Source organism: Marinovum sp., assembly GCF_048263515.1.
Lineage (GTDB): Bacteria > Pseudomonadota > Alphaproteobacteria > Rhodobacterales > Rhodobacteraceae > Marinovum.
This window is the reverse complement of record NZ_JBLXEC010000019.1, coordinates 1-57,671: the sequence shown is the minus strand read 5'-3', so window position 1 is coordinate 57,671 and position 57,671 is coordinate 1. Positions and strand designations below refer to the sequence as shown.

Annotated in this window: 45 protein-coding genes and 2 pseudogenes (1 of these 47 running past the window's edge); 35 read left to right on the top strand and 12 right to left on the bottom strand. The window is 64.0% G+C overall.

What is annotated here, in order from left to right; translation table 11 throughout:
- From tviB to ACN0SE_RS16070, 11 genes are all read left to right on the top strand, one after another.
- Window positions 1–1,269, top strand: partial view of a Vi polysaccharide biosynthesis UDP-N-acetylglucosamine C-6 dehydrogenase TviB gene (gene tviB, locus ACN0SE_RS16120; RefSeq protein ID WP_417525560.1) — the 3' portion only. The gene continues 9 nt to the left of window position 1, outside the view; only the last 1,269 of its 1,278 coding nucleotides appear in the window; its start codon lies off the left edge, out of view; the stop codon is at window positions 1,267–1,269.
- A gap of 226 nt (window positions 1,270–1,495) precedes the next feature.
- Entirely contained in the window at window positions 1,496–1,852 is a 357-nt protein-coding gene (locus ACN0SE_RS16115) for a MarR family EPS-associated transcriptional regulator (protein WP_417525559.1), read from the top strand.
- Window positions 1,853–1,927: 75 nt separating this feature from the next.
- Window positions 1,928–2,299, top strand: a complete 372-nt coding sequence (locus ACN0SE_RS16110) for a hypothetical protein (RefSeq protein ID WP_417525558.1) — start codon at window positions 1,928–1,930, stop codon at window positions 2,297–2,299.
- Window positions 2,296–3,426 carry a glycosyltransferase family 4 protein gene (locus ACN0SE_RS16105; RefSeq protein ID WP_417525557.1) on the top strand — a complete coding sequence of 377 codons (1,131 nt, stop codon included), beginning with the start codon at window positions 2,296–2,298 and terminating at the stop codon, window positions 3,424–3,426. Before ACN0SE_RS16110 ends, ACN0SE_RS16105 begins: the two co-directional genes overlap by 4 nt.
- A 64-nt stretch (window positions 3,427–3,490) precedes the next feature.
- On the top strand, window positions 3,491–4,267 hold the full coding sequence (locus tag ACN0SE_RS16100; protein WP_417525556.1) for a YdcF family protein: 777 nt from the start codon (window positions 3,491–3,493) through the stop codon (window positions 4,265–4,267).
- A gap of 401 nt (window positions 4,268–4,668) precedes the next feature.
- Window positions 4,669–6,489 carry an ABC transporter ATP-binding protein gene (locus tag ACN0SE_RS16095; RefSeq protein WP_417525555.1) on the top strand — a complete coding sequence of 607 codons (1,821 nt, stop codon included), beginning with the start codon at window positions 4,669–4,671 and terminating at the stop codon, window positions 6,487–6,489.
- Window positions 6,490–6,530: 41 nt separating this feature from the next.
- On the top strand, window positions 6,531–7,529 hold the full coding sequence (gene pseB, locus ACN0SE_RS16090) for a UDP-N-acetylglucosamine 4,6-dehydratase (inverting) (protein ID WP_417525554.1): 999 nt from the start codon (window positions 6,531–6,533) through the stop codon (window positions 7,527–7,529).
- A gap of 191 nt (window positions 7,530–7,720) precedes the next feature.
- Entirely contained in the window at window positions 7,721–8,869 is a 1,149-nt protein-coding gene (gene pseC / locus ACN0SE_RS16085; protein WP_417525553.1) for a UDP-4-amino-4,6-dideoxy-N-acetyl-beta-L-altrosamine transaminase, read from the top strand.
- A complete protein-coding gene (locus ACN0SE_RS16080) occupies window positions 8,866–9,144 on the top strand; it encodes a cytidylyltransferase domain-containing protein (protein WP_417525552.1) in 279 nt (92 codons plus the stop codon). Before pseC ends, ACN0SE_RS16080 begins: the two co-directional genes overlap by 4 nt.
- On the top strand, window positions 9,141–10,238 hold the full coding sequence (pseG, locus tag ACN0SE_RS16075; RefSeq protein WP_417525551.1) for a UDP-2,4-diacetamido-2,4,6-trideoxy-beta-L-altropyranose hydrolase: 1,098 nt from the start codon (window positions 9,141–9,143) through the stop codon (window positions 10,236–10,238). The genes ACN0SE_RS16080 and pseG overlap by 4 nt, the downstream gene beginning before the upstream one ends.
- Window positions 10,235–11,746 carry a hypothetical protein gene (locus ACN0SE_RS16070; protein ID WP_417525550.1) on the top strand — a complete coding sequence of 504 codons (1,512 nt, stop codon included), beginning with the start codon at window positions 10,235–10,237 and terminating at the stop codon, window positions 11,744–11,746. The genes pseG and ACN0SE_RS16070 overlap by 4 nt, the downstream gene beginning before the upstream one ends.
- Window positions 11,747–11,832: 86 nt before the next feature.
- Here ACN0SE_RS16070 and ACN0SE_RS16065 read toward each other — a convergent pair whose 3' ends face one another.
- Window positions 11,833–11,994 (bottom strand): hypothetical protein, encoded by a 162-nt coding sequence (locus tag ACN0SE_RS16065; protein ID WP_417525549.1) that lies wholly within the window; start codon window positions 11,992–11,994, stop codon window positions 11,833–11,835.
- Window positions 11,995–12,114: 120 nt separating this feature from the next.
- On the opposite strand from ACN0SE_RS16065, the gene ACN0SE_RS16060 reads away from it, so the two are divergent.
- From ACN0SE_RS16060 to xrtD, 15 genes are all read left to right on the top strand, one after another.
- Entirely contained in the window at window positions 12,115–13,152 is a 1,038-nt protein-coding gene (locus ACN0SE_RS16060; protein WP_417525548.1) for a hypothetical protein, read from the top strand.
- Window positions 13,153–13,208: 56 nt separating this feature from the next.
- Window positions 13,209–13,976, top strand: coding sequence for a sulfotransferase (locus ACN0SE_RS16055; RefSeq protein WP_417525547.1), 768 nt, complete (start codon window positions 13,209–13,211; stop codon window positions 13,974–13,976).
- A 56-nt stretch (window positions 13,977–14,032) separates the two neighbouring features.
- The gene (locus tag ACN0SE_RS16050) at window positions 14,033–14,761 is read left to right on the top strand and encodes a putative nucleotide-diphospho-sugar transferase (RefSeq protein ID WP_417525546.1); all 729 of its coding nucleotides are present in this window, start codon (window positions 14,033–14,035) and stop codon (window positions 14,759–14,761) included.
- Window positions 14,758–15,918 (top strand): glycosyltransferase family 4 protein, encoded by a 1,161-nt coding sequence (locus ACN0SE_RS16045; protein ID WP_417525545.1) that lies wholly within the window; start codon window positions 14,758–14,760, stop codon window positions 15,916–15,918. The genes ACN0SE_RS16050 and ACN0SE_RS16045 overlap by 4 nt, the downstream gene beginning before the upstream one ends.
- Window positions 15,915–16,871, top strand: a complete 957-nt coding sequence (locus ACN0SE_RS16040) for a polysaccharide deacetylase family protein (protein ID WP_417525544.1) — start codon at window positions 15,915–15,917, stop codon at window positions 16,869–16,871. Before ACN0SE_RS16045 ends, ACN0SE_RS16040 begins: the two co-directional genes overlap by 4 nt.
- Window positions 16,868–17,635, top strand: a complete 768-nt coding sequence (locus ACN0SE_RS16035) for a formyl transferase (protein WP_417525543.1) — start codon at window positions 16,868–16,870, stop codon at window positions 17,633–17,635. Before ACN0SE_RS16040 ends, ACN0SE_RS16035 begins: the two co-directional genes overlap by 4 nt.
- The gene (locus tag ACN0SE_RS16030; protein WP_417525542.1) at window positions 17,635–18,222 is read left to right on the top strand and encodes a serine acetyltransferase; all 588 of its coding nucleotides are present in this window, start codon (window positions 17,635–17,637) and stop codon (window positions 18,220–18,222) included. The genes ACN0SE_RS16035 and ACN0SE_RS16030 overlap by 1 nt, the downstream gene beginning before the upstream one ends.
- Window positions 18,222–19,913 (top strand): ATP-grasp domain-containing protein, encoded by a 1,692-nt coding sequence (locus tag ACN0SE_RS16025; RefSeq protein WP_417525541.1) that lies wholly within the window; start codon window positions 18,222–18,224, stop codon window positions 19,911–19,913. The genes ACN0SE_RS16030 and ACN0SE_RS16025 overlap by 1 nt, the downstream gene beginning before the upstream one ends.
- A gap of 13 nt (window positions 19,914–19,926) precedes the next feature.
- Window positions 19,927–20,652, top strand: a complete 726-nt coding sequence (locus tag ACN0SE_RS16020) for a DUF2334 domain-containing protein (RefSeq protein ID WP_417525540.1) — start codon at window positions 19,927–19,929, stop codon at window positions 20,650–20,652.
- 163 nt (window positions 20,653–20,815) lie between these two features.
- Complete coding sequence (locus tag ACN0SE_RS16015) at window positions 20,816–21,928, top strand: glycosyltransferase (protein WP_417525539.1); 1,113 nt, start codon at window positions 20,816–20,818, stop codon at window positions 21,926–21,928.
- A complete protein-coding gene (locus ACN0SE_RS16010) occupies window positions 21,928–23,031 on the top strand; it encodes a glycosyltransferase family 4 protein (protein ID WP_417525538.1) in 1,104 nt (367 codons plus the stop codon). The genes ACN0SE_RS16015 and ACN0SE_RS16010 overlap by 1 nt, the downstream gene beginning before the upstream one ends.
- Window positions 23,019–25,016 carry an asparagine synthase (glutamine-hydrolyzing) gene (gene asnB / locus ACN0SE_RS16005; protein WP_417525537.1) on the top strand — a complete coding sequence of 666 codons (1,998 nt, stop codon included), beginning with the start codon at window positions 23,019–23,021 and terminating at the stop codon, window positions 25,014–25,016. The genes ACN0SE_RS16010 and asnB overlap by 13 nt, the downstream gene beginning before the upstream one ends.
- A gap of 249 nt (window positions 25,017–25,265) precedes the next feature.
- A complete protein-coding gene (locus ACN0SE_RS16000) occupies window positions 25,266–26,897 on the top strand; it encodes an aldo/keto reductase (protein ID WP_417525536.1) in 1,632 nt (543 codons plus the stop codon).
- A gap of 318 nt (window positions 26,898–27,215) precedes the next feature.
- Complete coding sequence (locus ACN0SE_RS15995) at window positions 27,216–27,992, top strand: SDR family NAD(P)-dependent oxidoreductase (RefSeq protein ID WP_417525573.1); 777 nt, start codon at window positions 27,216–27,218, stop codon at window positions 27,990–27,992.
- Between the two features lie 349 nt (window positions 27,993–28,341).
- Window positions 28,342–29,949, top strand: a complete 1,608-nt coding sequence (xrtD, locus tag ACN0SE_RS15990) for a VPLPA-CTERM-specific exosortase XrtD (protein ID WP_417525535.1) — start codon at window positions 28,342–28,344, stop codon at window positions 29,947–29,949.
- 402 nt (window positions 29,950–30,351) lie between these two features.
- Here the strand turns inward: xrtD and ACN0SE_RS15985 are convergent, their stop codons facing one another.
- The 5 genes from ACN0SE_RS15985 to ACN0SE_RS15965 form a co-directional block, all read right to left on the bottom strand.
- Entirely contained in the window at window positions 30,352–31,509 is a 1,158-nt protein-coding gene (locus ACN0SE_RS15985) for a polysaccharide biosynthesis/export family protein (protein ID WP_417525534.1), read from the bottom strand.
- Between the two features lie 305 nt (window positions 31,510–31,814).
- Window positions 31,815–32,609, bottom strand: a complete 795-nt coding sequence (locus ACN0SE_RS15980; RefSeq protein ID WP_417525533.1) for an amidohydrolase family protein — start codon at window positions 32,607–32,609, stop codon at window positions 31,815–31,817.
- A 32-nt stretch (window positions 32,610–32,641) separates the two neighbouring features.
- Window positions 32,642–33,907, bottom strand: coding sequence for an ATP-grasp domain-containing protein (locus tag ACN0SE_RS15975; RefSeq protein WP_417525532.1), 1,266 nt, complete (start codon window positions 33,905–33,907; stop codon window positions 32,642–32,644).
- 75 nt (window positions 33,908–33,982) lie between these two features.
- On the bottom strand, window positions 33,983–35,047 hold the full coding sequence (gene pseI, locus ACN0SE_RS15970; protein WP_417525531.1) for a pseudaminic acid synthase: 1,065 nt from the start codon (window positions 35,045–35,047) through the stop codon (window positions 33,983–33,985).
- Window positions 35,048–35,328: 281 nt separating this feature from the next.
- A complete protein-coding gene (locus ACN0SE_RS15965) occupies window positions 35,329–37,743 on the bottom strand; it encodes a tetratricopeptide repeat protein (protein ID WP_417525530.1) in 2,415 nt (804 codons plus the stop codon).
- A gap of 1,095 nt (window positions 37,744–38,838) precedes the next feature.
- On the opposite strand from ACN0SE_RS15965, the gene ACN0SE_RS15960 reads away from it, so the two are divergent.
- The 3 genes from ACN0SE_RS15960 (at window position 38,839) to xrtE (ending at window position 43,816) form a co-directional block, all read left to right on the top strand.
- Complete coding sequence (locus ACN0SE_RS15960) at window positions 38,839–41,787, top strand: SdrD B-like domain-containing protein (protein ID WP_417525529.1); 2,949 nt, start codon at window positions 38,839–38,841, stop codon at window positions 41,785–41,787.
- A gap of 130 nt (window positions 41,788–41,917) precedes the next feature.
- Window positions 41,918–42,094, top strand: a complete 177-nt coding sequence (locus ACN0SE_RS15955) for a VPEID-CTERM sorting domain-containing protein (protein WP_417525528.1) — start codon at window positions 41,918–41,920, stop codon at window positions 42,092–42,094.
- Between the two features lie 180 nt (window positions 42,095–42,274).
- Window positions 42,275–43,816, top strand: coding sequence for an exosortase E/protease, VPEID-CTERM system (gene xrtE, locus ACN0SE_RS15950; protein ID WP_417525572.1), 1,542 nt, complete (start codon window positions 42,275–42,277; stop codon window positions 43,814–43,816).
- Window positions 43,817–43,868: 52 nt separating this feature from the next.
- Here xrtE and ACN0SE_RS15945 read toward each other — a convergent pair whose 3' ends face one another.
- The gene (locus tag ACN0SE_RS15945; RefSeq protein WP_417525527.1) at window positions 43,869–44,975 is read right to left on the bottom strand and encodes an EpsG family protein; all 1,107 of its coding nucleotides are present in this window, start codon (window positions 44,973–44,975) and stop codon (window positions 43,869–43,871) included.
- Between the two features lie 574 nt (window positions 44,976–45,549).
- On the opposite strand from ACN0SE_RS15945, the gene ACN0SE_RS15940 reads away from it, so the two are divergent.
- From ACN0SE_RS15940 to ACN0SE_RS15930, 3 genes are read left to right on the top strand one after another with little or no spacing between them, the layout of a single operon-like run.
- Window positions 45,550–46,431 (top strand): ExeA family protein, encoded by an 882-nt coding sequence (locus tag ACN0SE_RS15940; protein WP_417525526.1) that lies wholly within the window; start codon window positions 45,550–45,552, stop codon window positions 46,429–46,431.
- A complete protein-coding gene (locus tag ACN0SE_RS15935; RefSeq protein ID WP_417525525.1) occupies window positions 46,428–47,978 on the top strand; it encodes a GumC family protein in 1,551 nt (516 codons plus the stop codon). The genes ACN0SE_RS15940 and ACN0SE_RS15935 overlap by 4 nt, the downstream gene beginning before the upstream one ends.
- Before the next feature lie 26 nt (window positions 47,979–48,004).
- The gene (locus ACN0SE_RS15930; RefSeq protein ID WP_417525524.1) at window positions 48,005–48,832 is read left to right on the top strand and encodes a tyrosine-protein kinase family protein; all 828 of its coding nucleotides are present in this window, start codon (window positions 48,005–48,007) and stop codon (window positions 48,830–48,832) included.
- 291 nt (window positions 48,833–49,123) lie between these two features.
- Here the strand turns inward: ACN0SE_RS15930 and ACN0SE_RS15925 are convergent, their stop codons facing one another.
- Both ACN0SE_RS15925 and ACN0SE_RS15920 read right to left on the bottom strand, forming a co-directional pair.
- Window positions 49,124–51,769, bottom strand: coding sequence for an aminotransferase class III-fold pyridoxal phosphate-dependent enzyme (locus ACN0SE_RS15925; protein ID WP_417525523.1), 2,646 nt, complete (start codon window positions 51,767–51,769; stop codon window positions 49,124–49,126).
- Window positions 51,770–52,374: 605 nt separating this feature from the next.
- A complete protein-coding gene (locus ACN0SE_RS15920) occupies window positions 52,375–53,154 on the bottom strand; it encodes a hypothetical protein (RefSeq protein WP_417525522.1) in 780 nt (259 codons plus the stop codon).
- Between the two features lie 277 nt (window positions 53,155–53,431).
- On the opposite strand from ACN0SE_RS15920, the gene ACN0SE_RS15915 reads away from it, so the two are divergent.
- Both ACN0SE_RS15915 and ACN0SE_RS15910 read left to right on the top strand, forming a co-directional pair.
- Complete coding sequence (locus ACN0SE_RS15915) at window positions 53,432–54,055, top strand: rhomboid family intramembrane serine protease (RefSeq protein ID WP_417525521.1); 624 nt, start codon at window positions 53,432–53,434, stop codon at window positions 54,053–54,055.
- A 237-nt stretch (window positions 54,056–54,292) separates the two neighbouring features.
- Window positions 54,293–54,865, top strand: coding sequence for an ElyC/SanA/YdcF family protein (locus ACN0SE_RS15910; RefSeq protein WP_417525520.1), 573 nt, complete (start codon window positions 54,293–54,295; stop codon window positions 54,863–54,865).
- Between the two features lie 28 nt (window positions 54,866–54,893).
- Here the strand turns inward: ACN0SE_RS15910 and ACN0SE_RS15905 are convergent, their stop codons facing one another.
- The 3 genes and pseudogenes from ACN0SE_RS15905 to ACN0SE_RS15895 form a co-directional block, all read right to left on the bottom strand.
- Window positions 54,894–56,459: a hypothetical protein gene (locus tag ACN0SE_RS15905; protein WP_417525519.1), complete on the bottom strand. Its 1,566-nt coding sequence runs from the start codon at window positions 56,457–56,459 to the stop codon at window positions 54,894–54,896.
- Between the two features lie 35 nt (window positions 56,460–56,494).
- Window positions 56,495–56,854 carry a hypothetical protein gene (locus ACN0SE_RS15900; RefSeq protein ID WP_417525518.1) on the bottom strand — a complete coding sequence of 120 codons (360 nt, stop codon included), beginning with the start codon at window positions 56,852–56,854 and terminating at the stop codon, window positions 56,495–56,497.
- A gap of 268 nt (window positions 56,855–57,122) precedes the next feature.
- A pseudogene (locus ACN0SE_RS15895) lies at window positions 57,123–57,356 on the bottom strand (integrase core domain-containing protein); the annotation flags it as partial.
- A gap of 62 nt (window positions 57,357–57,418) precedes the next feature.
- Here ACN0SE_RS15895 and ACN0SE_RS15890 point away from each other — a divergent pair.
- Window positions 57,419–57,671 (top strand): annotated as a pseudogene (locus ACN0SE_RS15890) (hypothetical protein); the annotation flags it as partial.

Genomic DNA, 57,671 nt, shown 5'->3' with positions numbered 1-57,671 from the left:
GCCGATGACGTGAAGATTGCGGTGATCGGGCTCGGCTATGTCGGGCTGCCCCTTGCGGTGGAGTTCGGCAAGAAATTCACCACCGTGGGGTTCGACATCAGCCCGTCCCGGGTGGCGGAGATCTGCAAGGGGCAGGACAGCACGCGGGAGGTTTCGGAGCGTGAATTGCGCGAGGCGGTTCATCTGACCGCCTCTGCGGAGGTCGCGGATCTCCGGGCGTGCACGGTCTTCATCGTGACCGTGCCGACGCCCATCGACAGCTCGAAACGGCCCGACCTCACGCCGTTGCGGCGGGCCTCCGAGACGGTTGGCGGGGTTCTGAAGCCCGGTGACACGGTGATCTATGAATCGACGGTCTACCCCGGGGCCACAGAGGAGGTCTGTGTCCCGATCCTCGAAAGCACCTCCGGTCTGAGCTTCAACCGGGATTTCACCGTGGGGTATTCTCCGGAACGCATAAACCCTGGCGATACCCAGCGCCGGTTGCCCAATATCGTGAAGGTGACCTCCGGCTCGACCGCCGAGGCCGCAGAGCGGATCGATGCGCTCTATAGCGCCATCATCCCGGCCGGCACGCACAAGGCGGGCAGCATCCGCGTCGCCGAAGCTGCCAAGGTCATCGAAAACACCCAGCGGGATCTCAATATCGGGCTGATGAACGAACTTGCCATCATCTTCAACAAGCTGGGCATCGATACCGAAGCCGTGCTGCAGGCGGCGGGGACCAAGTGGAATTTCCTGCCCTTCCGTCCGGGTCTTGTCGGCGGCCACTGCATCGGGGTCGATCCCTATTACCTGACCCACAAGGCAGAGGAAATCGGCCATCACCCGCAGATCATCCTTGCCGGGCGGCGCCTGAATGACGGCATGGGCGCCTATGTCGCCGGACAGCTGGTCAAGGCGCTGATCCAGCGCCAGACCCAGGTCAAGGGCGCGCGGGTGCTGGTTCTGGGTCTGACCTTCAAGGAAAACTGCCCCGATCTGCGCAACACGCGGGTGATCGACGCCATCCGCGAGCTCGAGGAATTCGGCGTCAGGGTGGATGTGCATGACCCCTGGGTCGCCTCGGAAGAGGCCAGGGAGGCCTTCGGCATCGAAATAGTCGTCCAACCCGAGGAGGGGGCCTATGACGCCGTCCTGCTGGCCGTCGCCCATGTTCAATTCCGCGAGGCCGGCGCCGGGGCGCTGCGCAAATACGGCGGGGAGGGACATATCCTCTACGACCTTAAATACGTGCTGCCGGCATCCGACAGCGATCTTCGGCTGTGACCACGAGGCAAGAGTACGCTGCGAAACGCACTGTTCCCGAAATCTCGCCGCGTTCTGGGATAATTAATTGGCATTGCGGCAGGAATCATGTGTACCGTTCACTTGTGAACTCAGGCGGAGGTGGTCTGAGCGGGATGCCTTCCCCATTTCGAGCTGGCGGCGCAGCCGGTCTCGCTGCGGTAGCCGTGATCTGACGCCCGGGGTCATGTCGTCCCAGAGAGAGAAATTGCAACAGGATGTCCGGTTTCGAATTCTTCGGCTCCTCGACGGCAATCCGCAGATGAGCCAGCGTGCCCTGTCGCGCGAACTCGGGATCAGCTTGGGCGCGGTCAACTACTGCCTCAGCGCACTTGTCGCGAAAGGCCAGCTCAAGATCAGCAACTTCCGCGCCTCCAACAAGAAGCTGCGCTACGCCTATGTACTGACGCCCAAGGGGGTGGCCGAAAAGACGGCACTGACAAGCCGGTTCCTGCAGCGCAAACTGAATGAATATGACGCGCTGAAGGCCGAGATCGAAAGCCTGCAGGAGGATCTCGAACTCGGCGCTGATATGGCACCTGCCCCACAGAGGCCGCGAAAATGACGCCGGCCGCCTCCGGTCCTGTAACGTTCAGCCATGCGGAGGCTGTGGACAGGCAAGCAAGAGAATTCGCTGATCATGGAACTGAACTGGGAAACGGTCTGGTACGAAAGCAAGGCTTGGATCGAAGGCGAGCTTGGGATGTCAAGCGACCTGCTGCATGTGCAGATCGGTCTGGCCGTGTTTCTCGCCTGCGTCCTGCTTCTGAGAACCCGGCGCAACGGAGTACTCATCGCCTGGTGCCTCGTGGCAGGGCTGCAAACGGTCAACGAAGCCTTCGACGCCCGGGATTGGATCATCTGGACCGGGTCCGTGAACTGGCCGGAAACCGCCAAGGACTGTAGTTTGACGCTTTTCTGGCCCACCATCTTTCTTGTGACCTGGCGATGGACCGGGCGCGTGCAAATGCCTGATGCAGCCCAGGGCCGCCCGCGGAGGCGCTCTGCGTGAGGATCCTTCTCACCGTCAATGCGAGTTGGAACATCTGGAATTTTCGCCAGCCTCTGGTGGAAGCGCTGCTCGCCGACCGGCATGAGGTCCGCCTTCTCGCGCCCCGCGACGAGACGGTGCCCAGGCTCGAGGCGCTGGGCTGCGAGGTCCATCACCTTGAGATGAACGCCAAGGGGCTCAACCCGCTGCAGGAGCCGCTGACGCTGTTGCGCCTGCGCCGGCACTTCCGCAGCCTGCGACCGGATGTGATCCTGAGCTTCACGATCAAGAACAACATTTTCGGGGCGCTCGCCGCGAAATCCGCGGGCATTCCCTTCATCCCAAATGTCACCGGCCTGGGCACCGCCTTTCTCTCGGGCGGCATGCTGGAGCGGGTGGCGGTGCTGCTCTACAAGACCGCGTTTCGCGGATTGCCGGCGGTCTTCTTCCAGAACGAGGACGACCGGGCTCTGTTCGTGACGCGCGGCCTGGTGACAGAGGCGCAGGCCCGCTGCCTGCCGGGATCGGGCATCGACCTCGAACGTTTCGCCGCCGCGCCCTATCCGGCACGACGCGATGCGCCGCACTTCCTGATGGTGGCCCGGCTGCTGCGGGACAAGGGGGTGCTGGAATATGTCGAGGCGGCCCGCCGGGTGAGGGCGCAACACGCCGGGGCTCGGTTCCAGCTGCTTGGCGCCACCGACGCCGAGAACCGGTCCGCGATCGATCGAGCCACCGTCGCGGGCTGGGAGTGCGAGGGTGTCATCGAATACCTCGGGACGGTGGAGGATGTGCGGCCGATGATCGAAGCGGCGGATTGCGTGGTCCTGCCCTCCTATCGCGAGGGCGCGCCGCGGACGCTGATCGAGGCGGCGGCGATGGCCCGGCCGCTCATCGCCACCGATGTCCCCGGTTGCCGGGCGGTGGTGGAGCACAGACAGACCGGCTTTCTCTGCGCGGCCCGCAGCGGCGAGAGCCTGGCGGCGGCCTGCACGGAGTTTATCTCCCTCGCACCAGAGGCGCGGGCGGCGCTGGGCCGCGCCGGACGCGCCAAGATGGAATGCGAATTCGGCCAGAGCATCGTTGTGGACGCCTACCGCAGTCTTCTCGCAGAGCTGGCGCCCCGGACGGGCCGGGCGGCGGCATGAGGCGCAAAGGGCATGACCGGCCGCCCGCGTTTGCGAGTGTCTGAGACGGTCCGGCACAGTGGACATGGCATTCTTCATCCTCTCCAAGCTGCTCGGGGTCGCCCTGAAGCTCGAGACCTGGCTGCTTGTGCTGGCCCTGTTCACCTTCTGGGCCAGCCTGCGTGCCTGGCACAGGGCCGCGAAAACCGCCTCTGCGGTGCTGGTGCTGGCACTTCTGGGGATCGGGCTGCTGCCTCTTGGGGATGCCCTTTTGCGCCCGCTGGAAACCGGGTTTCCGCTGGTGACGGACTTGGTCTCGGTCGATGGCATCATCGTGCTGGGGGGCGGAGAGGACGTGCCCGCAAGCCGTCGCTCCGGACAGCCGCAGCTTGGCGCCGGCGGCGACCGCTACATCGCGGCCTTGGCGCTGGCCCGCGCGCATCCGGAGGCACGGCTGGTATTTGCCGGGGGCCGCGGCCGCCTGCGGGACATGACCGGCAGCGCGCTCTCCGAGGCGGCGGTTGCCGAAGGGATCTTTCGCGCCCAAGGGCTTGCACCGGAGCGGCTGCTCTTCGAGGGCCGATCGCGCAACACCGCCGAAAACGCCCGTCTGAGCCACGCCTTGGCCAAGCCGGCGGCGGGGGAGCAGTGGGTGTTGATCACCAGCGCCTTTCACATGTCGCGGGCGCTGCGCAGTTTCACCGCCGCGGGCTGGCAGGAGATCACCCCCGTTCCGGTGGATTTTCGGACCTGGGACCTGGCCGACGGGCTGGGCTGGTCGTTCCAGCGCAATCTGGGACTGACCAACCTTGCCTTGCGGGAATGGGCCGGACGGGTTGTCTATGCGCTGACCGGACGATGACCGGGGGCGGGGCGATGGCGGGAAGGAGCTCGCAATGACACGGGCGACGACGAGGCGACCTTGGCATCGAAGGCTACCGGGGTCGGGCCTTGCCGCCTTGGCACGTATTTTCGGAGAGAAGCAATGCACCACCCTGCTGAAGTGAAGGTCACAACCCCGGCTGCAGCTGTCCGCATGAGCCTGTGGCCCCTCAAGGGGCAGGCGCGCCGGTGCCGCCGCATCTGGCTGCCAGGTCTCGCTGCCCGGGCCGCCACAGCCGTCCGGGAAGCGGGGCGCCGCTGGCCCCTTCGGCTGAAATCTCCGGTCAGCGCGCCGGGAGGGGGGGGCTTCGGCGGCGCGCCAGTCGTGTCGCCGAGAGTGGGAACAAGGGTCCCGGTGCGCGTTACAGAGAGGCCGGCAACGTGAGCAAGTTCAAGACCTTGAACATGGCCTGGGCGCTTCTGGACTCGCGTGAGCGACGCAACTTCGGAATCCTGCTTGGCATCGTAATCGTCAGCGCGCTCTCCTCGGCCGTGATGGTCGGCTCGATCCTGCCGTTCCTGTCGGTCTTGTCCGATCCCGGGCGCATCCATTCCGTTCCGGCGCTGAGCTGGGCCTATGAGATCCTTGGTTTCGACAGCGATTACACCTTTCTCGTGGGGCTTGGTTTGGCGTCGCTTGCCGTGATCGTCTTTGCCAACGGCATATCGATCGTGAAAACCTGGGCCATCGCACGGTTCACCAGCCTGCGTGTGCATTCGATCAGTCATCGGCTGCTGACCGCCTATCTGCGCCAGCCCTATGCGTTTTTCCTGAACCGGCATTCGGCCGAGATGGGCACCCGGATTCTGTCGGAAACCCAGCAGGTCGTGCGCACCTCCATAACCCCTGCCGTGGAACTGATCGCGGCGCTCTTCACCGTCATTGCGATCGTGACCCTGCTGCTTCTGGTCGAACCGGTGGTCGCGGTGATTGCCTTTGCCGTTCTGGGGGGGATTTACGGTGGCATCTTCGCGCTGAGCCGGCGCGCGCTGAAGCAGCTCGGGCGTCAAAGGGCGGAAACCAACGGCGCACGCTTCCAGATCACCAACGAGGCTCTGGGCGGGATCAAGGACATCAAGCTGCTGGGCTGCGAAGACGCCTATCTGGCGCGCTATGCCAGATATTCGCTGCGCATGGCGCGCACCCTGGCCAGGATTGCGCTGATCACGCAGCTGCCGCAATACGGGCTGCAGGTCATCGCCTTCGGCGGGATCATCCTGCTGTGCCTCGTCCTGGTCGATGCGGACGGGCTTGCCTCCGGCACGGCCCTGAACGGCATTCTCCCGGTCCTTGGCCTCTTCGCCTTTGCCGGGCAAAGGCTCATGCCGGAACTCTCGAAGCTCTATCAATCGCTGACCAAGCTGCAGGCCGGGGCCGCGGCGGTGGAGATCGTCCATGACGATCTGGCCGCCTGGACCGACAGGGAGGAGAAGCCGGCGGATCAGGCGCGGCTCAGCCTGCAGGACAGGCTGGTTCTGGAGAATGTCTCCTACAGCTACCCGGATGCCGCCCATGCCGGGGTGCGCAATGTGAGCCTGACCATCAACGCCGGCGAAAAGATCGGCATCGTCGGAGGCACCGGGGCGGGCAAGACCACCCTTGCCGATCTGGTGCTCGGATTGCTGACGCCGACCATGGGCCGGCTTGTCGTGGACGGCACGGCCGTGACCAAGGAGACCCTGCGCGCCTGGCAGAAAAACGTGGGCTATGTGCCGCAGAACATCTTCCTGACCGATGCCAGCATCGCCGAAAACATTGCCCTCGGTGTGCCGCGGAAGAAGATCGACGAGGCGCGCGTGGTCGAGGCCGCGCGGATTGCGCAATTGGACGGGTTCATTCGCTCAGAGCTTCCGGAAGGATATGCCACCTCGGTCGGCGAACGCGGGGTCCGTCTTTCGGGCGGTCAACGCCAGAGGATCGGCATTGCGCGGGCGCTCTATCATGATGCGGATTTCATCGTGTTCGACGAGGCGACCAGCGCGCTCGACAACCTGACCGAGCGCGAGGTCATGGCCGCCATCGACGCGCTTCCCGAGGAGAAGACCGTGCTCATGATCGCGCATCGCCTCAGCACGGTGCAAGGCTGCGACCGCATCGTGGTCATGGATCAGGGCAAGGTGGTCGGCTACGACAGCTGGTCGGCACTGATGGTCGGCAATCCCCTGTTTCAGCGCATCGCGCGGTCCCATGAGACGGCGTGATCGCAGACCTGCGTCAACTTGATAGAGGAATAGATATCATCATGCTTTCCAATTCCACGATTTTGGTTACCGGCGGGACAGGGTCCTTCGGACATGCTTTTCTTCCCATGGTGCTGGAGCAGTATGACCCCAAGAAGGTGATCATTCTGTCCCGGGACGAGATGAAGCAGTGGGAGATGGCAAAGCGCTTCAACGACGATCCACGGGTGCGGTTCTTCATCGGTGACGTGCGCGACCGTGAGCGCCTCTATCGCGCCTTCGACGGGGTGGATTACGTCGTTCATGCCGCGGCGACCAAGATCGTGCCAACCGCCGAGTACAACCCCTTCGAATGCATCAAGACGAATGTGAACGGGGCGATGAACATCATCGATGCGGCGATCGACAAGAAGGTGAAGCGTGTGGTTGCGCTCTCCACCGACAAAGCCTCGAGCCCGATCAACCTGTATGGCGCCTCCAAACTGGCCTCCGACAAGCTCTTCGTCGCCGGCAACGCCTATGCCGGCGAGCACGACACCCGCTTTTCCGTGGTGCGCTACGGCAATGTCATGGGGTCGCGGGGATCGGTGATCCCGTTCTTCATGTCGATTGCGGACAGCGGCGTGCTGCCGATCACCGATCCCCGGATGACCCGTTTCATGATCAGTCTCGAAGAGGGCGTCAAACTGGTGTGGCACGCGTTCGAGGACATGATCGGCGGCGAGATCTACGTGAAGAAAATCCCCTCGATGAAGGTGACGGACATCGCCCGGGTCGTGGCACCGCAGGCGAAACAGGAGATCGTGGGCATTCGCCCCGGCGAGAAGGTGCACGAGCAGATGGTCGGGCTGGAGGACGCGCCGCATACGTTCGAATATGACGAGCATTTCAAGATTCTGCCTGCGATCAACAACTGGGCGATGGATCCGAGGCGGATCAAGGACGGCAAGAAGGTGGCCGAGGATTTCGTCTACTCCAGCGGCACGAATGTCGAATGGATGAGTGACGAAGCGCTGGCGGAGTGGATCGAAGCGAACCGCGAGAAGATCGGGGCGATCTGAGTGGTCTCGCCGTCGCCGCCCGGGCCGCCGGCGGGACACCGTTTGACGGCCCCCGGTTGAAGGTCCCTGGCCCGATCTTGACTGCGGAGGGCCTTGGTGGCGCAGGCTGCGGCGGCCTCTGCCCAGCCCTTGCAGATGAACGACACTCTCCCGGGGTCTATCAGGACACCTCGAGGCATAAAGGAAGCAACATGATCCCCTATGGACGGCAGGACATCCGGCAAGAGGATGTCGACGCGGTGACCGAAGTTCTGCGGTCGGATTTCCTGACCCAGGGCCCGGCTGTTCCGGCCTTCGAGGCTGCTGTGGCAGAGGCCACGGGTGCCGCCCATGCGGTGGCGGTGAACAGCGCGACCTCGGCCCTGCATATCGCCTGTGTCGCGCTCGACCTGGGGCCGGGGGACAGGCTCTGGACCTCGCCCAACACCTTTGTGGCCTCGGCCAATTGCGCGCGCTACTGCGGGGCGACTGTGGATTTCGTCGATATCGATCCGGTCACGGCCAATCTCTGTCCTGACCGGCTCGAGGACAAGCTGCGCGCGGCCGATGGCGCGGGACAGCTGCCCAAGGTGATCGTTCCGGTACATCTGACCGGACTGTCCTGCGACATGGAGGCGATCGGCGCGCTGGCCCGCAAATACGGGATACGGGTGATCGAGGACGCCTCGCACGCCATCGGGGGGCGCGCCGGAGACCGGCCCGTCGGGGCCTGTGCCCACAGCGACATCACGGTCTTCAGCTTCCACCCGGTCAAGATCGTGACTTCGGGCGAAGGCGGCATGGCGGTCACGCAGGAGGCCGGGCTTGCCAACCGGATGGCCCGGTTGCGCAGTCACGGCATCACCCGCGACCCTAAGGAGATGACCCATGCGTCCGACGGCCCCTGGTATTACCAGATGGTCGAACTCGGCTGGAACTATCGGATGACGGATGTCTCCGCGGCGCTCGGCCGGGCCCAGATGGCGCGGCTTGGCGACTACGTGGCGCGGCGGGGGGCGCTTGCCGATCGCTATGACCGCCTGCTCGCCGATCTGCCCGTCACCCTGCCGGGCCGGTCCGAGGGTGTGGTCTCGGCCTGGCATCTCTATGTGGTGCGGGTCGAGGCTGCGCGGCACCGCGCGATCTTCGAGGGGTTGCGAAACCGGGGGATCGGGGTGAACCTGCATTACATTCCCGTCCACCTGCAGCCCTATTACCGCGCGCGGGGCTTTGCCCCGGGGAATTTCCCCGAGGCCGAGCGCTACTACGCCGAGGCGATCAGCATCCCGCTGTTTCCGACGATGACCGAGGCCATGCAGGACGAGGTGGTCGCGGCGCTTGCCGCAGAGTTGGCGGCATGAGGCTTGCGGTCATCCCGGCCCGCGGGGGCAGCAGGCGCATCCCCCGCAAGAACATCCGCGCGTTCTGCGGCCGTCCGATGATCGCCTGGCCCATCGCAGCCGCCCTGCAAAGCGGCGCTAATGTCTTTCCGCTCTCCCGCTTCGCCTTTTTGATCCAGCGCGCCCTGCGGCGGGATGCGGAGGACCTCTTCGCAACATGCGCCCAGGACATCGATACCGCGGAAGACTGGCGCATGGCCGAGCGGCTGTTCGGGGCGCCGGAGCCGGGGCGATGAGCGCGCCGGTCGTCGCCTTTCGCGCCGATGCCTCGATCGACATCGGCACCGGCCATGTCATGCGTTGCCTCACGCTGGCCGCTGCCCTGCAGACGCGGGGGGCGGAGTGCCATTTCCTGTGTCGCGATCTGCCCGGCCATCTGGCTGACAGCATCCGCGCGCAGGGGCTGACGTGCCATCTGCTGCCCGCGGCTGACCCGCAGGATGACGGGCGCACGGTGCACTCCCGCTGGCTTGGCGTCAGCGGCGCCTGCGATGCGGCGCAGAGCCGGGCGGTGCTGGATCGGATCTCGCCGGACTGGCTGGTGCTGGATCACTACGCGCTCGACGCCGCCTGGGAACGCGCGGCGCGGCCCGCGGGCGGCCGGCTCATGGTGCTCGACGATCTCGCGGATCGCCCCCACAGCTGCGACCTGCTGCTCGACCAGACCCTGGGGCGAATGGCGCAGGATTACCGCGGACGCGTCCCGTCTGGCACAGCGCTGCTGATCGGTCCGCGCTACGCCCTGCTGCGGGCCGAATTCGCAGCCCAGCGCGCCGAGAGCCTGGCCCGGCGCGCGCCGCAGCGGCTGGCGCATATCCTGGTTTCGCTGGGCGGGGTCGATCGCGACGATGTCACGACCCGGGTGCTTGACAGGCTGGCGGACTGCCCGCTTCCGGCCGGGAGCCGGATCACCGTCGTGCTCGGCTGCTCTGCGCCGGCCCGCGAGGCGGTCGCGCGCCGCGCCGCCCTCATGCCGGTGCCGACAAGGGTCTGCGTCGGCGCGAACAACATGGCGGCGCTGATGGCCGAGGCCGACCTGGCGATCGGGGCGGGCGGCACCACCTCATGGGAGCGGTGCTGTCTGGGCGTGCCGACGTTGCTTGCCGTGCTAGCGCCCAATCAGGCGCCCTCGGCCGCGGCGCTCTGCGCCTCCGGTGCGGCGCTCCGGTTCGGCGACCCGGCGGATCCGACGGCCGGGCTGGTCACGGCCCTGGACGAGGTGACGCCCGCCGCGCGGCTCGGCGCGATGAGCGACGCCGCGGCGGCCCTGGTGGACGGCCTCGGGGCCGCGCGGGTGGTGACCGAGATGGAGGCCAGCGTGGTGCAATGACTGCTGACAGCCTGCAAACGAGCCCCCTGCGCCGGGCGAAAGCCGCCCTTCTGTCGACATTGAGGCCCAATCAGAGGCGCAACTGGGACAAGGACCAGATTCATCACTACAAGCTGTTCCTCGCCGATTTCGAGAGGATAAAGCACGCCTGCGGCGCCTCGGTGCATGGCTTCAAGCTCCACGATCTTCTGGAAAAGGAGATCCGGAACGCCTATTGGATCTACCGGTCTTCGGCCTCTGAGCAGGCTGTCCTGATTGCCAAGATCATTGCGAGGAGCGCGATCGAGAGGCTCAGGCCGGCCCGGGGGGCTGCGGTCGAGGACAGCGGCCCGCGGATCGCGAACCCGAAAGCCCTGTTCGTGGTCTCTCCGGCGACCGGCGTGGATGCCCTGGCGAATGTCGCCGCCAGTTCCTTTGAAAAGGAGGAGGTGGTCTTTGTCTACTCGGGCGGGAATTCCCGGGTCGAGGAGGATATCCGGCGCCGGGGGTATGCCCTGCTGATGGCGGATGCGGCCGCAAGCGCGAAATGGCAGCCCGGGGCGGCGGCGGCGCAGTTCCTGCGGGAACTCCGGCTGGGGCTGCGGGCGACGCGGCTCAACCCTTTCCAGAAGCTGTTTGTCTACCTCTACACGCGGAGCGCGCTCCGGAAACTTGAGACCTATCGGGACTTCTTCTCGCGGCAGCTGAGGGGGGATGACAGGCTGGTCTTTACCGGGCGGCCGAGGACGGCCTTCGTCACCGCGGCGCTGCTTGCCAGTCACGACCAGAACGCCAGGGCGGTCTTCGTGTCGCATACGATCTGGTACAAGTTGCCCTGCCCGATCGGCAGGCTCTATGACTTGTCCTGTTTTTCCGGCGCCATCCTGATGACGGAGCATTGCAGGCGGGAAGTGGCGCGCGTGAACCCGCAACTGGACGTCGCGGTGGTCGGCATGGAAACGCCGGAGAGACAGCCCGTGAACGGCCGGGCGCATGCGGCCGCCGGGCACAGTAGGCTGCGGGTCGGGATGTTTCTCGGCGTGAATGATTTCATCACCGAGGTCATACCGGACATCGCCGGGCTCGACGTGGAGATCTATCTCAAGACACGGCCGCCGGGCGGCAATGCAAAGGCCTTCTCGCATCTGAGCGATCACTATTCCAACCTCCGGATATGTGACCACGCCGATGTGCCGATGGACCGGTTCTGCGACCGGGTCGATGTGATTGTCGGCGGGTATTCGACTGCGGTCTTCCATGCCGCCAGTTTCGGCGTGCCCGTCATCGGATACCTGACGACGGTCGAGCGGCAGGCCAATGATTTCCTCCGCCCCGCGCTCATCCCCTACGACCTGGCGGTGATCAAGGCCGCCGACATCGGGACGGTCGTCGCCGAGTTGACCAGGCTCGCCGCTGCGCGCGAGGCGCTGCCGGGCCTGTCGAAGGACCAGCTCGAGAAGGTGAAGGCGAATATCCCGAAGGTGGATTTCGCGTCGGTCGGCAAACTCACGACCCGGTCGGAGGTGTAGATGGGCCGCCGCGTCTTTGTCATTTTTATTTGGATATCTGAGAGGTTGAGATGGCACAAAGCGAAATAGCCCCATCGAGCTTGAGCTCAGGTAATCTGCGCAGGGTGCAATTTGAAGAACAGTTCAATAACAGCCCTGTCGTCTCCCGGCATGGCGACTCTACGACTGTCCAGGTCTTCAGGTGCATTCTGGAACATCATGACACTGAAAGTGGCAGGCGGCGGCAAGCCAATCAATTGCTTCAGCATGCGCAGAGTTGCAATAAGAGGTTTATCTACAAGTCTGTGGTTGAGGTGCTCCGCAAAACGCCTTTGACAGCCAGGCGCCCCAGTATCGAGCTCTGTTCCCTTCAACACTCTCATCGTGACGTGCGTGAAGCTGTTCGCAAATTAGGTGAAGAAAGGTTGTGGAGGGTCTCTGAGCCACATTTGAATGCTGGCCATAGCGCGTCTGTTCGCGGAAAACTTGAAAAACTTGATGTTTCCTCCAGCAGTCTACCACTGGCGGGAGGGAAGTGGAAAAAGTTCTTTATTCGCTCGGCGCGTGAAGGCTTGCGCAATATCCTGAGTGACGACACCCTGTTCCGGGACATCGAAAATGCTCTCGAAAGAGAGATAGAGTATATCCGAAAAATTCTGAGGTTGTCGAAACGGAAACTTGTGGTGCTTGGCGAGCACCGGGCGGCTCACAATGTGATCTTGATCGAAGCCTGTAAGCGGGAGGGGATTCCGACGATTGTCTTCTTCCATGGCTATCTCAGGCTGAACAAGGGGGCAGCCGCAGCCGTGCTTCCGGTGAACGCAGATTACCTCGTGGTTTTCACCGAGACAGAAAGACAAAAGATCGTCGAGATGTCTCCACGAGATTGCCAGAAGGTTCTCTCCTTCGGGTTCACCGGCGTCGAGGGGGATCCACGCGATGCTTGGCGGCAAAGTGACGCCGAGAAAGTAATTACCTATTTCGCCGGGCCGATCAAACTCGAGGAAAACCTATTGCGGATTGGTGGCTGGGAGGTCTTGGACTTCTTCGAGGTGTTGAGCAAGGCGTGCCGGGATGCAGGATATAGGTTCTCGATACGGTTGCATCCGAAATCCAAGGAAATCGATGATCCGCGGATCATGAAAGAAATTCGGTCTCGATATGAGGTATCGTCCAATTCCCTTGTTGTGGATGCCTTGGCAAGCCGATGTGTCATCGGCTGCGCGAGCACATCGCTTCTACGGGCGGCTTCCATAGGTTGCCCTGTGTTCAACTTGACGGATCAAGGAGACGTCATGGCCGCTCTTCCCGACATGACGGCTGACGCATTTTGCCGGATGCTGTCTGAAAATGAAAAATCCCTCGGCGCGACCCGTGTCGACTTCCAGTCGGACTCCTTTCTGGAGCTGTTGAAGAGGCTTGTCTAGGGGCCGGGATTTCGGGGCGTGTTCAAGATATACCCAATGTGATCAGGGCTGAACCATTGCAGCAAGATTCAACGGAACTGGCTTTTTTCCATCCGGTCGTCGTTCTGGGCATGCATAAGTCCGGCACGACCCTAGTCGCTGATACCTTGCACCGCAGCGGTATCGACATGGTCGGTGCGGAGGCCAATGGCAGCTACGATGACGGCAACAAGATGGAACGTGCCGAAACCCGGTCGCTCAATATGCACCTTCTCGGTGATGATGGCGTGGAAAGCCTACGGTTGATCAGGTCCTTGCCTGAGGGCAGACCTGACCCGGCGCTGGTCGATCAAGCGCAGAGCTTGATCCGGAAGCAGGGCGAGGCCCCCTGGGGCTTCAAGGATCCGCGCACTCTCCTGACCTTCGATTTCTGGCAGGAGGTGCTGGATGCGCCCGTTCTGATCGGCGTTTTCCGGGACCCTGTCGAGGTTTTCGGACACTATGTCCGCCGTGCCGGTCGACGATGGATCAGCCGAGACCCGACCTTCCTGCCGGACGCCTTGCGCGCCTGGTGTGTCTATAATCAACGTTTGCTGGATCTGAGACGCAGGCATCCACGGCTGTTGCTGCTCGACTACGCGGAGTTCATGACATCGGATGCCGGCATGAACCTCCTATCGGAGCGACTCGGACGCGAGCTGGTCGACTGCCGCAAGCCGGCGATGCGCCGTTCAAGGGCAATACCGACCGCCGATTATCGCCTGGCGCGGCTGATCGTGCGCCTGCGCGATGGCATGGACCCGGCGCGGATCCACGCCCAATTGCTGGAAAACTCCTCGAAATGACCCGTGAAGCTCCGCTCCCCCCTGACGGCCTCCGGCGGCCCTTGCCCTCCCGCGGGGTGGTCTTCGTCGCCACCGGCGCAGGCTATATCGCCTGCGCCGAGGCGGCCGCCCGGTCGGTGCGCGCGCATATGCCGGATCTGCCCATCGCGCTGTTCACCGATGCCGGCAAGCTCGGTCATCCGGTGAGCGCAGTGTTCGACCCGGTGATCGAGCTTGCCTCCGCCCATCACCGCTCGAAGGTCGATTGCCTGATGAAATCGCCCTTCGAACACACGCTGTTTCTCGATGCCGATATCCGGGTGCTCGAGGATGTGAGCGAGCTCTTCGAGCTGCTCGAACGCTTCGACATGGCCATGGCCCATGCCCATGCCCGCAACCGCCACGCCACCCGCGCGGTCTGGACCCGGGCGCTGCCCGACGCCTTTCCGCAGTTCAACACCGGCGTCATCGTGGTGCGGCGCAACGCCCGGACCCGGGCGCTGCTGCAGGACTGGTCGGACAGCTACAAGGCGGCGGGCTTTCGCAAGGATCAGGTCACGCTGCGCGAGCTGCTCTGGCGGTCGGAGTTGCGGCTGGCCACGCTGCCGCCGGAATACAACATCCGCTATCCGAAGACCCTGTGGCTGTGGCGCAAGCGCGAGGCCCGGCCGCGGATCTGCCACTTTCACCGCTATTCCTTCGCCAAGCGGCGGGACTGGCTGATGTATCTGGCAAAACGGATGGTCGGATGGCCCCGGCGCATCGCCGTGCGCCTGCTTCGGCCGCAGAAGGGCGACGCGTCATGAGCACGGCGCGGCCCTGCGTCTGCCTGTTCATCGGGACGCTCAAGGCGGGCGGGGCCGAGCGTGTCACGGTGTGGCTGGCTAGCGAACTGCAGCGCCTGGGGCATGATGTGGTCGTGCTGACGCATTCCTCTCCCGAGAGCGACTTCTTCACCCTGCCCGAGGGGATCGCGCGCGAGACCGTGGGCTTCGACCAGGGACGCAACAGCCTGCCAGGCAAGCTGCTCATCAACCTGCGCCGCTGCCGGCAAGTGCGCCGGGTGTTGCGACGGCACCGGGTCACGGCGATGCTGGCGATGATGCCGCATGAATCGGTCATGGCGGTGGTCTCGGGCTTCGGCACAGGGACGCGGGTGGTTGTGTCGGAACGCAATGCTCCCTGGCATCGCAAGCAGGACCGGATATGGAGCACCCTGCGCCGCCTGGTCTATCGGTTCTCCGATGCGCAGGTTGTCCAGACGCAGCCGATCGCCGACTGGTTGCGCCGCGAAACCGGCAGCCGGAACGTCACCATCATCCCCAACGCGGTGCAGCCCCGCCTGCCCTCGGGGCCGCCGGTGGTCTCTCCGCAGGCCTGTCTGGGCCAGGGGCGCAGGCTCTTGCTGGCGGTGGGGACCAAACCCTATCAGAAGGGGTTTGACCTGCTTCTGGCAGCCTTTGCCCGCATTGCCGGCAGACATCCGGACTGGGATCTGGCCATTCCCGGCCTCCTGCCCGGCCGTGTCGAGGAAGGGATATCCGGTCAGGATATCCTCGATGCCGCCGCGCAGGCGGGGCTGTCCGACCGGGTGCATCTGCCAGGCCACCTGGGCAACATGCCGGATTGGTATGCCGCGGCCGATGTCTTCGTGCTCAGTTCGCGGTTCGAGGGCTTTCCGAACGTGCTGGTCGAGGCAATGGGGGCCGGCCGGGCCTGCGTGGCCTTTACCTGTGACACCGGGCCGGAGGAAATCATCCAGGACGGGGTCGACGGGGTTCTGGTTCGCGACATGACGGTCGAGGCCCTGGCCGACGCCCTCGACAGGGTGATGGGCGATGCCCCGCTCCGGACACGGCTGGCGGCGGCCGCCCCGGAGGTCATGCAGCGCTATGCGCCCGATGCGGTGGTCGGGGCCTGGTGTGACGTGCTGGGTCTGACAGCGGGGTCCGCCCGGCCATGAGCGGCGGCGAGCTGGTTCTTTCGCTGGATTTCGAATTGCTCTGGGGGGTGCGCGATCACGCCACGCGGGAAAGCTATGGCCGGCATATCCTTGGCGGGCGGGAGGCGATCCCGCAGATGCTGGCGCGTTTCGAGCGGCACGGGATCGCCGCCACCTGGGCGACGGTCGGCGCGCTGTTCTGCGGCTCGCGCGAGGAGCTGCTCGAGGCCCTGCCGCCCGAGGAGCTGCGGCCGCGCTATGCCAATGCGGCGCTGTCGAATTACCGCTACCTCGACGAGATCGGCCGCGACGAGGCCCTCGACCCCTGCTATTTCGCGGCCTCTCTGGTGGCCCGGATCGCCGCCTGTCCGGGCCAGGAGATCGCCACCCACACGATGTCGCATTTCTACGGCCTCGAGGCCGGCGCCAGTCTCGAAAGCTTCGTCGCCGATCTCGATGCGGCCTGCAAGGTGGCGGCCCGGCGCGGGATCACGCTGCGGTCGATCGTCTTTCCGCGCAACCAATATGCCGCGGCGCATCTTGACGCCCTCCGGCCCCGGGGCATCCGCCGCTATCGCGGCACGCCCCAGGCCTGGGCCTATCGTCCGGCGGCGGGCCCGGGGCAGACCCTGCCGCGCCGCGCCCTGCGCCTGCTCGATGCCCATACCGGGGTGCTCGGGCCGCATCTCTACCGCCCCGGGGGCGACAACGTGCCGGCCAGCCATTTTCTGCGGCCCCGCGCCGGGCGTCTGGCGGCGCTCCACCCGCGCCACCTGTCGGTGATCGAACGCGCGATGACCCGGGCGGCGCGCAGCGGGGCCGGGTTTCACCTGTGGTGGCATCCGCATAATTTCGGTGCCGAGACCGAGGCCAACCTGGCCGGCCTCGACCGGCTCATCGCGCATTTCAAGCGCCTGCAGGGCGACTACGGGATGGTGTCACGCTGCATGGCCGAGAGCGGAGGCCGCGAATGAGGCTGGTGGTTCTGGCCTCCGGTGGCCCGCCCACCGACATCCTGGTCAATTACCTAGAGGATGCCGGGCTTTCGCCCCTGGCCGTCCTGATCGAACCGGCGCAGTCCCGGCGGGCCCTGCTGCGCGGGCGGGCCCGCCGGCTGGGCTGGCGTGCGGTGGTCGGCCAGTTGCTGTTCATGGCGCTGGTCCTGCCGCCCTTGCGACGCCGCGCCGGCGCGCGGCTGGCCGCGATCCGCAGCGCCCACGGGCTGCGCGCCGACCCCCTGCCGGCGGACCGGATGATCGAGATTGCCTCCGTCAATGCGCCCGAGACCCGCACTCTCCTGCAGCGGCTTGCGCCGCAGGCGGTGGTGCTCAGCGGCACCCGCATCGTCAAGCCCGAGGTGCTGCAGGCCGCCGGCGTGCCGGTGCTGAACATCCACGCCGGGATCACCCCGGAGTTCCGCGGCGTGCATGGCGGCTACTGGGCGCTGTGGTCAGGGCGCCCGCAGGACTTCGGCGCGACGCTGCATCTGGTCGATCCCGGTGTCGATACCGGTGCGGTGCTGGCGCATCTCCGCCCGGCGCCCGCCCCGGAAGACAGTTTCGTGACCTATCCGCTGCTTCAGCTGGCCGCCGCGCTGCCGGCGCTGGTCGCGGTCCTGCAAGGGCTCGGCACGGGGCAGGGGCTGCCCGAGCCGGTGACGACCGCCGGTGCGGGACGGCAATGGTATCATCCGACGCTGGGGCAGTATCTGGCCGGGCGGCAACGCGGGGTGCGGTGATGCAGCAGGCCCCTCTCATCCGTTCGAAAGAGGCATACCGCGCCTGGGTCAAAGCCGATCTCGAGGCCGCCAGGCTGGCCGGCTGGCGGTTCGGCATGGGGCTGCGCCATCCGACGGTTCACTTCCTGCGCGTGCTGCGCCGGGTCGAATATCGGAAAAACTGCCCCCCGGGGCCCCTCGGGCGCCTCGAACGGGCCCTCCTGCTCGTCTATTTCCGCCTGCTGTCGATATACCTCGGCTTCACCATTCCGCCCAATACCTGCGGTCCGGGATTGCGGCTCAACCACTGGGGCACGATCGTGATCAGCGCCGAGGCGCGTCTCGGGGCGGGCGCGCATATCAATGTCTGCGTCAACATCGGGCTGAAGAACGGCAAGGCCCCGCATCTCGGCGACGATGTCTATATCGGCCCGGGGGCCAAGCTGTTCGGCGGCATCCGCCTGGGCGATGGCGTGCGGATCGGGGCCAATGCGGTGGTCACCTGCAGCTTTCCCGACAATGCCATTCTGGCCGGCGTGCCGGCGCGGGTGATCGGCGACCGGACCCGCAAGACCAGGAAGCAACCGCCGCAGGATGAGCCTGGCTGATGACTGAGCTCTCCCTGTCCGGCCGGCGCATCCTGCTGCTTGGCAGCAACGAACGGGCCGCCCTGTCGGTCTGCCGGTCGCTGGGCCGGCGCGGCGCCATCGTCGAGATCCTGGCCTTCGACCGGCTCCGCCAGCCGGCGGAACTCTCGCGCTACTGCCGCAGGCGGTTCCATTTCGGATCGCCGGTGACCGAGACCGCCGCGGTGCGCGACCGGCTCGGCGCGCATCTGGAGGCGACCGCCTATGATGCGGTCTTTCCGATCACCGACATGGCCTGCGAACTGGTCTACGCGGACCATGCAGCCCTGTCCGCGCGCACGGCGATCGTCGGCCCGGACCCCGAGGCCTATCGTCTGGCGGTGGACAAGGCCGAGGCCCTGGGTCTGGCGCGGCAGGTCGGGCTGCAGGCGCCCGAGGGCGTGCTGCTGGCGCAGGGCATGGATCCGGGGCCCGGGTTCGATCTTCTGGCCGCCGGACCGGTCTATGCCAAGCCGGTGCGCAGTTGCCTGCTGTCCGACGGTTTCATCAACACCTTCGAGGTGAAGAAATGCACAACCCCTGCGCAGCTCGAGCGGAAGCTCTCGGAAGACCTGCCGCGGCTGCCGGTTCTGGTCCAGAAACCGGTGGCGGGGCAGGGTGTCGGGCTGAACCTGCTGGCCGATCAGGGCCGGCTGGTGGCCGTCAGCATGAACCGTCGTCTGCACGAGCCCCCTGAGGGTGGCGGCAGCAGCTTTCGCTGCAACATGCCGGTGCCCGAGGCCGATGTGCGGCTGGCGCGCGAGATTGCCGCCCGGCTGGGCTGGTCGGGGCTGATGATGGTCGAGCTCAAGCAGGAGGGGGCGCGGCGGGCGATCATGGAGATGAACTGCCGCCCCTGGGGGTCGATCGAGACGGCGATCCGCGCCGGAGTGGATTTCCCGGCGCTCGCGGTGGCCCAGACGCTGGGCCTGCCGCTGCCGGAGACGCTGATCCGCAGTGACCGCCCGGTGCGGGTGCGCAATCTCAAGAACGACCTGCGCTGGGTCGTCGGACAGCGCCGCCGCTGGGCCGGGCGCAACTCGCCGCTGCTCGACTGGCTGGCGGCCGGGCCCCGCGCGCTTCTGAAGCGGGAACATCTCGACATCGAACAGGGCGACGATCCCCTGCCGGCCCTGGGACAGTTCAACCCGGTACTGGCCCGGCTGGGCCGCCGAGGCGGTCTGGCGGTGGGGATCACCAGGGCGCGCCTCGGCCATCGCCACCGCTTCCGGCGCCTCGACCCGCAGGAGCCGCTTCTGTTCCTGTGCCAGGGCAATATCAACCGCAGCGCGGTGGCGGAGATCCTGTTCCGGGAGGCGGGGTTCGGCAGGGTCCGCTCTGCCGGCGTGCTGCCGTTTCAGGGCCGGGGCATCAGCCCGGCGGCGGCCCGGTTTCTTGCCGAGACCGGCCGGGACGGCGCCGCGCACCGGTCCACCAACCTGCACAGCTGCAAGGGCTTTCTCGCCGAAGGCGCGCGTGTCGTCGTCTTCGATCACCGGACCCGGGCGGATGCGCTGAGGCTCTGCCCCGCGCTTCGGTCGCAGATCCTGCTGTTCGACGATCTTGCGGTGGAGGCCTCGGGCGAGCTGCATGACCCCCAAGGCGCGCCGGAAGCCGTCTACAGGGCCTGTTTCGAACGGATCGACGCGGTGCTGCGGGATCAGACCGGGTGAAAGGGCGCTTGTGATGGCACGTTTCGTGATTCGGCTGGATGATATCTGTCCGACGATGGACCATGAGAAATTCGCCCGGGCCCGGGCGCATTTCGCGGCCGCGGATGTGCGGCCGCTCCTCGGGATCGTGCCGGACAACCGCGACCCCGACCTCGAGATCGACGCCCCCGACCCCGCCTTCTGGGCGCAGATGCGCGCCCTGCAGGCACAGGGCTGGGCGATTTCGCAACATGGCTACCGGCACCTGATCCACACCGGCGCGCGAGGGGTGCTGGGCATCTCGCCGCGCAGTGAATTCGCCGGCCGGCCGCTCGCGGCGCAGCACGACGACCTGGCCGCGGGGCAGAGGATACTGGCCGGCGAGGGCCTTGCCACGGATGTCTTCATGGCGCCGTTTCACAGCTACGACAGGGCGACGCTCCGGGCCCTGAACTCCCTGGGCTTTGCCACGGTGACCGATGGCTACGGGCTGTTTCCCTGGCAGGCGGGCGGTCTGCGGTTCGTGCCGCAGCTCTTCGAGCGCCCGGTGCATTTCGGGCTCGGCACCTATACGATGTGCCTGCATCTGAACAACATGACGTTGGACGAGATCGATGCCCTCGGCCAGTTCGTGTCCGCCAATGCTGCGCGCATCATCGGCTTCGATCAGGCCTGCGTACGCGCCTGGCCCGCGGCCCTGGCAGCACCGCTCGGCCTGCCGCTGCGGCTGGCCCTGACGGCCAGGCGGCGGCTGCGGTGACCCGGATATCAGGCATGGTTTCGGAGGGATCGGAGACCCCATGCAGATGACCCGGCGCGCCTTGGAAGGTGCAAAGCCCCCCTCCGGCCCTGTGATCCCCATCGTGTAACCGCGGAACTTTCTGAGAAGGCCATCAATGACGGGAAAAGACAAAGCGAGGCGCGTGGTCCATGTCCTCTATTCGGGACTGGGCGGGCATGGCGCTGTCATGTTCGGCATGCTGGACGCGGGGTTCTATGCCGATGCGGAGCATCTGGTCCTGCTGACCGGCGTCGAACCGCCGCTGCAGGATTACGTCACGCGCCTCGACCAGCGGGGGATGGCCTGGCGCTACGTGCCCAAGCAGCCCGGCCGGGGCTATGTCTCCTTTTACAAGGCCCTGCGCCGGGCGATCTTCGAGACCGACCCCGATCTGGTCTTCGTCCATGGGCTGGCGACGATCCCCTCGGTGGTCTGGAACCGCTCGCGCGCGGTGGTCTTGGTGCGTGAGACCGAGCCGCAGTCCACGAAGTCGGCCAAGGACTGGGGATCGCTGGCCGTGGCCCATGCCAGCGTCGATGCGATCGTGCATCTCACCGAGGATGCCGCGCAGACGGCGGCGGCCAAGCTGCGGCGGCTGCACCGGCCGGGCAAGGTGCGGATCATCGGCAACGGCCTCGATATCGAGGCCTTCAGCCCCGCGCCCGGAGGGGCGGAGCGGCTTCTGGCCGGGCCGGTGGTGCGTCTGGGCATGGTGGCACGGCTGCAGCCCAACAAGGATCACCTGACCCTGATCGATGCCTTCGACCGGCTTTGCGCGGCGCGCCCGGCGCTGGACGCCCGGCTCGAGATCGCCGGGGACGGCACCACCCGGTCCGGGCTGGAGGCCGAGATCGCGCGGCGCGGGTTGCAGGACCGGGTCACCCTGCACGGCACGCTGGGCGCGGACGGGGTGCGCGACCTGCTGCGCGGACTGGACATCTACGTGCACGCGAGCCTCGGCGAGACCATGAGCAATTCGATCATGCAGGCGATGGCAGTGGGGCTGCCGGTGATTGCCGGCGCGGTCTCGGGGGTCACCAACATGGTCACGCCCGATGTCGGGCTGCTCTATCCCTCGCGCGATGCGGCGGCGCTTCAGGCGGCGATCGCCGGCCTCCTGGACGCGCCCGAGGAGGCCCGGCGCCTCGGGGCGGCGGCCCGGGCCCGCGCGCTGAGCCAGTATGATGCGAAGCGGACGGCGCAGGCCTATGAGGCGCTCACTGAAGGGCTCATCCGCGCCCGGGCCGGCGGGTGATGCCCGAGGTCCTTCACCTGATCCCCTATGACACGGTCGGCGGGGTGGAAACCGCGGCGCGCACCGTCCCGGCCCGCTGGGACGGCCGCGCCGGGGCGGTGCGGTTCCGGCGGGCCTATCTGGTGAGCCATTCCGCCGTCGAGGTGTTTCCGGAGGACTGGCACGGGCCGGCCGTCTCGGTCAATCACCCGGTGGCGCATTGGAAGCTGTTGCGGTTCGCGCTGCAAAGCCGCGCCGATCTGGTGGTGGCCTCGCTCTGGCGCAGCTGCCCGACGGTCATCGCCCTCAAGCTCCTGCGGCCCCGGACCCGGACCGTGCTGTTCCTGCATTCCGCGGTCGATGTTCACCTGCCGGATCGGCTGCTGAACCGGGCCGCGATGTATCTGGCCGACGAGATCTGGGCGGATTCCCCGACAACGCTGGAAGCCCGCGTGCCGGCCGCGGCGCGGGGACGGGCGCGGGTGCTGTCGTTTCTGACCCGGCGCCCGCCCGGCCTGGACCGGCGGGCGCCGCCGCAGGCCGGCACCGGCGCCATCGCGCCGCGGTTCATCTACTGGGGGCGGCTGCAGGCGGAAAAGAACCTCGGGCGGGCGCTCGAGGTTTTTGCCGCGATCCGCAAGCGGGTGCCGGGCGCGCGCTTTGACATCTTCGGCCCCGATCGCGGGGCGCTGGCCGGGCTGCAGGCGCAGGCGCACGCCCTCGGGCTGGACGAGGCGGTGCGCATTCCCGGACCTCTGCCGCAGGAGGCGCTGCTGGCGCGCGCCCGCGACTACAGCTTCTACCTGCAGACCAGCCATTTCGAGGGCATGGCCATGTCGGTGATCGAGGCGATGGCGGTCGGCCTGGTGCCGGTGGTGACGCCGGTGGGCGAAATCCCCTCCTATTGCCAGGATGGCGTGACCGGCCTGCATGTCACCACCCCGGAAGACACCGCCCGGCGGGTCACCGCCCTCATCGACGATCCCGCGTCCTGGCGTGCGCTTTCGGACCGTGCCGCGGCCCGATGGGCCGGGGCCGATCTGTTTCAGGACGATTACCGCGCCGCCTGTGACGCGCTTCTGTCACGGCCAGCAACTGGGAGACCTCCGGCATGTGTGGACTAGCGGGTTTCGTGACCTTCCACCCGTTTGACGCGGCTGCGAAGGCGCGTCACAAGCTGCAGGCGATGACCCGGGCGATTGCCCATCGCGGCCCCGATGCAGAGGGCTACTGGCTGGAAGAGAGCACCGGGGTGGCGCTCGGCCATCGGCGGCTGTCGATCCTCGATCTGAGCCCCTCGGGGGCGCAACCGATGCATTCGCCCTGCGGCCGCTATGTCATCGTCTTCAACGGCGAGATCTACAACCACCTGGCGCTGCGCGCCCGGTTGACGGAGGCGGTGCCGGGGCTTGCCTGGACCGGCCATTCCGACACGGAAACCCTGCTGATGGCGATTGCCACATGGGGGCTCGAGCCTGCGCTCGCGACGGCTTGCGGGATGTTCGCCCTGGCGCTCTGGGACCGTCAGAGCCAGAGGCTGTCGCTGGCGCGCGACCGGATGGGGGAAAAGCCGCTCTATGTCGCAGAGCAGGCCGGGGGCTGGAGCTTCGGCTCGGAGCTGCGGGCCCTGCGCGCAGGCGGGCTGGACCCGCAGATCGATCCCGCCGCCCTCGCCGCCTATCTGAGGTACGGCTATGTCCCCGACCACCTGTGCATTCTGTCAGGGGTCCGCAAGGTGATGCCCGGCAGCATCCTCGATCTGCGTGCCGGGGCCGCGCCCGAGGCGCGCCGTTACGCCGAAATCGAGGCCCAGTTCGGCCGGCCTGCCCCGGTCACCGACCCGGGGGCGGCGGTCGCCCGCCTCGAGCAGGTGCTCGAGGAGGTGGTGAGCGATCAGATGATCAGTGACGTGCCGCTCGGATGCTTCCTCTCCGGCGGTGTCGATTCCTCGCTGGTGGCCAGCCTGATGCAGGCCGGATCCGACCGGCAGGTGCGGAGCTTCTCGATCGGTTTCGAGGATGCGCGGTTCAACGAGGCCCCGCATGCCGCCGCCGTGGCAGAGCACCTCGGCACCGAGCACACCGAGTTCATCCTCAAAGAGGCGGATGCGCTGGCCATCGTGGCGGATCTGCCGCGTATCTATGACGAGCCCTTCGCGGACAGTTCGCAGATCCCCACGACCCTGCTGTGCCGTTCGGCCCGCCAGCATGTGACGGTCGCCCTGACCGGCGATGGCGGGGATGAGGTCTTCGGCGGCTACAACCGTCATGTCCGCGGGCCGGGGCTGTGGGAGAAGGTCACGCAGCTGCCCCGGGTCCTGCGCAAGGCCGGCGCCGGGGCCGTCACCGGGGCGGCGCGCTGGGGGATGCACAGCCCGCGGATGTCGCGCTATGCCACCTCCGCACTGGGCCTGCCGCTGACCACCCTGGAGAACCTGCCGAAGCTGGCGGCGACGCTGCGTTCGGCGGGCAATGCCGAAGAGTTCTACCAGACCTTGGTCTCGACCGGGCAGACCCTCGAGACCCTGCTTCTGGACCCCGCGCCCCCGGCGCCCCGCGACCCGCGGGCCCGGGAGCTGTCCGGGCTGGAGATGGCGGAATGGATGATGGCGCGCGACACCACCGGCTATCTGCCCGGCGATATCCTGGTCAAGGTGGACCGCGCGGCGATGAGCGTCGGGCTGGAAACCCGCGCACCGTTTCTCGATGCGCGGGTGGCAGAGGCGGCGCGGCAGATCCCGATCGGGCTGCACGTGGACGGGCGCCAGGGCAAGAAACTGCTGCGCGCGCTGCTGTATCGCCATGTCCCGCAGGCGCTGATCGAACGCCCCAAGCAGGGCTTCGCCATGCCGCTCGATGACTGGCTGCGCGGCGCCCTGCGGCCCTGGGGCGTGACGTTGATCCGCGATCAGGCGCTGGTCGCGGCGCTCGGTCTCGATGGCGCGCAGCTCGCGGCGCTGTGGCAGCGCCACCAGAACCGGCGCATCGATGCCGGCAAGTCGCTCTGGGCGCTGCTGATGCTGCTGCTCTGGGCCAGGGACAACGGCATCGCCAGCCCGGCGCCGCAGCATGAGCAGCCCCGCCGCGCCGAGGCGCCCGCGCCCCACTGACCCGCCGCCGGACGGGCAGGCATTCGGCCGCCACCGGACCCAACGTGCAGTCGGCAACCTCAGGGAGATATCCATGCACGACAAGAGACATCTCCTATTCCACAGGACCGGCGGCGTGTGGCAACCAGATACGAGAGAGGCCCCACGGTCTTTCTCTCGGCACTGGCCCGCGTCGCACGCGTCAATTGCTGGTTATGGGCCCTGAGCCCACAAGCCGATCAATATCGCAAACCTCATTCGGATAGTCCAATGCGTCAAAACGAAAGACCAAGCCTGGTGCTTATTCAATCCAGGCTAGGGTCCAGCAGGCTCCCTGGGAAAGCACTGTTGCCCATCCACGGTTATCCACTCGCTGTGTTGGCAGCGTTGCGGGCCGCGAATACAGGAAAAGATGTATCTTTACTTACTTCCATTGACGACAGCGACGATGCGCTGTGCGATACATTCAGGGAACATGGTCTTGCCTTCTATCGAGGGAGCTTGAACAATGTTCTTGAGCGCTTTCACGCGTTCCTTTCGGGTCAGAACGATGACACTTTGGTATTCAGACTGACCGCGGATAATGTATTGCCGGATGGCGCGCTTCTCGATGAGATGGAGCGCGCTTTTTTAAGATCTGACGCAGAGATTTTATCCTGTGTGCCAGAAATTTCAAATATGCCTTATGGTGTTTCAGCAGAATTAACCACCGTGAAGTCTATCAGGCAGGCTTATGCAGGCGCGGCGGACGATTTTGACAGGGAGCATGTGACCCCTTACATCTATAGAAACAGTAAAAGCGAAAAGTTCATTTCGCAGAATGTGAGGGGGCATAGAAATCTCAGGGTTACTATTGACACCTTTGATGATTACACGTCGGTTCACAGCCTCTTTTCCGGCATTTCCGACGTCGTAAACGCACCCGCGCAGTCGATAATTAAAAACTTTGAGAAAATGAAATACAGACCGAATTGCGATCCCGCTGAGAAACCGATGACCCTCGGGACTGCGCAATTTGGGTCGAAATACGGAATCACCAATCGAAGAGGGCGGGTGGATACGAATGAAGCGACAGATATCATTAGGCGATCAATAACTGACGGTGTTGTATATTTGGATACAGCTGCTGCATATGGAGAAAGTGAAAGGGTTATTGGGAGAGCCTTGCAAGGGGGGTGGGCGAGTCGCGTAAAAATCATAACCAAACTGGCTCTTCAGGAACCTGGATGCTCTGAAAGTTGTCAAGAAGGTTACAAGAGGCTTGCTGTACGGAATTCTGTACTGAACTCCTGTGTCAATCTGAGATGTTCCAGTATCGACACCTTGATGTTGCATCGCGCGGTGCATCTTTCTGATGCTGCGATTGTCGACGAACTGATAGGGCTTAAGGATGAGGGAGTAATTGACCATATTGGCGTTTCAGTTCAATCCCCCAAGGAGTTGAAGTATTCCCTTCAGTGCGACTTTGTCTCGATAATACAGATGCCTTTCAATATTCTGGATTATCGATGGGATGGATTGGTCGAGGACATTGAGCAAGTCAAAAAACAGAGATCACTGATCATTCACGCCAGAAGCGCTTTGCTCCAAGGCTTGCTGTGCTCAAAAGACGGGGGCGATTGGGCAAAAGCGGGTATCGAGAACTATGAGGAAGTTACCAACTGGCTCGATGAGACCTGCAGGGAACTCAACAAAAAGTCTGTGTCTGATCTCTGCATTGGCTATGTAAATTCCCAAAGTTGGATTGATTCCGTTGTCGTGGGGATTGACTCCAAGGATCACCTTTACGATAGCCTGCAGTCGATTGCCATGCCACTCTTAGATGGCGAGGCGCTACAATACATCAGGCGAACCAGACCCGTCTTGGACGAGGCACGTCTTGACCCATCGAATTGGAGCTAGCAAGGCACCTCGAAAGGTTGCGCGTGAGCTTGTGGGGGCGTCGATATCGCCCGGTAGTGCGGAGAGGTTGTCTTTCATGTCGCAGAGAGGCCTTTCGAATTTTCTGAGCGGTCCGCGAGCCTGAATGCCGAGAAGGCATTCGCAGGATAAGAAGACGGCAACCGGACAAGACAAATGACTTTCCGGCCCCAAGCACCCAGAAAAACGACATTCTGAAGACGGGAGGTTCCAACCCAAGACCGCACCAGAGCGAGGTTGACACCAAGCCCGCCTCATGTGGTACGCGTGTAGATTAAAGAAAAATGGAGATTGCCCGAAGTGTATGGTTTGACCAACAAGTCTATCCTCATTACTGGCGCCACAGGTTTTATCGGAAGAGAACTGGCTTTGGGATTAAGTGCCTTCGGGGCGCATGTAATTGTGAATTCCAGGAAGGAGAGAGAGTGCACCTCTATTGTTGAGAACATAGAGGAGCGTGGGGGTATTGCTAGCGTCGCATGTTTTGATGTCACTTCCGAATCCGACGTGAGGGATTTCGTCGAGTCTATCGATCATGTCGACGTATTGGTGAATAACGCTTACGCAGGGATTGGAGGTACAGTTTTAAGCGCACGTAGCGAAGACTACCTGGCAAGCTATACGTCATCGGTTGTGGCCAGCGCCAATCTGCTCAGACAGCTTGTTCCAAAGTTCAGAGTTTCTGTGAAAACGCACGGATATGCTTCGGTTATAAATGTGGCTTCCATGTACGGCATGGTTTCGCCGGATCACAGGATCTACGACACTCCCGGCAACACAAACCCTCCGTTTTATGGGGCAGCCAAGGCGGCTTTGATTCAATTCACCAGGTATGCTGCATGCGAGTTTGCAAAAGATAGTATCCGAGTAAATTCGATTTCTCCGGGGCCGTTTCCCTCAGCCAAGACTCAGGCAGAGGCGAGTGAGATGGTGGAGAGAATTGTTTCCAAGGTTCCCATGGGGCGAATAGGCTGCCCGAGCGAGTTGGTCGGACCCGTCGCGTTCCTTGCGTCAGACGCGTCCTCCTACGTAACCGGAGTAAATCTTCCAGTTGATGGAGGGTGGACTGCTTGGTGATCTGGCTAGGGTCAGGCGCCATCGATATCCGTGCAGTGACGGGGGTCACGGTTCGAAACCGAGCGGTGGACCACGCGGTCACGTCAATCAATGCATCCTGAGCCTCGCCTTGGGACCCGACGCGCCGCGAAATAACGCGTCGCTCTCTGGGCTTCGGTCTTGAGGCAAGGTCCATGCGACGCAGCCAGGCGGAGGCAGGCCGGGGAGGCAGGACACAGGAGCCGGTCTCCCTCGGCCCTCCTGACACTTCCGTGAAACAGAAGAGTTCCGTTTACGGGACGCGGTACATAGTGCCATGATGGAGGCACAGTTGCCGTCGCCTTTATTTGAACAAGAAGAATTCAGCGCAATGACCATGATATCCGACCAGGAACATCTTACCCGGCCTGCGGGCAGACGGCTCAACTGGGGGCTTTTCTGGCTAGCGGTGATCACGCTGGCGGCCGGGGTGCTCTTTCGCGACGGCTTCGATGTCCTGCTCGATGCCTGGAGCCGGCCCGAATACAGTCATGGTCCGCTAATCCCGGTGCTCTCGGGGCTGATGTTCCTGCGCGAGCTGAAGCAGTATCCGCCCCAGCCCGGCCCAAAGCGCGATCGCTGGCCGGGCCTCGTGGTGGTGCTGGCCTCGGTGGTGATCGCCGGGACCGGCGTCCTGCTGCATGCCGACAGTTTCGTGGCCTATGCCATGATTATCTGGGTCGGGGGGATGCTCCTGATCAGCTTCGGCTGGCGGACCGGCAGACATTTCTGGCCCCCGGTGCTTCACCTCGTGTTCATGCTGCCCCTGCCAGGAATGGTCTACTACGAGGTCTCCACCGTCCTGCAACTCATTTCCTCCGAGCTCGGGGTCTGGTTTCTGCGGCTTGCCGGGGTGCCTGTCTTCCTCGACGGCAATATCATCGACCTCGGGGTGCTGAAGCTGCATGTCGCCGAGGCCTGTTCCGGACTGCGCTACCTGTTCCCGATCCTCAGCTTCTCCTACATCTTCGCCTTCCTCTACCAGGGCCCGACATGGCACAAGGTCCTGCTTCTGCTGGCGGCGGCGCCGATCGCGGTCTTCATGAACTCGGTCCGGATCGCCATGGCAGGGGTCCTGATGCAGCATTTCGGCGCCGAATGGCTGGAGGGGTTCACCCATTTCTTCGAGGGCTGGGTCATTTTTATGGCCAGCGTGCTGCTGCTATTTCTCATCGCCTGGGTCTTGTTGAAACTGAACCCGCGCAAGATGAGCCTGACCCAGGCACTCGATCTCGATACCGAAAACGTCCTGCCCCAGTTTGCCCGGCTGAAGCTCGTACGTCCCTCCGCTGCGCTGATCACAGCTGCCCTCCTGATGATCGCTGCCGCAGGCGCTTGGCCGTTGCTTCCCGAGCGCACGCCGGTCACCCCTGAGCGGTTCAGTTTCGCTCTGTTTCCCAGCCAGCTTGGCGAATGGCGCCAGCTCGGAGAGGAGCAACGGTTCTCACCGGAGGTGGAAAGAAGCCTGGCCGCCGATGATTATCTCGCGGTCCAGTTCAGCCGATCCGCTGCGGCACCGTCTCTCGATTTCTTCACTGCTTGGTACAAGGACCTCTCGGCGGACGGCGTGCAGCATACCCCGGAGATCTGCCTGCCGGGCGCGGGCTGGGAGATCGCCGAGGTGAAACGCACCGACATCTCCGGCGATCTGGGTCTCGATACAGCGTTCAACGTGAATCGGGTGGTCATCCAGCACGGAGAAGACAGGATGCTCGTGTACTACTGGTTCACCCATATGGGGCGGATCATGCCCAGAAACACGGCCGCGAAAGTGAGCGTCCTGACCAGAGGGCTGGTGGCGGGGCGCACGGATGGGGCGATCCTCCGGCTGATCAGCCCGCTCCGGAAGGAGCAGCCGGTGGCCGAGGCCGAGGCCGAGATGAACGCCCTGCTGAAAGAGCTGCTTCCACGGTTACCGCGGTTCATCCCGGGTTCCTGAGGGCGCCCTCACAGGGGAGGGCCACTCGCCCTGTTTGCGGAGGCTGCCGGCGAACCTGCCGCAAGCTGCGCCTCTGGAGCTCAGAGCCGTGATCCGAACAGGACACCACCGACATACTGCGCGCCTACCGGCGTCAGATGCGAGCTGTCATGGGAGATCAACTCTCCCTCCGGCGTGAACACCGGTCAGCCCTCCTGGCAAAGAAGTTCAGCGTCTCGAAGACCTGTTTTCGAACCTCCGGACGCCCCTTTTTCCGTTATCGCGGCGTGACTTCTACAGCGGTTCGATTGCCCCGCGTTTCTTGGCCGCTTTCGTGCCTCAATTTCTGCAGCCGTTCGAACTCGAGGGCGACAGCAGGGCATCCGGCTCTGCGTTACAGCCAGCGCAAACCATCGGCGCCAATCAGTTCGTGGCAGCCGCGGCGCCCAGTGTCTGGGTCGCCCCGACCGTGGTCTGCGCCGCACCGATCGTCCCGACCAGCGCGCTGAGGGCCTTGCCCCACTGCACGTAGGGAGCTTCGGTCACATAGATCGTGTCGCCATCGCGAATCTCGAAATCCCGGGCGAGAGGAATACCGTCCGGCTTGGTCAGGTCGAGGACGTAGATGATGGTTGTCTCGCCGGTCACATGGCGTCCGAGCACCTTGCGGGCGACGTCAGCCTCCTGGTTGCGGACCACGAAGAGACCGGAGGGATCGGCGAGCGATCCGTTCAGCCCGCCGACCTGGGCCAGCGCTTCGAGCGCGGAGAGACGGCGCATTCCAAAGGGAACGTTTGCCTGCGCCCCGGTCGCGCCGAGGACCGTGAAGATGCGAGGATCGCGTTGCACCAGCACCCGGTCGCCGGCGTGCAGCGAAATGTCGTATTCCGGGTGGTCATAGATGTCCTGGAACCAGATCTCGCCTTTGGTGTGGCGCCGAAGCACGGTGATGCGCGCCACTTCGAACGGAGCCGTGACGCCGCCGGCGGTGGCCAGCATTTCCATCAAACTGCGGCTGGAGCGTCGGATCGGATAGACCCCCTGGGTAGCGATGCCGTCGCCGAGGATCGAGACCGTCGCGGCATCGCCCGTGGCCCGCTGGACCAGCACCTGCGGCTCGGGGGTCTGGGCCCCCAGCTTGTTGGTGATGACCCGGCGCAGCGCCTCGGGGGTATTGCCTGCCGCGCGGATGCGCCCGGCATAGGGAATGAAGATGAAACCGGAGTCGTCCACCTGGATCGATTGCAGGCTCGAGGATCCGGCGCCGCCCCGGCTCAGGACACCGTCGTCGATATTCTCGTAGATGGTGAAGGACAGCGTGTCTCCGGGACGGATCAGGTCTGGGGCCGAAGGCCCGGCGTTGACCAGCGCGGCGGGAAAGCCCTTCTCGGGCGGAAGTGCCACCGCACGGGTAACGTATTTGTTGACCACGACAATTTCTGTATTGCTGGCTTCATCAAGCTTGACGTTGAGAACTTCCTCCTTGAGGGGACCCGGGCGCGGCAGGCCGCAGGCGCCGACCGCGGTCACAAGGAGGGCAAGTGTCAGGAATCTTGTCATTCGATTAGACAGCATGGTCATTGTGGCTTTCGCTTCCTTCGGATGACGTCTCGGGCCATGCGTCGCACAATTTTTTGAGACGACCCTGTCACTTTCTTTCAGTTAAAGACAGAAAGGAGGTCATTAGGCAATCGCCCGGCACACCGTTTTTTGATCTGTTGCATAGAGGATTCAGCTCACAAAGCCAGCGCGATAGCCGACAAGCCGGAATCGGCGCTCGACGGCTGCCTGCCAAGGCCCCGCAGGCTGCTGACGGGGCCACATCGCGGTTCGGCAACACCCTGCAGATCACCGAGCGCTGTCGAGCGGCCTGGGGCGCGGCCGGGTCACCGGGGCGCGCGCTCGAACCAGCTGGCAAAGAGCCGGTCCAGATTGCCGTGAAAGATCGCCCGGCGCTTCTCGTCGGGCAGGTCCTCGGTCAGTTCAAGGATCTTCTTCTTCGCCGCCGACGGCATGTATTCGGGGAAATCGGACCCGAATGTCACGCGCTGGTCCAGGTTCCGGCACATGAACCGCATGTCCGCCTCCAGCGAACTGTTTGCATAACGCAGCAGCGTGAACGAGAGGTCGATGATGAGATGGTCGTGCATCCTGCCCAGTTCGAACAGGTCAAGAAGCGAGGATGCGCCGCCGTGCAACAGGACGATCCTGGTCTTCGGGCAGGCCTTCGCAAGCCGGTCGACGATGTCGGCCGGGTGCAGGGTGACGCGGGTCGGTTGTCGAAAGAGGGTGCAGACGAAGGCCGGCAATCCGCACGCGCCGGCCGCGTCCACAGCCGCCAGCGCGCGCGCATCCAGGGGATCGTAGCGGTTGAACCGACAGTGCAGCTTGATCCCGGCAAAGCCGGCGCGGGCGATCTCCGCCACCGCCGCCTTCACCGCGTCGGTGGTGTCGAAGGAGGCGGGGTTGAAACCGGCGATGGGGACGAGCCTGCCGGGATGCGCCCGCGCCATCTGCAGGACGTCCTCGTTTCGCATCACCTCGGCGATCCCGACCAGGCAGGCGCGATCGACCCCCCCGTCCTCCATATCCCGGATCAGCCGGTCCAACCGGGCATCGAACGGTGTCTGAAGCCATTGGCCGTCCGGCGTCGGGTGAACGAGGGAATCGAAGAAATCCATGGGTCTGATCCTTGGTCGGAAATGGTCCGGGCCTATTCGATGATCTCGGTCTCGAGGGTTATCATGTCCCGTGCCGTCTCGGCCGCCGCGATTGCCGCTGCGGCATCAGGCCCCTCGGCCAGGACGTGACCGACCCTGGCGGTGCCGTCCACCAGCTCGCGAACCCTGTCGCCTTCCTGCACGGTGACCTCCACCTCGACGACACCGGCCTGCGCCTGCGCCTGCGCCTGCCCCTGCAGCCTGCGAACCAAGCCGGCGGCCGGTCGCAGAAAGCGGATGGCCGAGCCGCGATGTTTCTGGACCGCGATGTCCGGTGGCTGCCCCAGCGCCAGATCCAAAGCCGCCTCCACGAGGGAGACGCCGGTCGACAGGGGGGTCAGATGCGAAGAGATCAATCCGCCTCCAAATCGGGCCGCCGTTTCGATCACCCGTGGCCCGGCCGGAGAATACCGGACTTCGGTATGTGTCCCGCACCAGTCGATGCCCAATGCGGCCACGGCTGCGACAGCGGCCGCACCAACCGCAGCCACGACATCGGCGGAGGCCTGTGACGGTTGGCTGTGCCCGGTCTCGACGAAGTACGGCGGTCCGGATGTCTCCTTGTCCGTGACCGCAACGATCTCCGTGCGGCCATTCCATGTGACGGCCTCCACCGAGAACTCGGGGCCTGAGGCGTATTCCTCGACGAGAACCGTCCCCGATCGCGAATGTGCGCGCGCGCGCTCGAACGCTTCGGCAACCTTTGTGGCGGGGGCGGTGCCGGGAAGCTGGGTCACCCCGCGCCCGCCGCTGGCAATGGCGGGCTTCAGGATCACGTGCGAGCTCACGTCCCGCAGCTCCGCGACGCGCGCGCGCGCCTCTTCTACCGTGCGCGCTGGAAGGGAAAGGGGGCTGGCGACACCCGCCGCTGCGAAGGCCTGGCGCATGGCTGCCTTGTCCGTCGCCCGCCGCACGGCTTCGGGAGACGGTCCGGCAAGGTCAAGATGCGCAGAGAGGCGCGCAAGAGTGGGCAGCGGATATTCCACGGCAAACCCGATGACGCCGGCGACCTTATGGTGCTGCGCGATCCGGAGACAGGCATCGAAATCCGCCAGGTCACACCGGTAGGAAAAATCGGCGCGGGCGGAGGCCGGAGCCTCCTCCCTGGCATCGACAGCTATGGTCCGAAGCCCCCTCTCGCGGGCGGCGTCGAACAGGGGGGCCTGAAGCGTGCCGGCCCCGAGGATCATCACCGTCGCGTCCGAACCACCCGGCCCGGGTCTGGCGGCAGACCCGCTGGAAGGTTTTTTACCTGACATCCGTCGTCGCCCCGATCAGCGGACGGCGGCCCGTTCTGCCCTGTGCCGGGCCGGGCCCCGGCGTCTCCGAAAGGCTCATGGCTCAAGCTCACCCTCGACCATGTCTTCTCTCAGGGGTTCGCCAAAGGCCAGATCACGGGCCGCGCGCCGCCCCAAGACCATGTCGATCCGGCCCGGTTTGAGCCCGAGGCCCGGGCGGATTGACCGCACGTTTCGCGGCGTCAGCGGCTCGCCTTTCGCCACCGGGGCCACCACATAGAGCGAGCGGCGGTTCTTCACGTTCGAAGCCTCCGAGCGGGTCGGCGCATAGGCCGGCGCTCCGATGGCCGCGGCAGCCACCTGCGCATCCGTCACCAGCCGGGCAACTTCCTCTGGCTCCAGCGAGAATGCGCTATCGACTCCGCCTTCGCTGCGATCCAGCGTGAAGTGCTTCTCGATCACATGTGCCCCCAGCGCCACGGCGGCCGTGGGTACGGCCGTACCCAGCGTATGGTCCGACAGCCCCACCACCGCGTCAAAGCGGCGGGCAAGATCCTGAATGGTGGCGAGGTTCGCCTCCGCCGGTGGTGTGGGATAGGCTGCCGTGCAGTGCAGAAGGACGAGCTCTTTCGACCCCGCCTCCCGCGCGGCTGTCACGGCCTCTTCGATTTCGACCAGCGTCGCCATGCCGGTGGACATGATGACGGGCTTGCCAGTGGCCACCACCAAGCGGATCAGCGGCAGATCCACCAGTTCCGGAGAGGCGATCTTGTAGGCCGGCGCCCCGAGGCCTTCCAGCAGTTCCACCGCGGTGGGATCGAAGGGCGAGGAGAAGACCGTCAGGTCGATCTTCCTGGCATGGGCGAAGATCTCCTCATGCCACTCCCAGGGAGTGTGCGCCTCCTCGTAAAGCTCGTAAAGCCGGCGTCCATCCCAGAGCCCGCCGTTGACAACGAACTCCGGGGCATCATGGTCGATGGTGATCGTGTCGGGGCGATAGGTTTGCAGCTTCACAGCGTCAGCGCCGGCCTCTTTTGCGGCTTCCATGAGGCGCAGGGTACGGTCCAGGCTTCCATTATGATTTCCCGACAGTTCGGCAATCACATAGGGGAGATTGCCGGGGCCAATCACGCGTCCATCAATCGTCACGGTTGTTGCCATAATCGGAAAAATCCTCATGTTTCAAATGTCGGGCATCCCCGGGGGGCCTGCCGCCTGATGGCAAGCTCAGCCTGAATCCGGGGCCTGTTCAAGTGATTTGTTGGCCAGTTCCACCTTACTCCCGAAGAATCGCTCCGTTTGAAGCCGGAATTTCCGACAAGGCTTTCCTGTCTGCACGTGCTGTCGTGCAGACAGGCCGCCGGCGGCAGGCGCCATCGACGCTGTCGAAAGCCAGCGCTGCCATCCGCGGCCGGGCCGAAGGCTGGCGCCTCCAGGCAGCGTCAGTTCTCCGCCGTGCCGACGTTCTGCAGACTCTGCACCAGAGCGCGCGCCTCTTCGATCTGGGGCCGGGTGTCGGTGGGGCCGGCCACGGTCACGGCCTTGCGCATTTGTTCCAGCGCATCCTGCGGACGCTCGAGGGCGATATAGACCTGGCCCAGATGGTACTGGACGAGGGCGTCATCCGGCATTCCTTGCGCGGCCTCTTCGAGGTAGGGCAGGGCTTCGTCGCTCTCCCCGCGGCGGTGCAGGATCCAGCCAAAGGTGTCCTTGAACGGCGGCAGAGTGGCGTCGCGCAGCCGCCGGGCGATGATCCAGGCCCGCTCCAGGCTGGCCGCGTCGTCACGATATGTCGAGAGCAGGCTTGCGATGTTGTTGGCCAGGATGATCGAGTTCGAGTTCTTCGCATAGAGCGTCTCGTAGATGGCGAGGGCGCCCTCGATATCGTCGTCCATCTGCCGGTAGGAGGCCTTGGCCCAGAGCAGACCGGCATCCTCCGGGCTGTGTTCCAGGCCTTCGTCGACGATGGTCTCGGCGGCGTCGAGATCGCCCTGCCGCAATTGCAGCGTGGACAGCTCGAGCCAAATCCTCGGACGGACGGGATTGACGGCCAGGAGATCGCGATAGATTTCCGTGCCCGCCTCCAGATTGCCATTCGCGATCTCGGCGACGGCCAGGACCACGTCCAGCGCTTCGCTGTCGGGGTTTTCCTGCTTCAGCTCCTGGGCAAGCAGGAGCGCGCCGGCCCTGTCGTCGATGCCGAGCCGGGTGTTCACCAGGGTGATCTTCGTGGCCAGCGTCGCGTCGGCATCATTGGCGAGCTCTTCGAGGAAGGCCATGGCCTTGTCGAGCCCCTGTTGCCGGCTGAGCCGCTCGGCCTCGATGCCGTTGGCGGCCTGCACCGCCGCCTCGCCGCCGATCCGGCGCAGGGTGCCGACGACGCTCTGCACCCGGCCGAAATCCTCCATCCGCAGGTAGAGCTGGCCCAGGGTGATCAGGATATCCGCATGGTCGGGCGTGAGCCGCAGCGCGGTCAGCAGGATGTCCTCTGCCGGGAGATAGCGCTCCTCTTCGATCAGCACGCGGGCATAGCGCAGCGTCTCGGCCGGGGCGTTGCCCGAGGCTTCCACGGCCTGCGCCAGGAAATCCTTGGCAAGCTCGGGCTGACCGGCGCGCCCGTAGGCCGTCGCGATCAGGGTCATCGTCTCGGCGTCCTGCGGGTTCTGATCGAGTGCCGTGCGCAGCCCGCCGATCGCGGCGTCGGTGTCGTCGGCCTCGATCTGCCAAGCGGCCTGCATCTTGAGCGCCTCGGGGTGGGTCCCCTCCTCGGTCAGGATCTCTTCGATATGGGCGCGGGCTCCGACCTCATTGCCCGTGGTCAGCAGCATCTGGGCCAGGGTGACCTTGGCGTCACGGACCTCCTCCGAGGGTTCGGAACTTGCCGTCACGTCCTGAAGTGTCGCGATCGCCTCATCCCGGTTTCCGAGGGAGAATTCGTAGCTGGCCTCGATGATCCGGAAAGGCACCGGATCGGCGTGTTCGGCAGCAGCCCTCTCGATCTCGGCGCGGACCGCCTCGGGGCCGCGGAAGGTCGCGAGGAACCGGATCAGATCGATTGTCAGCCCGGGCTCGTCGGAGGCGGCAGAGAGGTCGCGCAGCACGGCTTCCGCGGCGTCCAGATTGTCCCGCGACAGGTAGAACCGGACCAGCGTTGCGCCATGCACGAGATCTTCGGGGAAAATCTCCATCAGGTCGATCAGCTGCTGCTCGACGGCCGCCATGTCACCGGACATGGCCAGGACGCGCAGGCGTTCCTGGTAATGCCGGCTGTTCATCGGCTCGAAGCCGATCAGCCAGTCAATATGCGTCAGGGCCCGGGTGAGCTCCTGCTCGCGAAGCGCGTCATCTATGAGCGTATTGCGCAGCAGGATATTCTCGGGCAGGTCAACAAGCAACTCTGCAGCCCTGCTCGCCAATCTGCGGCGCGTCGGGGCGTCATTCTCATCGATGGCGCTGCGGTAAGCGCGGATCAGGGAGATGACCTCGACGCGCGGATGCTCCGGCGCCAGCTCCTCGGCCTGGGTGGCATGACGGTCGAACTCTTCCCAATTGCCGGCGGAAAAGGCCAGTTCGCTGAGCATGATGCGGCTGTCGAGATCCTCCGGATAGGCTTCGGCCAAGCGCAGATACTGGCGATACGCGCCCGTCCGGTTGCCCCGGTCCAGCTGCAGTTCGGCCATGGTGCGGCGCGCGTCCATGTGACGGCCGTCCAAGTTGAAGGCGTTGCGCAACTCCACCATGGCGCGGTCGGTATCCCCCTGTGCAATCAGGGCGATGGCGCTCTGGAAATGTTTCTCCGCGCGTTCCTCGGCCGAGTCGCAGGCAGACAGCAGAACGGCACTGATCATCAAACACATGGCGGGCACGAGGTGGTTCAGTATGCGCACGAATAATACCTCTACATTGCAAGCCCCTCAAACGGACCCGGGGCAAAAGAACCCGGGCCAGCGAAGAGCCATCTATTTGTCGCCGAATACAGGTCCCACGGCAAGTCTCGGTTCCGAGACGGACTGTTTCAAAATCTGGTGATCTCGGAAAGGCGCAGGCGTTCAGGGCTTGATGTCTGTCGCCCCTGCCGGTCATGCCGGTGCCTGTGGCGTTCCCGGCACGCACAGGCATCGCCGAGGGCGTGAGGGACCCCGCCCATCCCGGCTTTCTAGGGGGCTCTCAGGAATTCGCTGGGGTGTTGCCACAAAACGGTCCCGCGCTGCCCTGCGCTCCCGGCAAAAGACTGCACAACCGTAGGGGCATGGCCGTCGGGGACGCCTGGCAGAGGCGGCAGGTCGGACAAATGGACATCCAGGGGACAGGGCGGCGAAGTTCCATAATCGATCCAACCACTCAAGACAGGCGGCACTCAGGCCAACTCCAAACGTGACGTCCGAAACCAATTGGAATGGAACACGTTTTGGTTGTTTGGACCTGAGTCTATATGCAGTGGCAGAAACCAATGTCTTAATAAATCCTTGACGCAGCAGCCTGCGTTGCGAGACAATCGGCGTGGTAAGAGGAATTTTTCTTACTGAAATTGAGTTTGATCGCCGCAAGTCAATGTGGAACGGGGAAATTCTGCTTGGGCCTTAAAGGTCGAGCGCAACTGATGTATAGTATTTTATTTGAATTGCTGCGGGCCTGCCAGCCTGTGGACTCTCCATCTTCCCTGACCGCATGACCGGCACACCGGTTTAGGAAACGTGCCTTGGTGTTTTCTTTGCCGCGGCATGCTGCGCCGTTCGGGGAGGACAGTGAATGAATTTGCATAATGCGAAGAAGCCTCCGGCACTCGACAGAGCGGCCGTCGAGTCCGGGTCCGACAGGGCCGGAATGGCATCAAAGGCGCGCCTTCGCGGAGGGGCGGTGCGCCTTCGTCCGGACCGGACAGAATTCTGAACGCCAGTTTTTTTTAATGATTTTGCCCGGCCTGAAACCGGCTTGCAGAGAGAAATGACACCATGACCAGCTCCTATGTGAAGTATGACTGCCTCAAGGTGACCGAGAACACCACCGCCGTCATCGATCTCGACTGCGGTAGCGGGACGCCGACCGATGTCGGGCTGAATGCCTGCGACATCCGCGATGACAACGGCTACAACAAGCCGTCGGAACTGACCATCATTTATAACCCGGACGCATCGGGCCAGAACAGCCAGGGCGACAAGGCCAAGCTTCAGGGCAGCAATGACGACGACGACACTGCCTATATCGTGATCCGCGCCAAGGATGACAGCGGGGAGCTCTATTTTCAGGGCGCCGTCACCAAGGGGGATGCCATTACCTTCGGACCCGGCGTGGGCGACACGCTGGAAAGCAATACCTACATGGCGGTCTACGAGGACGAAGCCGCCTTCAACGGCGGCAGCGGCCCCTTGCAGACCATCGGGTTGCACACCTCCTGTTCGGCGCCGATCATCATCGGTGAAAGCGTTGGGTCCGTGGTGATTTCGGGCTTCGGTTTCGACGCGGGCGGCACGCTCGACAGCTATGGCGGCAATGACGGCCCCGGCGATGACGGCGTCACCTATTCCATCGTGGGCGGCGCGGATGCCAACCTGTTCGAGGTCGACCCCGCGACCGGCGAGGTCAGCTTCAAGGACGCCCCCGATTACGAGAACCCGCAGGACGCGGGCGGCGACAACACTTACGAGGTGGTGGTCCGGGCCACCCGGGACGACGGCAGCTTCGAGGACAAGCCGCTCGAGGTCTGTGTCGAGGATGACCTTGACGACGTCTGCATCGACGAGAACACCAAGCCCGTCCTGAACCTCGACCTGACGGTCGTCTGTCCGAAGGAGGCTCCGAACCCGGACCTCGGCGTGGACATCTGCGCGCTGACGGAAAAGGAAAACAATACCTTCGGCGAGGATACCGAAAAACCGGGCGCCTACCTGCTCAAGCTTGGCGACCTGAGCGGTGGTCTGGTGACCTCCGACACCACCGGCAAGGTGGAGGACAAGGTCGAGGTCGGCGCGCTGATGGGGACTGACGACGGCGACGGCACGTATTTCATCTTGGTGTCGCGTGACGGTGACCCCTCCAAGACGGACAAGCTGTTCTTCTCGGATGACGTCCAGCAGGGGGAAAGCTTCGTCGCGAGCGAAGACGCCTTCAACCAGGATTTCGGGTCGGAAACCTTCGTGCATATCTTCAGTTCCGAAAACGGCTCGCTGCTGCAGACGATCAATTTCCACACGTCCTGCTCCTCGCCGCTGATTATCGGCGATGAATACGGGTCCGTGTCCCTGCAGGGCGCATCGCTGGAGGGCAAGGACAGCGAGACGATCTACGAGGTGGGCGGCACCGAAATGACCGAGGAAGTCCTCGGGGAAGGTGACATCGTCTATTCGATCGTAGGTGGGGCCGATGCGGCCTTCTTCACCATCGACCCCGATACCGGAGAGCTGAGCTTCATCAACGCCCCAGATTTCGAGAATCCGCAGGACGCGGGCGGCGACAATGTCTATGACGTGGTGGTACGGGCCACCGCGAAATCGGATGCCTCGTGCTTCACCGAGAAACCGCTTGAAATCTGTGTCGAGGACGTGCCTGAGCTAGGCTCGCTCTCGGGGCGCTACTTCTGCGACACCAACGACAACGACGTCGACGACGGCCAGGCCACCGATCCCGGCATCGCGGGCGTGCTGGTCACGCTGCTTGATGCCGCCGGCAACCCCGTGCTCGACGGCGGCAGCCCGGTGACCACCGCCACCGGCCCGCAGGGCACCTACAGCTTCACCGGTCTGGCGGCAGGCACCTATGGGGTGCGCTTCACCGATCCCGGCGGGGTTCTCGCCGGCAAGCAGCTGGTGGCGCCGAACGATCCGGACGGCAATGGCGACGACAGCAACGACAGCGATGCGATCGGCGATACCGTGCAGTCCGAGATCCTCGGCATCTCGGTGGCGGCCGGCCAGGACACGCCCGACAATGACGCCGGCGCTGAGGAGGCCAACAATAACCCCGAGGTGACCCCGGACGCCGGCAAGGGCTGCGCCAACGAGGACATCACGGTCGATTTTTCCGACAATTACAGCGATCCGGATGGCGATCCGCTCACCATCACCATGGTCAACGGAGAGGCGATCATCCCCGGCGGGCCGAAGATCTTCATTGATGGCGTGGAGGTCACGCTGACCGCCGCCGGTGAGTTCATCTTCAACGGTGAGACGGCCTATGTTGCGCTGGATATCGGCGAAGAGGCGACCAAGGCCTTCGAGGTGAAGGTCGAAGACGATCAGGGCGGGTTCGCCAGTGCCGACATCAATGTCACCTTCTGCGGGGCCGCGGAAACGCTTCTGGACATCTGCGAGAGCCTTCCTGACAGCCTCAGCTTCCAGGTCATTGACGAAAACAACCCCGCGCCGCTCTCGGAAGAGGCTTTCACGCTGAAGATCAGCGGCAGTGGTGACGCACGGTTCGACGGTCTCGTGATTGCCGAAGCCTATTGCATCTCGGCCTACGAAGACCTGCTTGCAGGGCTGGGCGGTACGAATATCGATGACGCGCCCTTGCTGGCAGGAGACATCTTCTGCGAAGGAAATGTCCCGGCCGGCGCCTTGCCGGGCACCGGGCTGAACGGAGAGGCGGCGATCGACAACCTCGACCTGATCAGCTGGATTCTCAATCAGGACTTCGCCAGCCAAGGATACACGGACGGTGAAATTCAGGGCGCGATCTGGGGATTGACGGATGGGATCATCTTTGTCTCGAACGGGGCGGGCGACCAGGCCGACGCGCAGGAAATCTACGATCTGGCCGTGAACCCGGCCAACGAAGGCTTCGAAGCCGGGCCCGGCGAAATTGTTACGCTGGTGATCACGCCGGACAGCGACACCGAAGCGCTTGGTCACAGACAACCGTTCATTGTTGGCCTCGGGTTTGATGAACTGGACTGCCTATGCTGAGGTGTATCATGATGACAGCGGCCCCACACGGGGTCGTTAAGGCTTTGCGGGGCAACCCGCAATACTGCGCCGGACTACATCCGATGATCAGATGAGATCGGCATCTATCCTTAGAAATCGGAGGGAATTGATGAAGACATTACTGAGTACCATTGCATTGTCTTTTGCCGGAGCGACCTCGGTGCTGGCGCAGGGCAAGCCGCCGGCTCCGGTACCGGAGATCAGCGCATTGGAAGGCACCGCGGCGATCGCGGCGGTGCTCGCCATCGTGTTGCTCGCCTGGGAACGCCGCCGGCGCGCCACGTAACGGCACCGCGTGAAACCCGGACAGGCCCGCATCTCCGGATGCAGGCCTGTCCAGCTGTGCGCGCCATCCGGGCATCCCCTATCCGAAAGGCTTCCGAGACCCGACGTGTCCCATATTGCAGCCCCCCCCTCCACAGCGCCATTGCCCCGCGCTCGCATCCTCGGAGTCACGTTGCTGCTGGTGGCCGAATTCGGCGCCCTCGGGGCGGTGTTCAAACACGCCATCCCCTTCGATTGTCTGTACAACTGGCCGCTTGCCATCTGCGAAGGTGCCGACGCCTTTCTGGTTTCCGTCTACGGGGCGCTGGGAGCGATGGCGCTCTTTGTCATGTTGGTCCCTAGCGCGCTCAGGCAGCTTGCCGAAGCCAAGGACACGCGCCGCAAGCCGCTTCTGCTGCACATCGCGGGCATAACGCTGGCGCTGTTTCCGGTTCTGGTGCTGCGCGAAGGCACCGGCACGACCTGGATGATTGCAAGCCTCGGCACCTGGGTCCTGGCCGTGGGGCTGATATTGTGGGGCGCGCTCTGGATCCTCGCCCCGTGGCACAGCTGGCGCGTGTTCCTCAGCAGGCATGGGCTGGCCTTGGGGAGCTGCCTGGCGGCCGGTGCGGCGATGCCGGTCCTGGCATTGCGCAGTCAGGATCTCTGGACGCTGGACTGGCTGGCGGACCGGACCTTCGAGGCCGTGGCAGGGCTGCTCGCGGCGGCGGGCTATGCCGTCGAGGCATGGCCTGACGACAGGGTCATCGGCGCGGAGGACTTCTTTGTTCAGGTCAATCAGCCCTGTTCCGGGATCGAGGGCACGGCCCTGGTGACGCTGTTCGTCACGCTGTACCTCGTGCTCTTTCGTCAGCAATTGCGATTTCCGCTGGCCCTGATCCTCTATCCGTTGGGGCTGGCCGCCTCTGCCGCCTTCAACGTGCTGCGGATTGCCGTCCTGGTCGCGATCGGCATCGAGGGGCATCCGGAACTCGCGACAGGCGGGTTTCATTCGCACGCCGGATGGCTGGCTTTCACACTGGTGGCGCTGATCATCGTGGCCCTGGCCGAAACCGTGCCGCAGCTGAAACGCACCGGAGCCGAGGCTCACGTGGCCGGATCAAGGCCCGGTCTGCCCCCGTTCTGGCAGGACCCGGCCGTCGGCAGCATCCTGCCCTTCGCGGTCTTCATGCTGAGTGCGGTCTTTGCCTCGACCTTCTCGCAGACGCCGGGCGTGCTCTACCCGCTTCGGATGCTGCTGGTCGGAGCGGTGCTGACGCTGTTCTGGCCGCTTTACCGGTCTCTCGTCTGGCGGATCACGCTTCTGCCGGTGATGGCCGGGGGCGCGGTGGGGCTGCTTTGGATTCTCATTCCGGTCCCCGGCCTCACGAGCCCCCCCTACGGCGCGCTTGCCGGGCCGCTGCTTGTGCTGTGGTTCGTGATACGCGGTGTCGGGACTGTTCTTCTGGTGCCAATGGTGGAGGAGCTGTTTTTCCGCGATTACCTGGAAAGCCGCCTACGGATCGGCCGCGGGTGGCTTTGGACGGGTTTTGCCGCTCTGGTCACGGCCAGTCTCTTCGCAGCACTGCATGATCGCTGGGCGGAGGCTTTCGTGGCCGGTCTGGTCTTCTCGGCACTCGCCCGGCACAGGAACCGGATCACCGATGCCATCCTCGCCCATGCCGTGGCCAACGCGGTGGTCTACGCGGCGGCGGTCGCGAACGGCAACCTGGCGATCATCTGATCGATACGGGGGCGGGGACGTCCCTGCCGAGGGCAGAGGGCGCGGCTTCAGCCTATCGCCTCATGTAATAGGCTTCTTCGATATCCAGCGGAGGAAACATGCGATACGGTTGCCACCAATGCGAGAAATTCGCGTAATTCAACCAGACAAACAAAACCAGAGTATAGAAGAATAATATCGATAGAACGACGGCTTGCTTCTGGCTTTTATAGCGACCGAAACAATCTGGCAGATTCGAGAATACGAATACCTGCAACGGAATGAGATAGAGCGCAATTCGATCAAGCGCTGTAGACGGGAGCACACCTCCCACAAGCAGGGAAAAAGAGACGATGGCCAGAAATGCCATGGTCATGTAGATTCTTCGTTGTCCCGGTGAAACGGAAAATCGTTTCCTGAACAGCACCAGAAGCGTGGCCGGCACCACATTCATCAGCAATCGAATGAATGCCCCGTCCGAATGCATCTCGGCTTCGATATATTGTGCGACGAACTGATCCGTTTTGCCCTCGATCAATGCGACATACATCAGGGCCACCACGATCAAGAGAAGGGGGATATTCTTGTAGTTTCGGAAGTTTATCGTGAGCAGGGGAATGCTGATGAGCACGACGGCAGAGCGATGGAAGGTGGCCGCAAGGAAAACCCAAAACGCAAACCAGAGGAAACGCTGCCGCCCAAGCGCAATAAGGCCAATCAAGGCAAACCCGAGGGCGACCCCCTGACGCGAATACCCCATCGAGACGACAATGGTCATATAGGGGATGGAAACCGCGAGCGCCAACCACGGCCGCGGCATCGATCTTGCATAGAGCACCAATCCGAAAGCGAACACAAATCCGCAGAACAGGTTCACGCCCAGAATGCCCAGTCCCAGGTCAAGACTGATGATGTTCAGGATGTTATAGGCGGGATCAGGACGAAAGATTGCCTCTGCATAGGTCATCGTTTCGGCGTGAAACAGGTGCCTGACATAGGCGAACCAGTCTCCGCCGACGCGATCCCGAAGTCCGATCATCAGGGCGAGAAGGATCAGGACCAGGGCCCAGGGCCCGTCGATCTTCGCGGGGCGTGTTCCGTCGGCGCGGAGGTTTTGCACGGGTTGCGAACACGCGGCGGCCACAGCGGGTATCAGGAAAAGTATCCAATAGGGCCACATTGACGACGTCCTTGATCCGTTTCGGTCGGTTTGACCGGGTTCCGCGCAGTCACGATGAGTCCTTCACGATCCGATGTCCAGAATGCGCCGGTCGAAATCTGGCTTTGCTGTCGCCGGGCTGGCTACGGGACCCTCCGATCTCGACCTGACTGTGAGAGTTTCCGCCCTGGCCCGGGGCGGCAGCGGCAGACCGGGTGATCCGCAGGGCCGGGGCTTTTCCGAGGGCGTGCGGCTCAGTGTGACCATGGCCTCCGGTATCCATGTAACTGGCCGCGCCCGGTCACGTCCGGGGCGCGGCCGGGCAAACTCCTGCGGGCCGATACCGCAGCCGGGGCCCTGACGTACGGTGGCGCGGAGGCACGCCCTCCGACGTGGCGGACCCGCTCCCTGCAGGATGAGAACTGCGGCGAAGCCGGCCCTCCGGCGGGGGGCGCTCGCGGGTAAGGGGTTGATATCCCATATAATCAGACTGTTTCCGACATTCGTACACAGCTCGCTTTCAATAACATTTGGATAGATGTAGAGTCGAGACAGTCGAGATTTGACAATCTTTTTTTCGAGTCATGAGCAGAGCATGTGTACTGCCCTTTACAACGCCCATTTCGGATTTCGGGAGCGACCATTTTCGCTGTCGCCCGATCCTGATTTCCTGTTCTGGTCCAAGGCGCATACCCGCGCGCGCGCGGTACTGGAATATGGGCTGGTGACCCGGGCGCCGCTGACGGTGATCTCGGGAGAGGTGGGCACAGGCAAGACCACGCTTATTCAAGAGCTGCTGCGCTCGATCACGGATGACGTGACCATCGGGCTGATCTCGAACGCCCGGGGTGACCGCGGCGATCTGCTACGCTGGCTTCTCGGAGCGTTCGACCTGGCCGCCCCCGAGGGGCTGGATTATGTGACACTTTTCCAGCGCTTCCAGGAATTCGTCCTGTCCGAATATGCCGAAAGCCGGCATGTCGCGCTGATCGTGGACGAAGCTCAGAACTTGGGGGCCGACACGCTGGAAGAGCTGCGCATGCTCACCAACATCAATTCCGGCAAGGACGAGTTGTTGCAGATCATTCTGGTCGGCCAACCCGAATTGCGCGACCTGATCCGCCAGCCCGAAATGCGCCAGTTTGCCCAGCGGGTGACGGCAGCCTATCATCTGGAGCCGATGGATCTCGATACGACGCACCGCTACATCACGCATCGACTGCAGCATGCCGGCGGCACCGGTCAGGAATTCACCATCGAGGCGGTCGGCCACATCCATGACGAGGCACAGGGCATCCCGCGGGTGATCAACAAGCTGTGCGATCTCGCACTTGTCTACGCATCGAGTGGCGAGGAGAAAAGTGTAGACGTGGCCACGATCCGGGAGCTGGTCGATGACGGGCTGATCCTGAAGCCCTTTGACGAGCCTCTCCTGCTGACCAATCGGCTCAGGAGCGTCGGAAAGGCTGCGGAATGAATTTCGATCTCGGCTTTTACTGGACGTTGTTCCTGCGCCGGCTTCCGGTGATGACGTTGTTTGTTCTGCTCATTTCCGGTCTCGGTCTCGCCGCCGCGTTCAAACTGCCCGAAACCTACGCGACCTCTGCCCGGCTCCTGTTCGAAGCGCCGCAGATCCCCACCGATATGGTCAGCTCGACAGTCCAGACCGGCGCGGCGGAGCAGCTCGACATCATCCAGCAGCGCCTGCTGACCCGTGCCAATCTGATCGACATCGCCCACCGCTTCAATGTCTTCAAGGACATCCGCGAGATGGAGCCCGACAGGGTCTTCACCGCGATGAGGTCCGCCACGTCCATCAGACGTCAGGGCGGCGGCGGGCGGAACAGCGGTGGCGCCACGCTGTTGATCATCAGCTTCGAGGGCCGCTCGCCGCAGATTGTCGCGAATGTCGTCAATGAACTCGTCACCCTGGTGTTGCAGGAAAACTCGCGGTTCCGAGTCGGGCGCGCTGAAAAGACCCTGGAGTTCTTCGAACAGGAGGTCGCCCGCCTGGATGATGAGCTGACCCGGAGAAGCGTCGAGATCTCCCGTTTCAAATCCGAAAATGCCAGGGCTCTGCCGCAAGACCAGGGGTACCGGCTGGGACGTCAGAACATCCTGCAGGAACGCCTCGACAGTCTCAGGAGGGACCTTCTTGTCGCAAAACAGCGCCGCGAGGCCCTGGAGAATGAAGGTGAAGCGCCAAGCCGACCGGCGGTTGCGGCACGCAGCGCCTACGAAGACCAGCTGCTCGCCGGCCGAGCGGAGTTGGACAGGCTGAGGCAGACCTACAGCGAAAGCAATCCGCGGGTCATCCGGTTGAAGGATCGGATGGACCGTCTGGAGGCCATCGTCGCCGCGGGCAATTCCGGCACCGTTCCGGCGGGAAGCGAAGACGACAGTCGGAGACTGGCGGCCTTGGAAGCGGCGCAGGTCGAGGCCGACAGCGCAATCACCGCGCTTCAGGCGCAGATCGACGCCACTACATCCGAACTGGAAGAGCTTTCCAAGAACATTGCCGCCAGCGCGCCCAATGACTTGAAACTCGCCGAGCTGGAGCGGGACTACCAGATCGTCCAGACCCGCTACAACTCGGCGGTTTCCAATCTGAATTCGGCCCGCATGGGAGAGCGGATCGAAGCCACGGCCCAGGGCCAGAGGATCAATGTGATCGAGAACGCCAGCGTGCCGCAGATCCCAAGCGGGCCCGATCGCGTTCTGATCGCCGCTATAAGCATTGTCGGCGGCCTCGGCGTGGCTGTGGCGTATTTTGTCCTGCTGGAAGTCCTGAACCGGTCGATCCGCCGGCCGGCCGAGCTTTCTGAGCGGTTTCAGGTCATGCCGATCGCCACGATTCCCTACATGGAAAGCCGTTCGAGAAAGATCGTTCGCCGCAGTGCCCGGGTTGCTGCGACCCTTGCCGTGCTGGTCGGCGTGCCCGCAGCGCTGTGGTATGTGGACACCAACTACCTTCCCTTGGAAGTGATTGTGCAAAAAGGCATGGGCAAGCTCGGGCTTGGCTGAAGCAGATTGAGGACATCGAAAACCGAATGGAAAAACTGCAAGCCGCACTCGACAAGGCGCGTTCGATCCGAAACGCCCAGATCGTCACCCGAGAACCCGAGCCCGCCGCACCTGAGGCCTCAAAACCCCGGCAAAGGGTCTCTCCTGAACTCGCGGCCCGCTGGAACGCGATAGCGCCCTTCGAGGTGCATGACAAATACCTCACGCGGCACCGCATCGTGACAAAGTCGGCCCGCAAAGCCGCCACCCCATTTGACATTCTGCGCACCAAGGCGCTGTTGCAGATGCGCCAGAACGGCTGGAAGCGGCTGGCGATCACCTCTCCCATGCCGCGATCCGGCAAGACCACCCTGGCATGCAACCTAGCCCTCGGCCTCGGCCGCCAGCGCGACCTGCGGTCGATCCTGTTCGACCTCGATCTGCGCGATCCCTCCCTGTGTGATTTCTTCGAAACCAAGCCGCCTCACGGCATTGATGCGATGCTGTCCGGGCAGGTCTCCTTCGAGGAGCAGGCGGTGCGCTATGGGGACAATGTCGTCGTGTCCATGGCCGAACAGGCGGAGGCCGATCCGACGCGGATTCTTCTGGCCGAGGAAACCGCCGAGAAGTTGAATGCGATCCAAGCGGCCTATGAGCCTGATCTGATGGTGTTCGACTTGCCCTCGGTGCTGGTGAACGATGACACGCGGGCCTTTCTCAAGAATGCCGACTGCGCCCTGATCATCATCCGGGCCGACACCACCACCTACAACCAGTTCGAGACCTGTCAGCGTGAAGTGGCGGAGCATACGAATGTGCTCGGCGTGGTCCTGAACGCCTATCGACACGACAAGCGAGCCCTCGAGACTGCGTAAATGACCTTGGGGCAAGGTCCAGAAAGCGCCTCTGTGGCGGCTCATGACCCCAGGCAGAGCTGGCGTGGTTTCAGGTGACGGGTGTCTAGCCAGGCCGGAGCGTCAAGTCGTTCCGTCTGCGCGCTCAGCGAGGATCGGTGGTGCAGTGACGTTCGCAAGGGGAAAGGGCGCCGTGCGTCCCGCTGTCGGCATACCATCGGGGGGCCCGCGGGTCCTGTCTCCTAGACATGACACGCCCCGCAGGAGGCGTTCACGCCTCGAGCGGGGAGAGCATGTTCCGAACGCCAGCGATTATTCCGCCGCCCAGATAGCCTTCGCCTCGGGGAATTCAGCGGTTGCCTGACGTTGCATCAGCGCTTCAGCCACGCGCTGGAAATCGGCATCGGTCAGCATCTCGCCGTACCATTGCGGCTCTGCCGGTTCGAAACCATGGCGGCGGGCCATTTCGGAGATGCGATCGGCACCCTCCAGGCTCAGATCACGGCCGAGGCTGTAATCGTCGGTCTCGCCCTCGAGCGCCAGGAGCATCGTCTCGCCGAGACAACCCCAGCACAGATCGTCCGGGAGGTTCTGGAACGGCCCGAGGTTGACCTCGAAGGGGGGGCGCACCAGGCCGCCGTCAAAGACCAGCACACCGTTTTCAGAGAGATCCGCCTGCGCCACATTCGGCGGCCGCGCCACATCGCAGACGACCGTTCCCGGGCGCAGCTGTGTCGGGTCCAGGAAGGTCACCTCGGCACTGGTCGCCACCAGCACCAGATCTGCGGTCTCGAGCGCGCCGGCCAGGTCGGTGGTTCCAGTGAGAGGAACCGAGCGGCCGCTTTCGACGCAAGCGCGGGCGAACTCCTGGGTAGCCCCTTTGATCATGTCCGGTCCTTGCGGGGGAAGCAGGCCCCGCACGCAGGCGCTCAATGCGCCAACTCTCGGTGTGGGCTGCTCGTTGGACAGCGTGCAGACCACCTCATCAGTGACCCGGTCAAGGAACTGCTGCGCCTGCCGGTTTCCGGCATTGCCCACAAGGGTCAGCTTGCCGGCCTTGCGGGCAAGCATCAGACTGGCCAACCGCCCGATCGCGCCGGTGGCCCCGACAACAACCACATGTGCCCCTGCGGGATCGATCCCCACACGCCGGGCGGCGCGCTCCAGCGCGGTCACGCCGGACACAGTGGTCAGAGTATTGCCGCTGGTGACCGGAACCCCGCGACCGGCAACAGCCGCACCGCCATTGGTGGCGATCGAGGTGAAGGCTCCGAGCCCGAGACGGCTGGCGCCGAATTCGGCGGCCATACCGGCAGAGGCCTGGATCATGGTCCGGGCTTGCTTGCGGCCCTTGCCCATCATGTCCGTGGGCAGCAGCGGCACCGACATGATCATGCCTTCGGCCTTGGCCCCGGTGCGCGAGGCGCCTCCCGCCACCGGCCATGCAAAGCCCGGCCCCACACGTTTGACCCACTCCATCCAGGTGGCGCGTTCCTCGGCGGTGAAATTGGCGAAGGAAGGATCGGAGCGCAGGAGATCCTCTTCCTGCGTGTAATGGATCAGGAAACAGAAGCGCCCCGGCGCCGCATCACCGACGCCCCGCGCCGGCCCCTGCTGGGGCATGGCGGGTGGTGTTTCGGCGAGTTGCCTGCGCCGCTTCGGCGAAACCAGGTGCTGCATGAGCGCATGGTAATCGCCGCGGTCCAGCACCGCGCAGACGGCCTCCAGGGCCGTGATGCAGCGGTCGATTTCTGCCTGTCCCGCGATCAGCGGCGGCTGCAGGCGCATCACCGTGGCGTCGTTGAACACCGGCGCGGTCAGAACCCCTTGAACATTGAGAAGATAGGAGCTCAGGAGCCCGATGAAGCCGCCGTTCAGCCCGCAGAAGGCCATGGAGGCGGAATCGGCCCGCTCGTAAGGTTTGCGGAATTCCAGCCCGCGCATAAAGCCCTGACCGCGCACGCCGCTCACCACCTCGGGGAAACGCTGCTGAAGCGCTTCCAGCTGCTCCTGGAAATACTGCCCGTTGCGCGCCACCTTCTTCACCATGGCACGATCATCCTGCAGCAGCATGTCGAGCGTGGCGTTGGCAACGGCGCAGGCAAGGTTGTTGTTTGCAAAGGTCGAGCTGTGCAGGAACCCGAAGCGGTCGTCCCAGACCTCGCTGCGCACGACAACCGCCGAGATCGGCATCATGCCGCCTCCCAGCGCCTTGCCGAGCAGCAGCATGTCCGGCGCCACCGCGCATTCCTCACAGGCGAAAAGCCGGCCGGTGCGGCCCAACCCGGTCTGGATCTCATCGATGATGCTCAACACGCCATATTTGCGGCAAAGCGCGATGATCCCGTCGAGATACCCCTCGTCAGCAGGACAGATCACACCGCCTTCGCCCTGGATCGGCTCGACGATAAAGGCCGCGATGCTCTCATGGTCTGCAGCGAGCCTGGCTTCCAGCGCCTCGAGATCACCGAAGGCGATATAATCGAAGTCGCGAGCGGGGCCGCCAAAATCTTTTTGATACATGGGCTTGCCAGTCGCCGACAAAGCGCCCATTGTCTTTCCGTGAAACCCGTTGTGGGTCGAGAGGATGAGGTCGCGACCGCTGCGGGCCCGGGCGAGCTTGATCGAGGATTCAACCGCCTCGGCGCCGGAGTTCGCCAGCGAGACCACGCTCAGGTCATGCGGGGCGAGGCTGGCCAGCCTGTCGGCCAGTCGCTCTGCCTCGAGAGCGCGCAATGGCTGGACCATCGCGGGGCGCATCAGGCTCTGCTGATCGTGCAGCGCATTCCAGATTTGCGAGGGATTGTGGCCAAAAGGCAGTGCACCGTACTGTGACAGGAAGTCCAGGTACTCGCGTCCGGCGGTATCGTGCAGCGTGCATCCGTAGCCGTGGGCGAGTTCCAGATCCAGCCCGAAGGTTTCCAGGAGGCGCGCACGCGTAGGGTTCAGTCCGTTCATCATGCTCTCCATATGCCCGTGCCCCTTAGAGGGTCTTGGGACCGTTTTTTTTGCCCGTTATAAAGTCGTTATTCCAACCTTCACGAAAAGTTGGGCGACAATTGGGCGGAAAACAGAAAACTTGATCTAAACCAGAAACAGAGAGACCCGACGTCTCACACGTTCAGCGGGCGTGACGTCGAAGCTCCGGGCCAAGATGCGGGAGCGCTAACCCTGCCCGCAAGGAACCGGAATACACAGCATGTTGTGTGGACTTGATGAGCTGCCCCATTATCTTTGCCTGTCTTGGTTGTTACCCCAACTTGATTCCTCAATAGCGTCGCATCGGGAATCGAACAAGACACCCTCCTAGGGTCCGGCAAGAACTCGCGCAAGAGGGCGATGTCGGGGGCGTGTTTTGATGATTTTTTCGATTCATCGGCCAGAATCGCCGGTTGATCGATCTCGAGGGCGACGGGGGATGGGGCGCAGGAGGCAAGCCGACCCCGGCCGTCGTGCAGGCTGCCTTCTCCCTCAAACGCGAAACATCCGCGACGAGCTTTGCTCATCGCGGATGTTGATCTGTTCAGCTGCGAACCCGCAGGTTCTGCGCTCGGAGCGCCGGCTCAGGCCTTGCGGCGCCGGCGACGGGAAGCCGCGGAAACACCGAACAAGCCGCCCAGACCGCCGAGCAGCAGGAAGGCCGAGGCGGGCAGCGGGATGACCGAAATCGTACCAAGCGCCCCGTCAAACTCAGGCGTTTTCGATTCAACCGAGAACGCAAGCGCGCCGATCGACGTCCAGTCAAAACCGACGGGGGTAGTAAACTGGCTCAGGCCGAGTTTGTTATCGATGGAAATCTGCGGACCGGGATTTGCCAACTCTTCGTCGTAGGTTGCCAAGTTTCCGAAGGTATCCCAAGCATAGGCCCAGAATTGAACAATCCCTCCCGCATCGAAGCTCAGGATGTCAAACTTGAAGCTAGTGGTCCCGACGGACCCCTTCACGAGGTTCACGCCTCCCAAACCACCGGTGTTGACCCCGATCTGATTGGTGGGGCTGTCGGCGAAATTGAACATCTGATTCACGCGGCCCGCTGGCCCGCCATCATAGATCAACACGGCCTGGCCGGTCGCGCCGGTATCGTTGTTGAAGTTGACCTGCCCGTCTCCGTTGGCGGAGATACCCGTTCCCAAATCCTGGGTGCCATCAGTAGACACCCACATGAACCGGTTTCCGCCCAGAATTCCGGCGTCGGCCACGTCAACGAACGCGGGATTGCCTTGCAAATCTGCAATCCGCGTACCGGCCGCAGAGAAGTCATCCACAATTATCGGTACCGCCATCGCTGCCGGAGCCAAAAAAGCAGTCAGCGCAGCAAAAGCTAAAGTTGCCTTTATATTCATGATAATTTTCCTCACAACTGTTGCGCCAACGAGACTACCCATCGGGGCGATTCTACAAATACATTGTTATATCTATATGGCCTCGACCCCTATTCTGTCAATAAAACCGGAGGGTCGGGCCCGGGGCGGCAGCGCGCCCCAAGACGCGGTTTGGCCGGAAACGCGGCAGAGAGGAACCTTAGGGTTGCAGCTTCTGCCGATTGCCATGACAAGGCTTCCTGACGGGCCGGACCGCGCGGCGCCTCGGTGTCCGGCCCCCCGACAGACGCAGGAAGCCATGCTGAGGCCGAAAAATCTGTTTCTTTACGGCCTGATCACTGTCTGCTGCGTGATCGAAGCCGGGCTGATCCTGAGCGATCTCGGCCTCTTCGGCGCCGGGCGCTTGCGACAGCTGGCCTATCACTATGGCGCCTTCTGGCCAGGATTGCTGGACAACTGGAAGCCGAACTATGCTGCGCAACCTTTTGTGATGTTTTTTTCCTATGCCGTCCTGCACAGCGGGTGGGTTCACCTCTTGGTGAACATGATCAGCCTTTGGTCGCTGGGCCGCGCGGTTGCCGCACGGGTCGGCCAGAGCCGATTCGCGCTGCTCTTCATCGGGACGAGCCTGTGCGGGGCTGCGGCTTTTGCTCTGCTCGCCCCCGGCCTGCGCCCGATGGTGGGCGCCTCGGGATCGCTGTTCGGCCTGCTGGGCGCACTTCTGGCCTGGCACTACGTGGACCGCGAGACCGATCGGGAAGGCTTGGGCGACGTGGCCCGGGTGGTCGGGCTGCTGATCGGGCTGAACCTCGTGATGTGGTGGGCCATGGGCGGTCAGCTTGCCTGGGAAACCCACCTGGGCGGATTCCTGGGCGGCTGGATCGGCGCGTTGCTGATCGATCTCCGCCCGCGCAAGGACTGAGCGGCGCGGCGCCGCGCGGATTGCGAAAAGGCGACGCTGCGGGGCACTGGAAACCCCGGCGGCAATCTGCGATGGTCCATTCGCTGGCAGGGCCTGACAGTGCGGAACGGGCGCAGCGGGCAGCGTATTTCGAGGAAACCTGACAAGACCGTCTCAAGCGGGTCGTAGCTATTGCGAATTATCTCTCACATTGTCACTTTCGTGTCCCGTGTGCTGGCGCTGATAGGGAGTGCGGCCGTGCTTCTGGCTTTTCTTCTGTTCGATTTCATGACCCGTTCGGCTCCGCCGCAGGGCAACGGGGCCCTGCCGCCCACCGCGATCGTCTTCACCGGCGATTTCGATCGCATCCGGACCGGCCTCGATCTCTTGGCCTCCGAGGAGGTGGAGCGGCTGTTCATCACCGGGGTGAACGGCGATGCCGGGCTGAACATCCCCCGCTTCCGCAACCAGTTCGAGCTGAGCTCATACCAGACCGACTGGCTCGCCACCGGGCAGATCATCCTCGCGCCGGATGCGCATACGACGCTCGAGAACGCCCGCGAGGCCGCCTGCTGGCTGGAAACCCAGCCGGATGTGGATGCCGTCACCCTCATCACCTCGCGGCAACATATGGCCCGCGCCTCGGTGGCGCTGCAGCACGGGATCGGCCGGGTTTCGGTGGTGCGGGTGATCTCGAACCCAGAGGAGCCCTATGACAGGCTCAACCTCGATCTGAACGAATTCAGCCAGTTCGTTGCCACATGGGCGATCACGCTCCTGCCGGATGATCTCTGGCCCGGCAATGAACCCGCGCTCTGCTGGGGCCGGTAGGCGAAGGGCCCGTTGCAGAACCCGGCCTTCACTGTCCGACGTGACGAAGGGTCGGGATCCGCGCGTTGGTGGTGTCGATGTCATAGAGTGTCGCCGCCGCATCCGCCTCATAGGCAACGAACTTTGTGCCGTCGCCTTCCGTGTCCTGCCGGTCCCACCCCGATATCACACCGCTCTTGTGATAGTGCGCCGTATCCGTCCAAGCGGCCGACCAGTAAAGCAGCGGGTCGAAATACGCGCCGCGCCCCTCGGCATCATAGTCGATCGACAGCAGCCGTTTCTCGCCGCCCGTCCAGGTGGCGTACTGGCGGATCTGATGTTCGGGGAAGTCGACAGAGATGAAGGAGGGTGCGCTGTCATGGACGCCATTGTTTGCGAAAACCCCGATATCCACACGTGACATCAGGCGCTCTGTCGGAGCTTTCCTGCCGGGCGCGCTCTCGGTCCAGGGGTCGTGCCAGGCGATGTGGATCCTGGCGCTGCGGCCTCCGGGCCCCTGCGGCTCGATCCGGACGCGCTCCGGATCGCCGCGTAGCAGGCGCCACTCGAACCTCAGCGACCGATCATTGGGCGCGATCGTGTCTTCGGCAGACACCAGCAGGCTGCGTTCCCAGGCGAAGCTGCGCCACAAGCGCCCGATCGCGGCAGGCGTGTCGAGCAGGCGTTCATCCAGCCCGGCCAGCCCCGCGGAGCCCGAGAAATCCTCTTCGACGACCCGCAAACGTACCATTGGCGGGACATCGTCGGGACGCAGGTCGGCGGCCTGCGCGACCATCTGGCCGGCGCGCAATTGCCCGGCTCCAAAGACCACGGGGTGCGCGCGCCCGGTCAGGTAATCCTCACGGGTCGAGACCGGCGCCAGGTTGCGGCGCAGGATCATCTGCAGGGTCGGTGCCACCAAGCCGTTTTCGCGCAGGAAGGTAAAAGTCTCACGCGGCAGGGCCGCGAGGGTCAGCGCGAGCGCATGCAGGAATGGCTGGTCCGAGCCCGAAGACCCCTGGCTTGCAATCATGTAGGGCCAATTGACCGGGAAACGGTCCGTGGCATCATGATCGCGGTGCTCCGGATAGACGTAGATGTGATTGTTGGCATAGAGCAAGGGGCTGACCGCGCGCCAGAAGGGGCTGGTCATCGCCAGGCGAGGCAGGCTGCGCGGGGCCGCGCCGCGCTCCATGGCGGCAGAGGAGTTCCCCAGCACCACGGCCGGCAGGAAAATACGGCCCGCGAGGCCGAAATCGAGACCATTTGCGGCAAGATCGGTGCCGTACTTGAGATGCGTGAGCCGTGGATAGAGCTCCGGGTCCAGCCTCGAATGGCCGCGGTCCCGATTGTCATAGACAATATCGGCAAAGCCGTTGACCTCCCGTTGGGCGTTGTAGAGTCGCAGAAGCCGCACCCCGTCCCGGGTGTTGCGGGCGCCCAGGAGGGGGAGGGCGGCGTCCGGCTCCGGCAGCTCAAGCCCGGTGGCGGCCCAGACTCCGGATTGCACCGGGACCATGTCCTGCCCGGTCAAATAGAGGTCGCCGGCCCGAACCGGCGCGCTCAACAGTATCAGGGCAAACAAAGCCCGCAGGGCATGGCGTGGAATATGCATGGAAGGAACTTGGCAAAACCCGCCGGCCTTGTCCATCAGCCGCGCGCGGATTGCGAGGGCTGGCGCCGAACCCCGCGGTGCCGCAACGGCTGCACCGGGACGCCGAACAAGCGACATCGCCATGAAGGCCGATAGAAGGGCAATTCGGGACGAGAGGCGATACAGAAAGGCCCAGCGGGGAAGAAGCCTCTTTGGTCAGACTGCGCCGGGTCAGCCTGTGCAAGGTCTGGCGCGCGCGATTGCGCAGGCTGGTCGACAGCGTGCCCCCCTGCGGCGGGATCGATGATGGTGTCAAACGCGTCAAGCGGACAGATCGCCTCAAGACGCTGCAGGCAGACTCCGGCAGCTGAGGCGCTGATGTCGAAAACGGGGTGGGCGGTGAGGGTCTTGGTCATGGTGTATCTCCAGTTCTGATGGTCAGGACATGGCCGTCCGCCAGAATGAAGAAAGGTGAGTCTGAATCGTTCTGTTCTAATCTAAAAAAACGCTTCCCGCTTATCCACCAGAGAACGTAGTCAATAGAGCAAGGCGCTGACTTAGCTTATCTTTTTCGCCATCTCGCCGCATTCTGCGCGATTCTTCAGGTTTCTTCTTCGCCGAACACCCGCCGTGCCAACATTGCTCGGTTGGCGAAATGAGTGTGACCTGCTCCCCGCTGGTTCCTCATTCATAACGAGAGTCGCAGGTTGGATTTGGGTATTCCGGTTCCCCGTCTGGTGCAAACGCGCCGGGCGCGGAGCCCTCAAATTGCTCGAGCGCTCGGCGCGCTTGCTGCGGTGTCTGGTTGCCGAGCGACGAGTGTGGCCTGACCGTGTTGTAGTCGTAGCGCCACAAGGCCAGCTTGCGCCGTGCATCGTCCAGGGTGTCGAATATTTCCTCGTTCAAGAGCTCGGTCTTAGGTAGCAAATGCACCAAAATCCCATCTGGCTGCGCGCAGGGTTCTCGGTTGGAATGGGTGCATGACGCAGCCATTGATCATCCACACCCTGACCGAGAAGCGGGCCGAGATTCTGGGCCAGATCAAGGCCTACGAAGCGCAGATCGCCAGTGCCAAGCACGATCTGGCCCATGTGAACGCTACCATCGAGCTGTTTACCGCGCCGGAGCGGCAGCGCGCGCGTTTCATCGTGAGCCACGGTTTCTTCAGGAAGGGCGAGATCGCCGACATCTGCGTCCGTCACCTTGGAGTGGTTCTCGAACTGACCACCCGAG

Coding starts and splice junctions, on each gene's coding strand:
- ACN0SE_RS16110 (WP_417525558.1), top strand. CDS start 1,928: ATGGAACTGAACTGGGAAACGGTCTGGTACGAAAGCAAGGCTTGGATC.
- ACN0SE_RS16100 (WP_417525556.1), top strand. CDS start 3,491: ATGGCATTCTTCATCCTCTCCAAGCTGCTCGGGGTCGCCCTGAAGCTC.
- pseB (WP_417525554.1), top strand. CDS start 6,531: ATGCTTTCCAATTCCACGATTTTGGTTACCGGCGGGACAGGGTCCTTC.
- pseC (WP_417525553.1), top strand. CDS start 7,721: ATGATCCCCTATGGACGGCAGGACATCCGGCAAGAGGATGTCGACGCG.
- ACN0SE_RS16080 (WP_417525552.1), top strand. CDS start 8,866: ATGAGGCTTGCGGTCATCCCGGCCCGCGGGGGCAGCAGGCGCATCCCC.
- pseG (WP_417525551.1), top strand. CDS start 9,141: ATGAGCGCGCCGGTCGTCGCCTTTCGCGCCGATGCCTCGATCGACATC.
- ACN0SE_RS16070 (WP_417525550.1), top strand. CDS start 10,235: ATGACTGCTGACAGCCTGCAAACGAGCCCCCTGCGCCGGGCGAAAGCC.
- ACN0SE_RS16065 (WP_417525549.1), bottom strand. CDS start 11,994: ATGCTGAAGCAATTGATTGGCTTGCCGCCGCCTGCCACTTTCAGTGTC.
- ACN0SE_RS16045 (WP_417525545.1), top strand. CDS start 14,758: ATGAGCACGGCGCGGCCCTGCGTCTGCCTGTTCATCGGGACGCTCAAG.
- ACN0SE_RS16040 (WP_417525544.1), top strand. CDS start 15,915: ATGAGCGGCGGCGAGCTGGTTCTTTCGCTGGATTTCGAATTGCTCTGG.
- ACN0SE_RS16035 (WP_417525543.1), top strand. CDS start 16,868: ATGAGGCTGGTGGTTCTGGCCTCCGGTGGCCCGCCCACCGACATCCTG.
- ACN0SE_RS16030 (WP_417525542.1), top strand. CDS start 17,635: ATGCAGCAGGCCCCTCTCATCCGTTCGAAAGAGGCATACCGCGCCTGG.
- ACN0SE_RS16025 (WP_417525541.1), top strand. CDS start 18,222: ATGACTGAGCTCTCCCTGTCCGGCCGGCGCATCCTGCTGCTTGGCAGC.
- ACN0SE_RS16020 (WP_417525540.1), top strand. CDS start 19,927: ATGGCACGTTTCGTGATTCGGCTGGATGATATCTGTCCGACGATGGAC.
- ACN0SE_RS16010 (WP_417525538.1), top strand. CDS start 21,928: ATGCCCGAGGTCCTTCACCTGATCCCCTATGACACGGTCGGCGGGGTG.
- asnB (WP_417525537.1), top strand. CDS start 23,019: ATGTGTGGACTAGCGGGTTTCGTGACCTTCCACCCGTTTGACGCGGCT.
- ACN0SE_RS16000 (WP_417525536.1), top strand. CDS start 25,266: ATGCGTCAAAACGAAAGACCAAGCCTGGTGCTTATTCAATCCAGGCTA.
- xrtD (WP_417525535.1), top strand. CDS start 28,342: ATGACCATGATATCCGACCAGGAACATCTTACCCGGCCTGCGGGCAGA.
- ACN0SE_RS15985 (WP_417525534.1), bottom strand. CDS start 31,509: ATGACCATGCTGTCTAATCGAATGACAAGATTCCTGACACTTGCCCTC.
- ACN0SE_RS15980 (WP_417525533.1), bottom strand. CDS start 32,609: ATGGATTTCTTCGATTCCCTCGTTCACCCGACGCCGGACGGCCAATGG.
- ACN0SE_RS15975 (WP_417525532.1), bottom strand. CDS start 33,907: ATGTCAGGTAAAAAACCTTCCAGCGGGTCTGCCGCCAGACCCGGGCCG.
- pseI (WP_417525531.1), bottom strand. CDS start 35,047: ATGGCAACAACCGTGACGATTGATGGACGCGTGATTGGCCCCGGCAAT.
- ACN0SE_RS15965 (WP_417525530.1), bottom strand. CDS start 37,743: ATGTGTTTGATGATCAGTGCCGTTCTGCTGTCTGCCTGCGACTCGGCC.
- ACN0SE_RS15960 (WP_417525529.1), top strand. CDS start 38,839: ATGACCAGCTCCTATGTGAAGTATGACTGCCTCAAGGTGACCGAGAAC.
- ACN0SE_RS15955 (WP_417525528.1), top strand. CDS start 41,918: ATGAAGACATTACTGAGTACCATTGCATTGTCTTTTGCCGGAGCGACC.
- ACN0SE_RS15945 (WP_417525527.1), bottom strand. CDS start 44,975: ATGTGGCCCTATTGGATACTTTTCCTGATACCCGCTGTGGCCGCCGCG.
- ACN0SE_RS15940 (WP_417525526.1), top strand. CDS start 45,550: ATGTGTACTGCCCTTTACAACGCCCATTTCGGATTTCGGGAGCGACCA.
- ACN0SE_RS15935 (WP_417525525.1), top strand. CDS start 46,428: ATGAATTTCGATCTCGGCTTTTACTGGACGTTGTTCCTGCGCCGGCTT.
- ACN0SE_RS15930 (WP_417525524.1), top strand. CDS start 48,005: ATGGAAAAACTGCAAGCCGCACTCGACAAGGCGCGTTCGATCCGAAAC.
- ACN0SE_RS15925 (WP_417525523.1), bottom strand. CDS start 51,769: ATGAACGGACTGAACCCTACGCGTGCGCGCCTCCTGGAAACCTTCGGG.
- ACN0SE_RS15920 (WP_417525522.1), bottom strand. CDS start 53,154: ATGAATATAAAGGCAACTTTAGCTTTTGCTGCGCTGACTGCTTTTTTG.
- ACN0SE_RS15915 (WP_417525521.1), top strand. CDS start 53,432: ATGCTGAGGCCGAAAAATCTGTTTCTTTACGGCCTGATCACTGTCTGC.
- ACN0SE_RS15905 (WP_417525519.1), bottom strand. CDS start 56,459: ATGCATATTCCACGCCATGCCCTGCGGGCTTTGTTTGCCCTGATACTG.
- ACN0SE_RS15900 (WP_417525518.1), bottom strand. CDS start 56,854: ATGACCAAGACCCTCACCGCCCACCCCGTTTTCGACATCAGCGCCTCA.